The organism is Ruegeria sp. AH12 (assembly GCF_056541465.1).
In genome coordinates this window covers 732,170-787,925 of the sequence record NZ_JBQFYL010000001.1, presented here as the reverse complement: position 1 = coordinate 787,925, position 55,756 = coordinate 732,170, and the positions used below count along the sequence as shown (strand labels likewise).

Here is a 55,756-nt window from a genome sequence, read left to right as displayed (position 1 = left end):
CTGTCGACGAAGGGCCGTTATGCCATGGTTGCGCTGGCCGACATCGCGCTACAGCCCTCGGATCGGTTGGTCACGCTGGGTGAGATATCGGAACGTCAGGACATTTCTCTGCCCTATCTTGAGCAGTTATTCGTCAAACTGCGCCGGGCTGAACTTGTGGCATCTGTTCGAGGGCCCGGTGGTGGCTATCGTTTGGCGCGGCCCGCATCGGAAATTCGTGTCGTCGAGGTTCTGTCCGCCGTTGATGAAACGGTGGATGCGTTGTCCAAAGGGGCAGGGGCGTCCGGTGCATCTTCGGGCAGCCGCGCTCAATCCCTGACCAATCGTCTTTGGGAAAGCATGAGCGCGCATGTCTATGTGTTCCTGCATCAGACCCGCTTGTCAGATGTGATCAAGAACGATCTCGCCCCATGTCCTGCTGTGCCCAGCCTGTTTGCTCTTGTTGATGAATAGAGCTTCGATCCTCAGTTGCCCGTTTAGTGTCTGACAAAAGATGTATCCATGACTCGCGTCTATCTCGATCATAACGCCACCACCCCTTTGCGCCCTGAGGCTCGGGACGCGATGATTGCGGCGATGGAGGTCTGCGGGAACCCGTCATCGGTGCACGCCGAAGGCCGCACAGCCAAAGCGTTGATCGAACGTGCAAGGGCGCAGATCGCCACCGCATTTGGGGCCGATGGGGCGGATATCGTATTTACCTCAGGCTCGACCGAAGGCGCTGCGTTGGCGCTAGTTGGTCGGGGACTACACGGGGCAGCAATCGAGCATGATGCCGTAAGGTCTTGGATCACAGAAGATGTTCCGGTTCAAGAAACGGGTCTTGTTGATCTACCCGATCCAGCCAACGCAACGCTTCAGCTGGCCAATTCCGAAACGGGTATTGTTCAGACTCTTCCTTCGGGACTGGCCGTGACGGATGCCACGCAGGCCTTTGGAAAGCTGCCAGTGGCTTTTAACTGGATGGATGTTCAGATGGCGTTGATCTCAGCGCATAAACTGGGCGGGCCCAAGGGTGTTGGTGCTGTTGTCATGAAGCGCGGCACTGATCTTGCAGCCCAGATCAAAGGTGGCGGGCAAGAGATGGGACGGCGTTCGGGCACGGAAAATGTCATTGGAATAGCAGGGTTCGGGGCTGCAGCTGAAGCTTCAGCACGTGATCTGGCCAATGGTGTTTGGGAGCAGATTGAAGAATTTAGAAATATTCTAGAAAATGCTCTTGAGGCCGGAAATAAATCACCTATTTTTGTCGGGAAAGGTCAGAAGCGCCTGCCAAACACACTGTGTTTCGCCTCACCCGGTTGGAAAGGTGAAACCCAGGTCATGCAGATGGATTTGTCGGGTTTTGCGATCAGCGCGGGCTCGGCCTGTTCCAGCGGCAAGGTGCGCGCCAGTGCTGTGCTGACGGCGATGGGATATGACGAGGTAACAGCAGCCAGCGCAATCCGCGTTTCGCTGGGTCCTCGGACCACAAATGAAGATGTGCTGCGGTTTGCTGAAACGTGGCTGGATAAAGAGAAAAAGCATCGCGCGCGCGCCGCGTGATCTGATGGAGAGGAAGCAATGGCCGCTTTGGACCAGACCCAGGTGAAAGAAGGTGTCGATCAGGAAACCGTGGATGCGGTGCGCGAGGTCAGCACATATAAATACGGCTGGGATACAGATATCGAGATGGAATACGCGCCCAAAGGCGTGAACCCAGATATCGTGCGGCTTATCTCAGAAAAAAACGAAGAACCCGAATGGATGACCGAATGGCGTCTGTCGGCCTTCGAGCGTTGGACCAAGATGGACGAGCCGAAATGGGCCATGGTCAACTATCCTGAGATCGACTTTCAGGACCAGTACTATTATGCCCGTCCGAAATCGATGGAGGAAAAACCCAAGTCGCTCGATGAGGTCGACCCCAAACTGCTGGCCACCTACGAAAAGCTGGGTATCCCGCTGAAAGAACAGATGATTCTGGCGGGCGTTGAAGGCGCTGAAAACGCGCCGGCCGAGGGGCGCAAAGTTGCTGTTGACGCGGTGTTTGACTCCGTCTCGGTTGGGACAACCTTTCAGAAAGAGCTGAAGGCTGCGGGCGTCATATTCTGTTCGATTTCCGAGGCGATCAAAGAACATCCTGAGTTGGTCAGAAAATATCTGGGCACCGTTGTTCCGGTCTCGGATAACTTTTATGCCACGTTGAACTCAGCCGTGTTCTCGGATGGCTCGTTCGTCTACATCCCGCCGGGCGTCCGCTGCCCGATGGAGTTGAGCACCTATTTCCGCATCAACGCCGAAAACACCGGTCAGTTCGAACGCACCCTGATCATTGCCGATAAAGGCAGCTATGTCAGCTACTTGGAGGGCTGTACAGCACCTCAGCGCGACACCGCGCAGCTGCACGCCGCCGTAGTCGAGATCATCGTCGAAGAAGACGCAGAGGTGAAGTATTCGACCGTTCAGAACTGGTTCCCCGGAGACGAGAACGGTAAAGGTGGTATCTATAACTTTGTGACCAAGCGCGCCGATTGCCGTGGGGATCGCTCCAAGGTGATGTGGACACAGGTGGAAACCGGCTCGGCCGTCACTTGGAAATACCCGTCCTGCATTTTGCGCGGTGAGGAAAGCCAAGGTGAGTTCTACTCGATTGCGATTGCAAACAACTATCAGCAGGCCGACACCGGCACCAAGATGGTTCACCTGGGCAAGAACACCAAATCGCGCATTGTCTCCAAAGGCATCAGCGCGGGTAAGGCACAGAACACCTATCGTGGCCTTGTCTCGATGCACCCGAAGGCCAAGGACAGCCGCAACTACACCCAGTGTGACAGCTTGCTGATTGGCGACAAATGCGGGGCGCATACGGTTCCGTATATCGAGGTCAAGAACAACTCCAGCCGTGTGGAACACGAGGCGACAACCTCGAAGGTCGACGATGATCAGCTGTTCTACTGTCGCCAGCGGGGCATGGACGAGGAAGAGGCTGTGGCCCTTGTGGTCAACGGCTTCTGCAAAGACGTCCTGCAAGCGCTGCCGATGGAGTTTGCGATGGAAGCCCAGCAATTGGTGGCCATCAGCCTCGAAGGATCAGTGGGTTAATCCCGACTTTCTCCGAATTCAAAAATTTAGGGGCCGGGCGCCCCTGTGCGATACGCAAAAGGACAAAACATGCTGGAAATCAAGAACCTGCACGTGCAGCTTGAAGAAGAAGACAAGCAAATCCTCAAAGGTGTAGACCTGACGGTTGAAGCTGGCAAGGTACACGCGATCATGGGGCCGAACGGCTCGGGTAAGTCGACGCTGAGCTACGTCCTGTCGGGCCGTGACGGCTATGAGGTGACCGAAGGGTCGGCCACTCTGGACGGCGAAGACTTGCTGGAGATGGAACCGGAAGAACGCGCCGCTGCGGGTGTGTTTTTGGCCTTTCAGTACCCGGTTGAGATTCCGGGCGTGGGCAATATGACCTTCCTGCGCACCGCCGTGAACGCCCAGCGCAAAGCGCGCGGTGAAGAGGAACTATCCGCTGCGGACTTTCTTAAAGAGGTACGCGCCAAGGCGAAAACCCTGAAGATCGACGCCGATATGCTGAAGCGACCGGTCAATGTGGGCTTCTCGGGCGGTGAGAAAAAGCGCAACGAAATCCTGCAGATGGCGATGCTGGAACCCAAGATGTGCATCATGGATGAGACCGACTCGGGCCTTGACGTGGATGCGATGAAGCTGGTGGCCGAAGGTGTGAACGCGCTGCGCGATGAGGGCCGCGGTTTCCTGGTCATCACCCACTATCAGCGCCTTCTGGATCACATCAAACCGGATGTCGTGCACATCATGGCAGACGGCCGTATCGTGAAAACCGGTGGGCCCGAGCTGGCGCTTGAGGTCGAAAACAACGGCTATTCCGACATTCTTGCCGAGGTGAACTGATGGCCTTGCCCGAAGTCAAACAATCCGCAACCGAGGCGCGGCTGGCCGCGCTGACCATGCCCGATGCAGGCTGCACCCGCGCGGCCCGCGAAGATGCGCTGGCGCGTGTGTTGGAAACAGGTCTGCCGGGGCGCCGCGACGAATACTGGAAATACACACAGCCCGATACTCTGGTCGCGGCAGTGGCGCTGCCTGCGGCTGTTTTTGCAGATGATGAGGCGCTGATCTTTGATGAGTTCGATAGCCTTAAGATCGTATTCATCGATGGTGTGTTCAACGCCGAAGAGTCCGATGATCTGTCGCTGGAAGGTGTCAGCATCGACCGGCTGGAAGATATTTGCTGCAAAGATATCCACTGGGCCAAGGACCTGTATGGCGTTCTGGAAGCCCGTGGTCAGGTGCCAGTACAGCGCCCTCTGGCCGCTTTGAACACGGCCTTTGCCTCGGATGGGGTAGCCATTCATGTGACCGGTAAACCGTCGAAGCCGATCAACCTGATCTATCGTCATGCATCGCCGACATCGGACGCGATCCTGCATCACGTGGTCCGCGTCGAGAGCGGGGCTGAGGTGACCATCCTGGAAACGGGCCCTGCGGCCTCGCGCTTTAACAAATGCATGGAAATCGACATTGCAGATACCGGCATCCTGCATCATGTCCGTGCGCAGGGTCGTGACCATGAACGTCGCGCGGCGACGCATATGTTCACCCGGCTGGGGCAGGAATCGGTCTACAAATCCTTCACCCTGACCGTGAACGGCGTTCTGACGCGCAATGAACAGGTCATCGAACTGACGGGCGATGATGCGGTGGCGCATGTGGCCGGGGCCTGTGTCGGGGACGGAGATTTCCACCATGATGATACGGTGTTCATCACCCATGATGCGGTGAATTGCGAAAGTCGTCAGGTGTTCAAGAAGGTGCTGCGCAACGGCGCGACCGGTGTTTTTCAGGGCAAGATCCTTGTCAAGGAAGGGGCTCAGAAAACCGACGGCTACCAGATCAGCCAATCGCTGCTGCTGGATGATGACAGTCAGTTCCTTGCGAAACCCGAGCTTGAGATCTATGCCGACGATGTGGCCTGTTCGCACGGGTCGACCTCTGGCGCGATTGACGAGACCGCGCTGTTTTACCTGCGCTCGCGCGGGGTTCCAGAGAAAGACGCGACCAACATGCTGACGCTGGCGTTTCTGGCCGAAGCCGTGGGCGAGGTTGAAGACAGCGCCCTGGCCGAGGCTTTGGTCAGCCGTCTGGAGGGGTGGCTGGCCCGCCGCAGCTGATGCCCGTGTCATCAGATATCGTTGCCACATATCGAGGGCCGGGGCGCGTTGTGCGTCGGCTTCTGGATATGGGACCGCGCGAGGACAGGGCGCTGATCTTCGTCATGGCCTTCTGCATTGTCGCCTTCATCGCGCAGATGCCCAGCCTTGCGCGCCGTGCGCATGTTGAAGGGGTCGAGCTGAATATGCTTCTGGGCGGGGCCCTGATGGGCTCGGTCTTTATTCTGCCGCTGTGTTTTTACACGATTGCACTGCTGTCGCATTGGGCGGCGCGCATGGCGGGGGGCAAAGGCACCGCTTATGGCGCTCGGCTGGCATTATTCTGGGCGTTGCTGTCCTCGGCCCCGCTGGTTTTGCTGAATGGATTGGTCGCTGGATTCATTGGTCCCGGCCCGGCATTGACCTTGATTGGGTTGATTTGGGTTGCTGTCTTTTTCTGGTTCTGGTTATCCGGTCTTAGGCAAGTGCAAAGGTCAGCAGAATGAATGTTCCTCATCTGGGTCAACTGGCGGTTCTGACAATCCAAAAACCCGCCGAAGCGGCAAAGCAGCTGTTGGCGCTGAATCCTGGGCGAGAGGTTCTTTGGCTGACCTTCTTTCTGGCGGTTGTCCTCAACTGCCTGATCCAGTTGGGCATCGATCTGTCCGTTCCCGTAGCGAATGGCGAAACCGGCCCCGTGATCGACAGCATACCTCTGGTCCTGATCCGGTCTGCGGGCGCGATGATGTTGAACATTGTTGCGTTCTTGTTCGTAGGTCGACTGTTGGGCGGTACGGCCACATTCGATGGCATGATGATCCTGACGATCTGGCTGCAATATCTGTGGATTGCCGCGCTGATCGGGACATTGATGCTGAGCCTGACAGTTCCGGTTTTCATCGCGCTGTTGTTGTTCGCCACAGCGATTCTGAGCCTCTACATCACGCTGCATTTCGTGAATGAGGCGCATCAGTTTGGCTCACTCTGGAAATCCTTTGCCGTCATGCTGCTGTCCGCTTTGGTTGCGGTTCCCTTTGTCCTGATGTTCGCCCCTGCGGCACCCGTTTAGAAAGATCGCCTCATGTATGATGTGCAGAAAATCCGCTCTGATTTTCCGATCCTGTCACGCGAGGTGAACGGAAAGCCGCTGACCTATCTGGACAACGGCGCCTCGGCGCAGAAACCTCAGGTTGTGATCGATGCGGTGGCACAGGCCTATGCGCATGAGTATTCAAACGTGCATCGTGGGCTGCACTACCTGTCGAATCTGGCGACCGAGAAATACGAGAATGTGCGCGGCACCATCGCGCGGTTTCTGGGTGTCGCCAATGAGGATGAGATCGTTCTCAACTCGGGCACCACCGAGGGGATTAACCTGGTGGCTTATGGCTGGGCCATGCCCCGGCTTGAGGCAGGGGATGAGATTGTCCTGAGCGTGATGGAGCATCACGCGAATATTGTGCCCTGGCACTTCTTGCGTGAACGGCAGGGCGTTATTCTGAAATGGGTTGATGCCGATGCAGATGGCGGGCTGGACCCTCAGGCCGTGCTGGACGCGATTGGACCAAAGACCAAACTGGTTGCAATCACGCATTGTTCCAATGTCTTGGGCACCGTGGTGGATGTCAAAGCGATCACCGAAGGCGCCCATGCCAAAGGTGTTCCAGTGCTGGTCGACGGCAGCCAAAGCGCGGTTCATATGCCGGTCAACCTTGATGAGATCGGTTGTGATTTCTATGCCATCACCGGCCACAAGCTGTACGGTCCGTCAGGATCGGGCGCGATTTTTATCAAGTCCGACCGTATGGCCGAAATGCGCCCCTTCATCGGCGGCGGTGACATGATCAAAGAGGTCAGCAAAGATCAGGTCATCTACAATGATCCGCCCATGAAATTCGAGGCTGGAACCCCTGGTATCGTGCAAACTATCGGTCTGGGCGTCGCGTTGGAATATATGATGGACCTGGGGATGGAGAACATCGCAGCCCACGAATCCCGCTTGCGGGACTATGCGATGCAACGCCTGACCGGGTTGAACTGGCTACAGGTCCAGGGCACACGCCCGGACAAGGCCGCAATCTTCAGCTTCACGCTCGATGGGGCAGGGCACGCGCATGACGTATCAACCATCCTTGACAAAAAAGGCGTTGCTGTGCGTGCCGGTCATCACTGCGCCGGTCCACTGATGGATCATCTGGGTGTAACGGCGACCTGCCGCGCAAGCTTTGGCCTCTATAACACCACCGATGAGGTCGATACGCTGATCGAAGCACTTGAACTGGCGCATGACTTGTTTGCCTGAAACGATCCCCGGTGGCGGAGATTTCCAGTTGCACCCGGATCGGATCAGGGTTAGCTAACGGCCAAGGCACCTGTAGCTCAGCTGGATAGAGCGCTGCCCTCCGAAGGCAGAGGCCAGAGGTTCGAATCCTCTCAGGTGCGCCATATCACCATGTAAATATCTGATATTAATAAACTTTATTAGATCGCATTGTCTGTCTGCGCTGATTTCTGTGCTGATCTTGCTTCGCTGACACTTGATGTTCAGGGTCAGTTTGGTCAAGTCGATACGCTAGCGGTTTGAATGAAATTCTAAACTTCTTCATCAATATCATGATGTACTAGCTTCAGTAGCTCAGCGTGCTGCGCTCTTACTTCTTCAATTACTCCAACCAGCCGCTCATTCTCTTGTGCCTGATGGGCAATCTGATCTAGCAGTGCCTGATCTTCTGAATCTTCATCTTCCGTGTCTGGCTGAATACGCGGCGGAATAAAATCTACGTCACCGCCCTTCTTGTAGAAATCAAAATACTTGGTGATGGATTTCCGCAGCGCATTGTCAACTTCGTTCTCCATGAGCTGCGGCACAGTCTTTTTTATCTCAGATAATGTATCTTCGACTCCCGTTTCCTGTATTGCCGTTTGCTGACGCTTCAGCTCATCTTCAATGACCTTGTTGAGGCGTTTCTTGTGGCGGAAGTCCTCTATGTCATTGGCAATACTCAGGACTTCGCTGGCAACACGGCCTGCATTCTTGGCGATAATTGCTAGTACTGTGGTCACAGAAGCCGCCGTCGCCAAGGTTATTATTACCGAGCCGTTAGCGGCGCCCACGACCTTCACAGATTGGGGTGTTTCGCCCACACTTAGCGCTGCTCCGCGAGCAATATCATACCAATTGGCAGTCCAGTTCTTCAGCAGCGAAACATCTTCCAAGGCTGCTCCTTCTTTGAACCTAACACGGACAAGTGGAAGCTCGCCCAAAATCAATTCATCCTCTAGCAGCTCAAGGCCAAGTTCGCTTAGCGATGCGCGAGAGTTTTTCAGCCTCTGACCGGTTTGGTTGATGTTGTTAACTGCGGCCTGAATGTCGGTCGCGGCGGAAGCAGGGTCAAAGTCGCTCGTTGTCACAGTGTCTTCAACGAACTCCACGCCGGGTTGCCCGAGATACTTCAACGTGTCCAAGTCTCGCAACAGATCAATTTCTTCGTTTGTGAGGTGCTCAAACGACATCTTTTTGAGCAAGGAAGTAAGCCCATTCAAATGGTCGCGAAGTGGTTGTTTCTGAGCCTGCCTTGCGTTGTGGTCAAGAGCTTGGTGCAGTTGCCCATAACTTGATGATATCTCGGGCAAATTATCGGAATACCAATTCGCAAGATTGATGATTTGTGAAACGTCCATAATAACCTCAACTATCGATTTTGCGAATTTAGGCACCGGAGCGCAAAAACCGCAAGTGCATGAATGCCATAGCTTCAAACCAACGTAAGCAGATCAGTTGCGAAGCTGCGTCCTAGCTCAGACGTCGAAAAGAAGTTGGCTGCATAGTTGACCGCCAAAAAGCAGACAAAACAAAACCCCCGTCAGACGATCTGCGGGGGCTTGGGACGTTCGGTTGAGAAGGGTGGGTCAGCCGCGCCAGCTTCGGACGACGCCGCAATCCATGTGGACAAAGTTCGACCGGTAGTATTGACCGACACCACCAGCACGGCAAGACATCGCGGCCTTGGCCATCTGGGATACCGAACGGGACGACAGGCGCAAATCTGCGGCCTGACCCTGCATGTGCAAGGAATTCCGGGCCACGCGGCGTGACTTTGAGCGCAGCATTGCGTTGGTCTGGGGGGAGCGGTAGCCCGACAACAGCATATAAGGCTCATTTGCATCCAGCAGATTGTGCGAGGCTGCCATGATGTCGATGGTACGCAGGTCCATGCTTTTGGATTGATCGGTGCGCCAGTCGCGCATGAAATGGTTCACTTCTTTGACAGCGTCCTTGATGTATTTGCCGTCAACCCAATATATCATGTCGATACGTTCGCCCGTGCGACCGGAATACATTCGAATGCGACGAACATCGCCGCCACCACGAAGGAATCCTGCTGCATTGGAATAGGTCGGTGCGGCTACGACCGCCGTTGCCGCGAATGCGCCCAATAGGGCACGCCGGGTCAAGCCCGATGTACTGCTCTTGGTCATTTCAGTTTCGTCCCGTACTGTATCCTGCCTGCGAACGATGTTACGTCCGCTGTCTTAATATTTCCCATCCCAGATGGCGAATTTATGGCACAAACAGATTCGAGGGCCAAGTTTTGTTTGTTTTTCAGCAGAACAAGGGGGAATTTTCGGCAGTTTTTCGCGCAACTGAGATTTTTGTCATATTTTTCGCACGACTGAGGGGTTTTGGCATCGCCGCGATGCAATCGCGCATCAGCCGCAAAAGAAGACCAAGGGTAAGGTATTTGTGAATAGACAACGACCTGTTCCCAAAATCATATTGGTTCGGCGCAATCCCATCTGTGCAAGCTATTGAATAACCAAGGGCATCCCATGTTCTCTGTATTTCGAACCAGTACCAGTATCCTTGTGACAGCCTGTTTTGCGGCAACCGCCGCGATGGCCAATACCGCCTCTGATGCGATGCAGGGGACTGCGTTTCAAATGGCAGTGGCTGAACATATGCCAACGTCAGACGATGTCGCGGTATTTTATCGGTCCAACGGCTATGCGCCGGTTTGGGTGGGTCCTTCGCAAGATCATGCCGATCGCCGCGCCGCTTTGATCGAGGCTTTGTCAAGCATTCATATGCATGGGTTGCCATCCGCAAGCTATGATGTCGACGCTCTGATGGACCAGATGCGCACCGCTCGTTCGGTGCGGGATCTTGGCGCGCTTGAAGCTGAATTGACCACCCTGTTTCTGGACTATGCCGACGATCTTTATGCCGGGGCGCTACGCCCGGCCAGCATTGATGACGGGCTGGTCCGCAAAGTTGAACGCCGCAGCCCCGAAGCGCATTTGCGACAGTTAAACGCCCAAGGGGCTGGCTATTTTGATCAGCTTGCACCCCAAACGCGTCAATACCGGTCATTGATGAAACAGAAACTGGCGTTGGAGGCTCTGCTGGATCAGGGCGGTTGGGGGCCAACTGTTCCTGTGACCAAGCTGGAATTTGGCGACGCGGGTGCGACAGTGGTCAAACTGCGCAACCGCTTGGTGACGATGGGGTATCTGAAGCCAACCGCGAGCCCGAGCTATGACGATGCCATGCTTGCTGCCGTTCGCGCCTTCCAGACCGATCATGGGTTGGAACCCGACGGGGTTGCCGGAAAGGGCACCATCTCCGAGATCAACCGCCCGGTATCAGACCGGCTAAAAGCCGTTCATGTCGCGCTGGAGCGTGAGCGGTGGTTGCCACGCGAACGCGGTGAGCGTCATATTCTTGTCAACCAGGCCGATTTCTCAGCCAAGATCGTGGATGACGGGCAAGTCACGTTTGAAACGCGCGCTGTGATCGGCAAGAATGTCCATGATCGCCGCAGCCCCGAGTTCTCGGACGAGATGGAGCATATGGTGATCAACCCCAGCTGGTATGTGCCACGCTCGATCATCACCAAGGAATATCTGCCCAAGCTGCAATCAAACCCGAATGCTGTTGGGCATATCCAGATCACAGATCGCCGTGGCCGTCAGGTCAATCGCGGAGCCGTGGATTTCACTCAGTTCACCGCGCGCAACTTCCCGTTTGCGATGCGGCAACCCCCGAGCAAGAGTAACGCGTTGGGGCTGGTGAAGTTCATGTTCCCCAATAAGTACAACATCTATCTACATGATACGCCTCAGAAATCCCTGTTCGCGCGTGAAGTGCGGGCCTTTTCGCATGGCTGCATCCGCCTGGCGCAACCGTTCGAGTTCGCCTATGCGCTGCTGGCTTTGCAGGAGGAGGATCCAAAGGCGTTCTTCCACCGTGTGCTGAACAGCGGGAAAGAGACAAAAGTTGAGTTGGATCAGAAAGTTCCAGTGCATCTGATCTACCGCACGGCTTATGTTGGCCCGAAAGGTAAGGTTCAGTATCGCCGCGACGTCTATAACCGTGATGCTAAGATTTGGACGGCACTGCAGAAGGCAGGGGTGGTCCTGCCGGACGTTCAGGGATAAGCACAAGGGCAAATCCTGCCAAAGGGAACGCCCGTCATGCAATATACCATCCAGCAAATCGCCGACAGCCTTGGTGCGGAGTGTCAGGGCGACACCGGCTTGACGATCGACAGAGCGGCCGAACCGGGCGATGCCGGACCCACGGATCTGGCTATGGCAATGTCCCCGAAATATGCCGACGCTCTGACCAGTGGTAAGGCACGCGCGGCGGTACTCTGGGAAGGCGCTGATTGGCAGGCAATGGGATTACAGGCTGCAATCTTTGTAAAACGTCCGCGTATGGCCATGGCCGGGATCACATCGATGTTGGATCGTGGGCAGGGGGTTGAGCCCGGCATTCATCCATCTGCGGTGATCGATCCAACGGCCGAGATTGGCGCGGATGTCTCAATCGGGCCTTTGACAGTTGTAGGCGCCCGCGCTCGGATCGGTGCGGGCTCGGTCATTGGTGCGCACTGTACGATTGGGATAGACGCGGTTCTTGGCGAACAGGCTTGGCTGCGTGAGATGGTCAGCATCGGCGCACGTGCGCAGATCGGTCATCGCTTTATTGCCCAACCGGGTGCGCGGATCGGTGGAGACGGCTTCAGCTTTGTCACACCTGAGGTTTCGGGCGCTGAAAACGCCCGCAAAACCATGGGTGATCAAGGCGAAGCCAAGGCGCAAAGCTGGCTGCGTATTCACTCTTTGGGCGCGGTTGAAATTGGCGATGATGTCGAGGTCGGCTCGAACTGTACCGTCGACAATGGCACGATCCGAAACACACGCATCGGCGACGGTTCGAAACTGGATAACCTTGTTCACGTGGGCCACAACACGCGCGTGGGGCGCGATTGCCTTCTATGTGGTCAAACCGGCGTTTCGGGGTCGGTTGAGATTGGCAATAACGTGGTGTTGGGTGGGCAGACCGGGGTTGTCGACAATATTTTCATCGGCGATGGCGTGATCTCGGGGGGGGGCACCAAAATTTTGTCAAATGTGCCTGCTGGGCGCGTCATCATGGGCTATCCGGGCATCAAGATGGACACCCATACCGAGATCTACAAAGCACAACGCCGGTTGCCGCGTTTGGCACGCGACGTCGAGGCACTCAAAAAGGCTGTTTCCAAACAGGCCCCGAGTGATTAAATCATCCTCAGATTGATAACCAGGGGATCGACATGAGCATCAGCGACCGCGTCATCGCAATCATTGCAGAGCAGGCCGTGCTGGAGCCATCGGATGTGACACCCGACAGCACGTTGGAGGATCTGGGCATCGACAGTCTGGGTCTGGTCGAAAGCATCTTTGCCATCGAAGAAGAGTTCGATATTTCGGTGCCCTTCAATGCCAATGAGCCCGAAGCGAATGATTTCGACATCTCGAACGTGGCCGCAATCATTGCGGGCATCGAAAAGCTTGTATCGGAAAAGGTCTGACCCGGAACAATGAAACGGGTCGTCATTACCGGGGCAGGTACTATCAATTCGCTGGGCCATTCAGTGCCCGATACGCTTGAAGCCATGCGCGAGGGGCGTTGCGGGATCTCTGAGCTGGAGTTTCGCGACGTGGATCGCCTGGCCATCAAGATCGGCGGGCAGGTGCGCGGTTTCGAGGCCGAAGGGCGCTTTAACCGCCAACAGATGTCTCTGTATGACCGATTTACACAATTCACACTGACCGCCGCGAAAGAGGCCATCGACCAATCGGGAATCGAATTCCATGGTGAATTGGCGGCCCGGTCTGGCGTGGTTCTGGGTACAGCTGGGGGTGGTGTCTCGACCTGGGATGACAATTACCGGTCGGTCTACGAGGACGGCAAGAACCGCGTGCACCCCTTTGTTGTGCCCAAGCTGATGAACAATGCCGCGGCCAGCCACGTGTCGATGGAACACAACCTCAAGGGCCCAAGCTTTACCGTTTCGACCGCCTGCGCGTCATCGAACCATGCGATGGCGCAGGCCTTCCAGATGGTGCGCAGCGGCGCAGCGCCCGCCATGGTCACCGGTGGGTCCGAATCCATGCTGTGTTTCGGCGGGGTGAAAGCCTGGGAAGGGCTGCGGGTGATGTCCAAGGATGCCTGTCGCCCATTCAGCGCCAACCGCAACGGAATGGTGCAGGGCGAAGGCGCTGGCATCTTTGTCTTCGAGGAATACGATCATGCCCGCGCACGTGGCGCCGACATCCTGTGCGAGGTCGTGGGTTTCGCCATGTCGTCCGATGCATCCGACATCGTCATGCCCAGCAAACAGGGCGCATCCCGTGCGATGGCAGGGGCCCTCGCGGATGCCAAACTGAACGCCAGCGACGTATGCTATATCAATGCTCACGGCACTGGGACGGCGGCGAATGACAAGACCGAATGCGCGGCTGTTGCCGATGTGTTCGGGCCGCATGCGGATGATCTGATGATCTCATCCACGAAGTCCATGCACGGCCACTTGATCGGTGGCACTGGAGCGGTTGAGCTGTTGGCCTGTATCATGGCACTGAGGGACGGAGTCATCGCCCCGACGATCAGCTATGAAGAACCTGATCCGGAATGCGCGCTGGATGTGGTGCCCAACGAAGCGCGCGAGGCCAAGGTTGAAGTAGCGCTCAGCAATGCTTTTGCCTTTGGAGGCTTGAACGCCGTGCTTGCGTTGAAAAAAATTCAGTAAATCAGCATCGCCGCAGTTGATGCACTGCGGCGATGGATGTTTGTCGTCTAGTTCAAGTTAACGGACAGGCCGTCGAATCCAGATGTGAAACCGGACAGAGACATCTCCATGTCCAGAATCTGATCGGGAAAGCGTGCCGGCACCAGGGAAAAGATCGCGGTGCTGCCCGATTTCATGGCGTCGATGTCGCCCTGGCTCAGCCCCAACTGAGCGACGCAACCAACAGGCACACAATGGTGGTAGTTATACAGCTTGCGCGGCGCTCCATCGATAGACAGCGCCAGTTGCGCTTGCAGTAGGGTTTCCAGCGGAACGATCACATTCGCCCAGGCGACGGCCGCGCCGCCTTCGGGCAGCTTGCCAATCGACACTTCGGCGATCGGTTCACCTTGCTCGCCGTTTAGGACCTGGACGATTGCGCATGGGTCATCGCCCTCTTGCGCTTTGAGGCAGGAGACATCCCAATCGCCGCTTTTTTCTTTGACATATTGCTCGCCGACTCGCGGGCCGGTTTCGCCCAGATCCAGACCGCTTTCTGCGTCTGTCGTGGTTGTGTCCTGCGCACTTGCCGCGCCGCAGATCAGCGCAGCGACGAGCGTATTGATCGAGAGGAGTTTCTTATTCATGAATGCCTCGGTTTGATGATTGAGTGAGTTTTTTTTCTTCCTCTAGCACCGTTCGCCACCAGTGTCAGTCTCTAAGCGTCACACAGGTTGCAAAGTGAACAATTTCTTGCCGTAAAGACAGGAATTCGAAGCAGTACTTCAAAGAAAAAGGGAGCTGGTGAAGCAGCTCCCTTCTCGAATTGGTTCTCCCCGTCGGACTGGCCGACTTATTTATGCGCAAACGTTACGAGAGGGGCGCGCAGCGGTCAACAGCTAACCTGAATTTTTAATATACTCCTTAGTTCACTTTTAATCGGACCAAACGAGTAAAAAAGCCGTGCCCGAAGGCACGGCCAGTCGACAGGGAGGAAGTGCGGCTTTGCAGCTGGCACCACAAAGCGCGCAAATTGACTATCGCAGTCAAAGGTTAACTTTGTATGCTGGCCCCAGAGCGATGGACATTAAGGCAGTGAAAACATGGGCGAAGATATTTTTCTGGGCGGTGGCGGGACCGAGTATGGGCAGCCACAAGGGCTGACGTTGAAATATGCAAACCGGCATGGCCTGATTGCCGGGGCAACTGGAACCGGCAAAACTGTGACGCTTCAGATTCTTGCCGAAGGATTTTCCAAGGCGGGTGTTCCGGTGTTCCTGTCCGATGTCAAAGGTGATTTGTCCGGCCTGGCGCTGCCCGGCAGCGAAACTCATAAGTTGCATCAAGCGTTCATGGATCGCGCCAAGCGGATCGGGTTCTCCGATTTCACCTATGGTGCCTGTCCGGTCACCTTCTGGGATCTATTCGGAGAGCAGGGCCATCCCGTGCGCACAACCGTGACCGAGATGGGCCCGCTGCTGCTGTCGCGGCTGATGGAACTCAGCGAGGCGCAGGAGGGTATCCTGAACATCGCCTTTCGGGTGGCGGACGAAGAAGGAATGCCGCTTCTGGACCTCAAGGATCTGCAGGCGCTGCTCGTCTGGATTGGTGAAAACCGTGCACAGCTGTCGTTGCGCTATGGCAATGTCTCGACCTCGTCCATCGGGGCGATCCAACGGCGGTTGCTGGTGCTGGAAAACCAGGGCGGAACGCGGCTGTTTGGCGAACCTGCTTTGGATTTGTCGGACCTGATGCGCACGGATGACGACGGGCATGGCATGGTGAACATACTTGCTTCGGACAAGCTGATGGGGTCTCCGCGCCTCTATGCAACTTTCCTGTTGTGGCTGCTGAGTGAACTGTTTGAAGAGCTGCCCGAGGTTGGTGATCCTGAGAAACCCAAGTTGGTGTTTTTCTTCGATGAGGCGCATCTGCTGTTTGATGATGCGCCCAAGGTTCTGGTCGACAAGGTCGAACAGGTCGCGCGCCTGATCCGGTCCAAAGGCGTTGGCGTCTATTTCATCACACAAAACCCGGCTGATATTCCCGAGGACATTCTGGGCCAGTTGGGAAACCGCGTTCAGCATGCGCTGCGCGCCTTCACAGCGCGGGATCGCAAAAACCTGCGCCTTGCAGCCGAGACCTATCGCGAAAATCCGGCCTTCGATACCGAAGCCGCAATCCGAGAGGTCGGTGTGGGTGAGGCCGTTACATCAATGCTGCAAAAGAAAGGGGTGCCAGGGATGGTCGAGCGGACATTGATCCGCCCGCCGGGGTCTCAGCTTGGGCCAATTACCAAGGCAGAGCGTCAAACGGCGATGTCCGCATCCGCGATGTCGGCAAAATATGACACGCCGGTCGATCGGAAGTCGGCCTTTGAAATCCTTCAAACTCGCGCCGAAACCGCCGCCAAAGAGGCAGAAGCCGCCGAAGCTGATGAGGTGGTGGAGATGCAATCCGCGATGGAGCGAGAGTTTGCCTCGGCCCGGCGATATTCCGGCAGCCGCGTTGGGCGATCTTCCTCGCGCGTGACGCGCAAGAAAGACACGTTTGCCACGGCCATGGGTGAAGCTGTGATCAAAGAGCTTAAAGGCACCACTGGCCGCCGTATCGTGCGCGGTATTCTTGGGGGCCTGTTCCGGAACAGATAAGGCCTTCGAATTCACCAGACAAATATGAGTTGCACGTGCCCCGCGGATGCCGTCGGCGCGGCGGGGCATTCGTGTTTCTCGGCAACTAAGATGGTTTACTTGCCGATGCGACGCAGGCCTTCCTGCTGGCAAATGGCATCCGCTTCGGGCACCGACATCTTGGTAGCCGGGAAATCGATTGCGCGATCCCAAGTCACGCGATCTTGGCGATACAGCTGGCAGGTCACAACGCCTTTGGGGCTCTGTACCTGGACGGGTGTCGTTTCCAAGTCTTTTGGTGATGGAATACAGGCCGCGACTGTCGCAACAAAAGGCAAGAAGACGATAGATTTGGTGAGCGGGTTTTTCATAGTCGTGCTACTCTTTAGAGTGGTTTACTGGCCATTTGCGGACCGGATGAGCGGTGTGAGTGAGCGTCAACAAAACGAACAGTTTCAGTTACTGGTAATGGTAGGCTGGTTTAGTCAAAAAACCTTTAAGAAACAAGACGCCGCGCCGGTTCCTGCCGACGCGGCCATCTGATTTAAGAGGATTTCGGCCTATTTCTCGGGGATCAGCCCTCTTGGGCTGAATCTGAGAACAATCAGCAGGATCAGGCCCATCGTAAACAGCCGCATATGGGCGGCGCTATCGATCAGATGTGTCTTCAGCGCGCTGCCATCAGCCATTCCACTGGTGATCAGGTTCATCAGCCAAAGGCCCATCGGTTCAACCTGAACCCAAAGAAACCAGATCAGGAAGGCGCCAAGAACAGCACCGAAGTTGTTGCCGGACCCACCGACGATAACCATAACCCAAACCAGGAACGTAAAGCGCAAGGGGTTATAAGTGCCGGGGGTAAGCTGCCCATCCAGCGTGGTCATCATAGCACCCGCGATGCCGCAGATCGCGGACCCCAGCACAAAGATTTGCAGATGGCGGCGCGTGACATCCTTGCCCATCGCTTCGGCTGCGACCTCATTGTCACGAATGGCGCGCATCATGCGGCCCCACGGGCTTTTGAGTGCCATTTGCGCCATCCAGAGCAGGACCAGAAGAACGATCAGGAACAGTAGTGAATAGCCCAGTTTAACGGACAAAGTAGATGCAACTACGGGGTCAATCCCAAGCCAATCTGCCCGCGCGATAAACGCAGGATCTTGTTGCAAATCGACCTCGTATCCGACGACAGGTGAGGGGCGCGGGATGCCGTAGACGTTTTTTACGCCACGGGCCAGCCAGTCTTCGTTCTTCATCACTGCGATGATGATCTCAGCAATGCCAAGCGTGGCAATGGCCAGATAGTCCGAGCGCAGCCCCAGCGCGGTTTTCCCGATCAACCAGGCAGCACCAGCTGCCAGCAAACCTCCGGCAGGCCAGGCCAGCAGAACGGGCAGATTCAGCCCGCCGATATTGCCTGCGACGGCAGGGTTAATCGCCTCGATCGTTGCGACATTTGGATCAAAGATCGCACGGTAGACAAAGAAACCGACGATCAGAATGCCGATGATGGCTAAGGTCTGCGCGCGCCCCTTTGGCATCTTCTGCGCAACCATTACGGCGGCGACCACCGTAGCCGCCCCCAGCAACAGCGCAAGGATGACACCATAGCCACCACCCGACCATGCGCCGGGTGTTGGAGGGGTCGAGACCAGCACAACCGCCAGGCCACCCAGCGCGACAAAGCCCATGACACCAACATTGAAGAGGCCAGCAAAGCCCCATTGCAGGTTCACCCCGATCGACATGATGGCCGAGATTAGCCCCATGTTCAGGATCAGGATCGCCGCATTCCAGCTTTGTGTGAACCCGGTCAGCAGGATCAGCGCGCCAACGACTATGAAGAGCAGGGTGTTTTTGACGGGCTCGCTCATATCACTTTCCCCTTGAACAGGCCCGTGGGCTTGAACAGCAGCACGATCAGCAGGATCGCAAAGCTGACGGCGAATTTGTAATCAGTCGACAGGAATTGCACCAGTCCAGAAGGGGCAAGGCTTTCCGGCGCCACATATGTCAGCACCTTTTTCCACGCATAGGTGATCGTCACCTCGGAAAACGCGATGATGAAGCCGCCCGCGATGGCGCCCAATGGGTTGCCTAGGCCGCCTACAATGGCCGAAGCAAAGATGGGCAGCAAAAGCTGGAAATAGACAAAGGGCTTGAAACTCTTGTCGAGGCCGTAAAGCACCCCAGCGGTGGTCGCCAATGCGGCCACGATAATCCAAGTGATCATCACCACACGCTCGGGGTTGATGCCAGACAGCAACGCCAAGTCTTCGTTGTCTGAATAGGCGCGCATCGACTTACCCGTGCGGGTTTTGTTCAGGAACCAGAACAGCAAAGCCACGGCCAGAACGGCGACGATCACGGTGATCCCCTGAGAGGTCTTGATTGCCAGCCCCTCACGCAGCCCGGTCATAGCCTTAAAATCCCGTGCCGAGACGATAAAGCGCGCACCGTCCGAAAACCTTTGATCATCCGGCCCGATGATAAAGCGCACAAGTCCATTCATGATGAACATCACGCCCATCGAGACGATCACCAATATGACCGGTTTGGCCTTTTGCGCACGATAGAAACGATAGACCAGCCGATCTGTGATCAACACCAGAATGATACAGCCAAAAATGGCAAAGGGCAGGGCCAGTAGCGCTGTCGGCAGCGGACCGAAACTGACACCGGCCGCCTGCAACGCCCATGTGACCAGAACGGCGATCATCGCGCCAAAGGCCATGGTGTCGCCATGGGCAAAATTCGAGAACCGCAGGATGCCGTAGATCAGCGTCACCCCCAACGCGCCCAGCGCCAATTGGCTGCCATAGGCAATCGCGGGCACGATCACAAAATTCGAAAGCGCCACTAGCGCGTTTAACAGGTCCATATTCATTCCCTCTGACCGGGTGCGGCCTTATGGCACGACGCCATCGCAGGACACAACACAAGAGGGCGGTTTTCTAGCCTGTTCCGCCGTTATTTTCAGGCGTTTCCACCCTGCATGTGGAAATTCCAGCGCAGGGTGGAATGGATCATGGCTGTTTCCGCGAATCCACAAGCCAGGCATCAGGCAATAAGCGAGCGGGCCATGTGATACATATATGAGCGTAGAAATGTATCATATTGATACATATGGATAAAAGCTCAGGCGTCAACCTCGGTGCAAGATCCGCGGTCGGTGCCTGCATTTGGGCCTTTGATCGAAAGGTCATAGCTCATATCGTCCAGATTGACGACAAAGGTCATCACTTCCTGGCCTTCGATGTAAAGAAAGGTCAAATTGCCGACCCCCTTCAACACGACCACGTCTCCCGCTGTTGTACCAGTGGTGATCTCGCCCTTATCCCCGTCTGCGAAACGGTCGAGCCGTACTTCGCTGCCGTCCCGATCCGAGACACAGACAAAGTTACGTTCCTCCGCAGTTGCGGCTGTCGCGCAAAGGGTGGTTACGGCCACCCACATCCATTTTTTCATTTTAGGGTCCTGAATAGAGTTTTTATCCAGAAGGTTCGCTGATTTCACGGGGCTGGATTTGCATACCCGCGAAAGTGTTTCCTTCTCAGAGCCCGCGCTAATTACAGAATGTGACCGGATTACAGCCGACGCGTGGAATTGTTGGGATGGTGATCGAGGATTTGAGACTGTTGGATACCGAGATCAATCTGCATGTTCTGCGAGATTGGTGACTTCAGTCGATTTCGTGAACAAGAAAGAAGTTAGAGAGCGTCACAAGAACGTCGAGGAAATCCATTAGTTCAAACCCCCACGAATGGCGCTGCAAATAATTTTTGTCATTCGATTAGACAGAGACGCATTGCGACCCCAGTTACTTATCGCAATGAGGTTCATACCAAACGCATCAGCAATTTCACCGTTGGGCACGATAACGGTAGAATAGTCGGGTTTAGGATTTTGTTTGATGTATGTTTCGGCCTGAGCGTAATTTTCAAAGTACCCGAGTTTTATACGTCGATCTTCATTTCCTTCCAGAAAATAGTCGTTGTTCTCACGGCTCAAAACAAACGAAGAAAGCGGCAAACTTGCCCGCACGCACACTTGTTTTTCACACGCAGCGTACATGCTGCAATTTGCCGGGAATCCAGATTGGTCCCAAGCTGCCCAAAGAACGGATGCTTGGAGCATACAAGCCATTGGTAATGCGATAAAAAACCTCATCTTCACCCCCCCAAGAAACTCTTGCGAACCTCAGGATCAGCCAGCAGTTCCTTGCCTGTTCCGGTATAGGCGTTCCGCCCCTGCACCAGAACATACCCTTTGTCGGCAATCTCCAGTGCCTGACGGGCGTTCTGTTCGACCATCAGGATCGGCAGGCCGGTGCGGGAAACCTCGATGATCCGGTCGAACAGCTCATCCATCACGATGGGTGAGACGCCAGCGGTGGGTTCGTCCAGCATCAGCACCTTGGGCTGGGTCATCAAAGCGCGTCCAACAGCGACCTGTTGGCGTTGACCACCCGACAGCTCTCCGGCGGCTTGGTTCCGTTTGTCGCGCAGAATAGGGAAGAGGTCATAGACCTGCTCCATGGTCTCGCTGATGTCGTCGCGGCGAATAAATGCCCCCATCTCGAGATTTTCTTCCACCGTCATCGAGGTGAAGATATTCGAGGTCTGGGGAACAAATCCCATGCCGCGTATGACGCGATCCTGCGGGGTGAGGTTGGTGATGTCCTCACCATCCAAGCGCACAGAACCGGACCGAACGTCCAACATACCGAACACAGCTTTCATCGCCGTCGACTTACCCGCGCCATTGGGGCCGACGATGACCGCAATCTCCCCCTTGTCGACCGCGATGGTGCAGTCATGCAGGATGTCCGGCCCTTTGCCGTAGCCACCGGTCATGGTGTCGCCGATCAGAAAGGGGCCGCCTTCGACCTTGCGCGTTTCGCCGCTTTTCGTGCGCGCGGGCATCATGGTGCCAACGCCATGGGTGTTGGTGATCGAGGCATCCTTGTTGCCCTTATCGTCCTGGTAGGGATTGTCGCTTCTGCCAGCGGTCATGTTTGGGCCTCCAGCTTGTCTTTGTTCTTCAGGCCGGTGCCCAGATAAGCTTCGATCACATGCTCATTGGCCTTGATCTCATCCAGAGTTCCTTGGGCCAGAACCTTACCCTCGGCCATACAAATGACCGGGTCACAGATCTTGCCGATGAAATCCATGTCATGTTCGATGACCACGAAAGTATAGCCGCGCTCCTTGTTCAGGCGCAGGATCGTGTCGGCGATTGTCATCAGAAGTGTGCGGTTCACGCCCGCGCCGACCTCGTCCAGAAATACGATCTTGGCGTCCACCATCATGGTGCGTCCAAGCTCCAGCAGTTTCTTCTGACCACCCGAAACCTGACCCGCCTTGTGGTCGGCCAGATGTTCGATGGTCAGAAACTCCAAAACTTCGTCGGCCTTAGCCTTCAATGCCCGTTCTTCATCCGCGATCCGCTTGCGCCCGAACCAAGTGTTCCACAGCGATTCCCCTGCCTGGGCGCCGGGCACCATCATCAGGTTCTCGCGGCAGGTCATGGATGAGAATTCATGCGCAATCTGGAAGGTGCGCAGCAAGCCTTTGTGGAACAGATCATGCGGAGGAAGTCCGGTGATATCCTCGTCATCCATGAACACACGACCTGAGGTCGGGGCCAAAACCCCTGCAATTACATTGAACAGCGTCGTTTTTCCGGCCCCGTTCGGCCCGATCAGGCCGGTGATCGAACCCTTTTGGATTTCCAGCGATGCCCCATCCACCGCGTGAAACCCGCCGAAATGCTTGTGCACGTCATCGACGACGATCATCTTTTCCCCCAGCTGCCGGTCCTGGCATTCTTGTCACGCCCCCGTTTTTCGGGGTGCGGCCTTTTTTCATTGAAACAGCCCGGACACAAGGTCCGGGCTGTTTGATTTTAACACGATGTCCGAAAGATCAACGGAAGTTGACGGTTTTGTTCTCGCCGTCGGTCACTTCGATCTCGCGATACGAACCCGCGCTTTCACCGGGGCCGATCAGCTCAACACCCGATGCGCCGACATAGTCGATCTCCTGACCAGCAGCCAGCAGCTCCAGGCCTTTCGCCAGCTCACCGGGATAGATTTTCTCACCCGGAGCGTTGGCAACATCCATGATCTTCGCGCCATAGTCCGCCGGGCTGGTCGAGCCTGCAGCCTGCATCGCCAGCATGAACAGAGCAGCGGCGTCATACGACTCGGGCGAGTACGGCGACGAGCCGTCAAAGCCTGCAGCTTCGGCCATGGCAAAGTATTTCTCGGCGCCTTCGCCACCCGAACCGGCGATCTGACCGAACGAGCCGTTCAGGTCCGGACCGACATTCGCAGGCAGCGAGTCACCAATCATGCCGCCCGGCAGACCGAACGTGTCAAACGCGCCGCTGTCCAGAGCCGACTGGATGATGCCCAGACCGCCCTGATCCAGATAACCCGCAACGACCAGAATGTCGCCACCGGCCGAGGCCAGCGCGCCAACTTCAGCCGAGTAGTCGGCCTTGCCGTCTTCGTGCGCTGCGACGATGGTTACTTCGCCACCAGAAGCCTCGAACGAGGACTGGATCGCGTCCGCCAGACCTTTGCCGTAGTCATTGTTGGTGTAGGTCAGAGCGATCGAGCTGATGCCGCGATCGTTCAGGATGTCCGCCATCACCTGACCTTCACGCGCATCCGACGGCGCGGTGCGGAAGAACAACCCGTTGTCTTCCATGGTCGACAGACCAGGCGAAGTGGCCGATGGCGAGATCATCACCATGCCGTTCGGAATCGCGACGTTCTGCAGGATCGCGCCGGTTACGCCCGAGCAGTCACCGCCGATAATGCCACTGACGCCATCTGCGATGAAACGCTCACCATTCGAGGTGGCCAGACCGTTGTCGATACAGCCGGTATCGGCACGGGTGCCAACAACCGTCGCGCCATCCAGCAGCTTGCCCGACTCGGTGACTTCGGCAATTGCCATTTCGGCACCCGAGCCCATGGCCGGGGCCAGCGATTCAATTGGGCCGGTGAAGCCGAACAGAATGCCCAGTTTGACATCCTCGGCCATGGCCGTGCCCGCCAGCAAGGCGGTTGCTGCGGTTGCTGTAAGCAGCTTTTTCATGAAGTTACTCCCTGATTTGGTATTCAAACTGGGCACGACCCTAGGCAAGCTGTTCGCAAAAGAAAAGTCCCTAGAAACGCCTGCTTTTTATCTAAGCGCACCTATCTATTGAGGGTATCGGCCTCCAATGGTCGCACAACCCATATCTGCGGAGGTTCTTTATGTTCCGGCTTATTGCTTTTGTTCTGTTGATCTGCGCAGGTGGCGCGTCCTTTGCCGGAGTGCTGCAAACCAAAGAGGGCCCGGTTCAGGCCACACAGATGCTGGCTGGGTTGGACACGCCTTGGGGCCTGGGTCTTCTGCCTGATGGCAGCTTTCTGGTGACCGAGCGGGACGGAGAGCTGATCTATGTATCGGATGGCGAAACCAACCGCGTATCAGGCGTTCCGAAGGTGGCCGCTGCCGGGCAGGGCGGGTTACTGGACATTACCATCCCTCGTGACTTCAGTCAGAGCCGCGAGGTCTTTTTGACGTTTTCCAAACCTCAAGCGGGCGGGGCTGGCACCGCCTTGGCTGTTGCGCGCCTATCAGAAAATGGCAAACGCCTGACCAACCTGCGTGTCTTGTTCGAGGCCGAGCCAGGCGGCTCGGGCGGTCGCCACTTCGGATCACGCGTGGTTGAGGCGCAGGATGGAACGCTGTTCGTAACGATCGGCGACCGGGGGGATCGGCCTTCAGCACAGGATACAAGCAATCACATGGGCTCGGTCATCCGTATCAACCGCGATGGGACGGTTCCGGCCGATAACCCCTTTATCGGGCAGTCTGGTATTCGGCCCGAAATCTGGTCTTTTGGCCACAGGAACCCGCAAGGGGCCGGTCTGGATGCAAATGGTACGCTTTGGGTTTCAGAACATGGAGCACGGGGCGGAGATGAAGTGAACCAAGCGCAGCCGGGCAAAAACTATGGCTGGCCGATTATTTCCTATGGCACGCATTACTCGGGCGAGGAAATAGGCGAGGGCACGTCAAAGCCCGGCCTCGAACAGCCGGAATTTTACTGGGATCCTTCCATCGCGCCCTCGGGCCTTTTGGTCTATTCCGGTGATTTGTTTCCAGGATGGCGCGGAGACATATTCGTCGGTTCGCTCAAATTCGACTACATCGCGCGACTATCCGGATCGCCCTTGCGCGAAGTCGAGCAGATCAAGGGGCCGGAAACAGAACGTGTCCGTGATATTGTGCAGGCACCAGATGGATCAATCTGGTTCATTTCAGTGGGGCAGGGCGCTGTCTATCGTTTGAAACCCGGATAAGGCGTTAGATCGACAGCCGCCCGCTTTGCGATCCGCGCTCGCGATAGGGGGTGGTGTTGTAATGCGCCCGGTAGCATTTTGAGAAATGGCTGGGCGAAGCAAAACCGCAGGCCAGCGCCACGTTGATCACGCTCATATCCGTCTGCATCAGCAGGTTGCGCGCTTTATGCAGGCGCAGCTCCATGTAGTACCGTTTGGGTGAGCGGCTCAGGTAGCGGCGGAAGAGACGTTCAAGCTGACGCGTCGACATGCCCACATCTTTGGCCAAGATTGAGGGTGAGATCGGTTCTTCCGTGTTTTTTTCCATCATCAGGATGACCTGGCTCAGCTTGGGGTGACGAACGCCAATACGGGTCGGCGTCGACAGGCGCTGTGTGTCCTGATCCGTGCGAATCGAGGAGTAAATCATCTGATCGGCGACGGCATTGGCGAGTTCTTCGCCGAAATCATCTGCGATCAGCTTCAGCATCAAATCGATTGAGGATGTGCCCCCAGCAGTTGTCATGCGATTGCCATCGATCAGAAATACCGATTTGGTCAATTCAACCGTGTCGAATTCTTCTGCGAAACTGTCAGCGTTCTCCCAGTGAATGGTCGCGCGTTTGTCATCCAGCAAACCTGCTTTGGCCAGCGTATAGGCTGCGGTACACAGACCACCGATTTTCAGGCCCTTGCGCGCCTCTCGGCGCAGCCAGCTTAGAACCTTTTTGGTGGTCGAGCTCTGAACATCAACGCCACCACACACCAAGATCACGTCGTCGCGGCGCAGCTCGCCAAGATCCGCATCAAGCTTGAATGTGGTTCCGGCCGAACACGACACCACCTCGCCGCCTTCGCCGACCAGCGACCAGGTGTAAATCTCTTTGCCTGCCATACGGTTGGCAATGCGCAGGCTGTCCAGCGCGGATGCAAAAGACAGCAACGAGAACTTGTCTAACAGTACGAATACGAAATTAACCGGCTTATCTGTGTCGCCGTCCACTGTGACAACTTGGCGTTGCTCTTGCATGGCTGTTGTTCCCCGAATCCACGACGGCTGCACCTAACGTCGCGCGTATTTTGCCAGACACCATGCTCAAAGCTTGTTTCCGACGTCAAGAGGCGCAAATGGGATATGGTCACTCTTCATTGCATTTTGTATAGAGACGACCTGAATACTATCAGCGGAGATCAAGGCTATGACCGAATGGCAGAAAACGAACTGGCGCAACAAGCCCCGGGTTCAGATGCCAGACTATACCGACGCGGCCGCCCTGGCCAAAGTCGAGGCGCAGCTTTCTCAGTATCCCCCGCTGGTCTTTGCCGGTGAGGCGCGGCGTCTCAAGCAACATCTAGGTGCCGCCGGTCGCGGCGAGGCTTTCCTGTTGCAGGGCGGGGATTGTGCTGAAAGCTTTGAACAATTCAGCGCGGATGCGATCCGTGACACCTTTAAGGTGATGCTGCAGATGGCGATGGTTCTGACCTATGGCGCCAAAGTGCCAGTGGTCAAAGTGGGCCGTATGGCGGGCCAGTTTGCCAAGCCGCGCAGCGCGCCGACCGAAGTTGTGGATGGGGTTGAGCTGCCCAGCTACCGCGGTGACATCATCAACGAGCTGGCCTTCACGCCCGAAGCGCGAATTCCGAATCCATCCAAGATGCTGCAGGCATACACACAGGCAGCGGCGACGCTCAACCTGCTGCGTGCGTTCTCGACCGGCGGTTTCGCGGATATGAGCCGCGTTCATGCTTGGACGTTGGGCTTCGCCGACGATCAGGACGTGCAGAAATATTCCGAGATTGCAGATCGCATTCAGGACAGCATCGACTTTATGGGCGCTGCCGGGATCACGGCGGATACGACGCATGAGTTTTCGACCGTCGAATTCTACACCAGCCACGAAGGGCTGTTGCTGGAATACGAAGAGGCGCTGACCCGTCTGGATTCAACCTCAGGCAACTGGTTGGCTGGCTCGGGTCATATGATCTGGATCGGTGACCGGACCCGTCAGCCCGATGGTGCGCATGTGGAATTCTGCCGCGGCGTTCAGAACCCGATTGGTCTGAAATGCGGCCCGACCACAAGTGCCGAAGACCTAAAGGTTCTGATGTCCAAGCTGAACCCGGAAAACGAAGAGGGTCGCCTGACCCTGATCGCGCGTTTCGGGGCCGGAAAGGCGGGCGAGCATCTGCCGCGTCTGGTCAAGGCCGTGAAGGAAGAGGGCGCCAAGGTCACCTGGGTCTGCGATCCGATGCATGGCAACACGATCAAGTCGGCCACGGGGTATAAGACACGTCCGTTTGACTCGGTCCTGCGCGAGGTGCGCGACTTCTTTGGCGTGCATCAGGCCGAAGGCACCATTCCCGGCGGTGTGCATTTCGAGATGACCGGACTGGATGTGACCGAATGCACTGGCGGCGTGCGGGCCGTGACCGAAGAGGACCTGTCGGATCGCTATCACACCGCGTGCGACCCGCGCCTGAACGCGTCGCAATCGCTCGAGCTGGCGTTCCTGGTCGCGGAAGAGCTGACCAATCTGCGCCGGAACGGTTCCAAGCGCGCGGCCAGCTGAATAAGGTAATCCAAGAACCGGAACGGCGGGCCAATGGCTCGCCGTTTTTTGTGGCGGCTAGTCGTCGCGTGAGACGACCAGCCGCAGATGACTTCTTCGGCCAAACTCGGTCTGATCTTCGGCAAAGCCTGCGGCCTCACGCTGAGGTTCGACCGGGCTGTGTAGATCGGAAACCTGCTTGATCCGCTGGTCTGAGATCGCAAAACGGCGCGGGGTCGACCCTATGGCACCATCGCTAAGCATCACGCCCAGCACACGGCTGACATCACCCAGATCGCTTCGCAAGGGCAGCAGGATCATCCGGGCTTGCATACGGGCGCGGCCAAATGCACCGCTGGATGTCAGTCCAAGCTCGGCTGTGGCGGGCGCGCTGAACACTTGTTCCAATGTCTCTTTGACTTTGGGTCGTGCTTCGGCCTCGAAGAACGCAGTCAGCGGCATGCCGCGCACTTCCATACCGGCAAGCTTATTCAGATGGCTTCCCGCTAATCGAAACCGGGCCAATCCAGGCGCGATGCGTTCCAGAATGAATGTGTATTCCAGCACATTTTCCAATCCGCGCGGATCGATTTGCGACCGCATGGGCACCCCGTCGCCGGACAGCAGCGCGGTCCAATACGCCTCGGCCTGACGGATCGGCGAAAGAGAACGTCCACTGTCAAAGCGATCCATTGCGACGATCTTTCCAAATTCTGACCCGGAATCAGTCCCGAAAAAGGTTTTCATTTCCATCACCCTAACGCCATTCAGCCGCTATTTTCTTAAAATGCAACGCATCCGGGGCATCTGCGGCCCGACAGCCTTTGCTTTGGCCAAATTGACACGGGTTAATACAATTTTGGAGGAATTCTTTAACGAATGGTTAACTTCTGCGGATGAATTGCAGCTTGAGCAAACTCTTGCCCTTGCCAGGCCAATGGCATTAGGTGCGGCAAGTGTTGAAAATGCGGAAAGCCAAAGAAAGGTCTGTCATGATCAAATCCATGACCGGGTTCGCCTCGGGGACAGGCGAGTTTGGCCCGCATAGCTGGACGTGGGAACTGCGCAGCGTCAACGGCAAGGGGCTGGACATGCGCATTCGCGTCCCGGATTGGCTGACCGGGCTTGAGGCCGGGTTGCGCGCCACCCTGTCCAAGTCTTTGAGCCGTGGCAACGTAACGCTTTCGATGCGCATTAGTCGGGACGAAACGCTTACCGAGCTCGCGTTGAATACAGCCGCGATGTCCGCCGCGCTGGAGGCGTTGCAGCAGACCCAGGACATGGCTGAGGCCAAAGGTATTGCGCTGACCCCATCCAAAGCGACGGATTTGCTAGGCCTGAAAGGCATGATGGATGCTGGATCTGACAGCGATGATCCAGCCCCTCTGGTCGCGCATCTGATAGAGGCGTTTCCCGCATTGCTGGGCGCGTTCCTGCAGATGCGCCAAACCGAAGGCGAGGCTTTGGCTGAGGTTTTGGCGACGCAGTTGGATCAGGTTGCGGCGCTGACCGCGCAAGCAGCTGATCTGGCCGAACAGCGCAAGGAGAAGATGGCCGAAGCCCTGCGAGAGAATCTGGCGCGGGTGATGGAGAATGCTCAGGGTGCCGACTCGGAACGGGTGGCACAGGAACTGGCGCTGATCGCGGTTAAGGCAGACGTGACCGAAGAGATCGATCGCCTGATCGCCCATGTAGCAGCCGCGCGTGATCTACTGGCTCAGGACGGGGCGGTGGGTCGTAAACTGGATTTCCTGATGCAGGAATTCAACCGCGAGGCAAACACCTTGTGTTCCAAGGCGCAAAGTACCGACCTGACCTCGGTTGGATTGGAACTAAAGGCTGTGATCGACCAGATGCGCGAGCAGGCACAGAATGTTGAATAATGATGGAACATATTGAAATGGCAGATCGGCGGGGCCTTCTTATCATCCTGTCTTCGCCTTCGGGCGCCGGCAAATCCACCTTGGCGCGGCGTTTGATGGCCTGGGATGAGGGGCTGGAATTTTCGATCTCGGCCACCACCCGCGCACCGCGTCCCGGCGAGCAGGATGGACGCGAGTATTATTTCCAGACCGAGGATGCGTTCAAACAGCAGGTCGCCGACGGCCAGATGCTGGAACACGCCCACGTCTTCGGGAATTTCTACGGCTCTCCGGCCGGACCGGTGCGCGAGTCGATCAACGCAGGTCGAGATGTTCTGTTTGACGTCGACTGGCAGGGTGAGGTTCAGATCCGCAATTCCGATCTTGGCAAACACGCCTTGTCGATCTTCATCCTGCCGCCCTCGATCCAGGAACTGCGCCGCCGTCTGGAAACCCGCGGCCAAGACAGCGACGATGTGATCGCCAAACGCATGCTCAAAAGCTGGGATGAGATCAGCCATTGGGGCTATTACGACTACGTTCTGGTCAATGACGATCTGGATGCGACCGAAGAAAAGCTGAAAACAATTGTCAGCGCCGAACGCATGCGCCGTATTCAGCAACCCAGGCTGCAAGACCACGTGCGCAAACTACAAAATGAATTCGAGGCCCTGTGATGCCAATCTATGCTTTGGGCAAAGACGCCCCCGAAATACACGAAGACACTTGGGTTGCACCGGACGCCAATCTGATCGGCAAAGTGGTTCTAGAGCAGGGCGCATCGGTTTGGTTCGGCTGCACCATCCGAGCGGACCACGAAGAAATTCGCGTCGGCGCTGGCAGCAATGTGCAGGAAAACTGCGTGATGCATATCGATGCGGGCTTTCCGCTGACCGTTGGGGCGAACTGCACCATTGGCCATAAGGTCATGCTGCACGGGTGCACTATTGGCGAAAACACCCTGATCGGTATGGGCGCGATTGTTCTGAACGGCGCAAAGATCGGCAAGAACTGCTTGATCGGGGCAGGCGCTTTGATCACTGAAAACAAAGAGATACCGGATAATTCTCTGGTAATGGGATCGCCCGGTAGGGTCGTGCGCCAACTGGACAACTCCGCAGCGCAGCGGATCACCTTCAGTGCGCAATACTATCAGGAAAACATGCGCAGGTTTCGTGAAACTCTAACGTCCGTGTCCTAACAGGCCGAAGCGAACAAGGTTACAGGCGATGTCAGAGGATTTACTTGCGGAAATTGTATCGGCCATTCCGATGCCGGCGCTGATGGTGGATCAGACTGAACGTATCATTGCAGCCAATACCGATGCGCGCACGCTTTTGGGCCAGAACATGTTGGGCCGACATTTTGCAACGATTCTGCGTCAGCCGCAGGTGATCGACGCGATGGAACAAAGCCTGCGCAGCAAAGGCCCGCGCAAGACCCGGCATCTGTCGAACGATGGTGCGCAGGACACGACATTCGAGATGCAGTGCCGCTATATGAACGGGATCGGCGCGGTCTCCGGGGGGGCGGTTCTGGCCGTATTTCAGGATATAACCCATTTGGAGCAAGCCAGTCAGATGCGGCGTGATTTCGTCGCTAATGTCAGCCATGAATTGCGCACGCCATTGACCGCTTTGATGGGCTTTATCGAAACCCTGCGCGGCCCGGCGCGCGAGGATGCAGCGGCGCGGGATCGGTTCTTGCAGATCATGACGGACGAGGCGAACCGGATGAACCGTCTGGTTGGTGATCTGTTATCGCTCAACCGTGTTGAAAGCGAAGAACGGGTGCGCCCGAAAGAACAGCTGGAGCTGAATGGCTTGCTGGAATCGACGCTGAATTCTCTGAAACCCTTGGCTGAAGATGCAGATGTTGTGCTGTCATTGACCGCGCCTGATGACCCGGTCTCGATCACTGGAGACAGCGATCAATTGCGGCAGGTTTTCACCAATCTGGTTGAAAACGCGATCAAATACGGCGGCAGCGGTGGCAGCGTCGAGGTTCGTATCGCACCGTCCGAGCGGGACACGGCAGTGCGTGGTCCGGCTGTGCGGGTACAGATCGTCGACAAAGGGCCGGGGATCGATTCGGTTCATTTGCCGCGACTGACAGAGCGATTCTATCGCGCCGACAGCCATCGCTCGCGGCAACTGGGCGGCACAGGTCTGGGGCTGGCGATTGTCAAACACATCGTCAACCGCCATCGGGGGCGGTTGCGGGTTGAAAGCGATCTCGGCAAAGGATCGGTCTTCACCGTTATTCTACCGCGATAGCGCGCACCGGGTTTACGGTGATCGATGGGTTCAACTCAGGGTGTAGTTTTCGCCTTTGTGCGAGGCGGATTTCAAATAAAACTTCAGCTGTCATAAAAGCGTTACAAACTTGTCACAAAAGCCTTACGCAGGACCCCTAGGGGTTCAGCCGAGATCATCATGGGGGTGATCAAACATTCCTTTTTCAGGGAGACTGTAATGTCCTTTGTAAAACTGTCGGCTTCTGCGCTGGCGATCGCTGCCGTTTCGGCCACTGCTGCTGCTGCTCGTGACAATGTTCAGGTTGCCGGTTCTTCGACCGTTCTGCCCTACGCGTCGATCGTTGCTGAACTGTTTGGTGAAAACACCGACTTCCCAACTCCTGTTGTTGAATCGGGCGGCTCTTCGGCTGGCCTCAAGCGCTTCTGTGAAGGCGTTGGCGAAAACACCATCGACGTCGCAAACGCGTCGCGCGCGATCCGCGAAAAAGAGATCAAAGCCTGTGCCGAAAACGGCGTGACCGACATCATGGAAGTCCGCATCGGTTATGATGGTATCGTGTTTGCAAGCCAGCAGTCTGGCCCCGCTTTCACCGCGTTCGAGCCCGCAGACATCTTCAACGCACTGGGCGCGAAGGTTCTGAAAGACGGCGCGATCGTTGACAACCCATACAACACCTGGGCCGAGTTCAACGGCGATCTGCCTGATGTTGAAATCGCAGGCTTCATCCCCGGCACCAAGCACGGCACACGTGAAGTGTTCGAAGAAAAAGTTCTGCTGATCGGCTGTGAAACAACTGGCGCTATGGAAGCAATGATCGCTGGCGGCATGAGCGAAGATGACGCAGAGGATGCCTGCTTGGCTGTTCGCACCGATGGCAAGTCTGTCGATATCGACGGCGACTACACCGAAACCCTGGCCCGTATCGACACCAACCCGAACGCTATCGGCATCTTTGGTCTGGCGTTCTACGAGAACAACACCGACAAGCTGAAAGTTGCGACCATGTCGGGTGTTGCACCGTCGACCGAGACCATCTCAACCGGTGAATACCCTGTGTCGCGCCCGCTGTTCTTCTACGTGAAGAAAGCCCATATCGGCGTCATTCCGGGCCTGAAAGAATATGCGCAGTTCTTTACAGCCGACGAAATCGCTGGCCCGTCCAGCCCGCTGGCGAACTACGGCCTGGTTGCGGACCCTGAGCTGGCAAAAACTCAGGACGCGATTGCCAACGAAGTCACCATGGGTTCGGGCAGCTAAGCGCGATCTGTGGATGAACAAACCGGGGCGGCGAATCTCGCCGTCCCTTTCTTTGACTTTGCCCAATCAGAAATTGTGGGGGTGTGATGCCGATAGTTTGGCTTACTCTGATCGTGTTTGCGATCGCTGTGCTCGGCTATATCCTTGGACGGTCCCGCGCCCTCCAGAGCGCAGGTGGCGACATAAGAGAATTGCATTCGCTGCCATCCTACTACGGCGCAAATGTACTTCTTAAGACGATTGTGCCAGCCTTTGGCATTCTGATCGTTTGGCTGCTGGTGCAGCCTATGTATGTGAATTCCAAGGTTTCTGGGATGATCCCTGAAACTGCCGTGAAAGAGGGATCTTCCCTTAGCCTAGTCATGGCCGAGGTGCGTCGTACCGCTGCTGGCCTGCAAGCGGCTGTAGCGCAGGGTAACCTGAGCGAAGCCTCCGCCAGTAGCCCCGCTGCTGACTTGGTTGCTGTGACGCAAAGTCTGAAAGATTCGGGTCAGGTGGTGACCTCCGATATTATCCAACCGGTTTTGAACGCCGCACAAAGCTATCGTGCACTGAATGCCGTCGGGTACGGCATAATGACTGTTGTCGTACTGATGGTGGCGGTGGTGGGGGCCGGGGCAGGTTGGTTGCAAACAAAGCCTGACTATCGCGCTCGCAACGTTGTTGAACAGGGCGTGCGATTTCTGCTTTTGGCTGCAGCCTCGATTGCCATTCTGACCACCGTAGGAATCGTTCTATCTCTGGTGTTCAATACGTGGGAGTTTTTCAAGCTCTACCCCGCGCCCGATTTCTTTTTTGGCCTGACTTGGTCGCCCAGTTTTTCTGGCCGTGGCGGTTTGTCGGAACTGGGCATCATCCCGCTGCTGTGGGGCACGCTCTATATATCCATCGTCGCCCTGCTGGTGGCTGTGCCCATCGGCTTGTTCGCCGCAATTTACCTCAGCGAATATGCCTCGCCTGCGGTACGGTCGATTGCCAAACCTATGCTTGAGGTGCTGGCCGGAATTCCAACAATTGTATACGGTCTGTTTGCTTTGCTGACGGTCGGTCCTTTGTTGCTGGACGTGTTCGGGGACAACGGGCTGGGCTGGATGAAAGCGGGCACCGCAGTGATGACAGCCGGTCTTGTCATGGGCATCATGCTGATCCCGTTTGTTTCTTCATTGTCCGACGACATCATCAACGCCGTGCCACAGGCGATGCGCGATGGCTCCTACGGGTTGGGTGCAACGCAGTCCGAAACCATCCGCCAGGTGGTTTTGCCCGCTGCGTTGCCCGGCATCGTCGGCGCGATCCTGCTGGCCGCGTCGCGTGCCATTGGTGAGACCATGATCGTGGTTCTGGGGGCAGGGGCCGCCGCAAGGCTCAGCCTAAACCCCTTTGAGGCCATGACAACCGTGACCGCGAAGATCGTCAGTCAGCTGACAGGTGACGCAGACTTCGCCTCACCCGAGGCACTGGTGGCCTTTGCCCTAGGCATGACGCTGTTCATCGTCACGCTTGGGCTGAACGTCTTTGCCCTTTACATCGTGCGCAAGTACCGGGAGCAGTACGAATGACCGACGCAAGCATGCAAAACCCAGAAACGGGTCGCCACGCTGTTTCCCTGACTGCGTATGATGCGCGGACCCGCAAACGCGCCAAGGCAGAAAAACGGTTTCGCGCCTATGGCATCGTCGCGATTGCGACCGGTCTGTTCTTCCTGATCGTCCTGTTCGCCTCGATCCTGTCCGAGGGTATTCCGGCCTTCACCCGGACCGTTGTAAGCGTTGATTTCACCCTGACCCAGCAAGAGCAGGAAGAAGCAGAAGGCACGCTGTTCAAGACTAAAGCCTACTCGGACCTGTTCATCGCGGCCCTGAACAAAGAGCTTGATGAAAGCGGTCTTGAGGTTGATTTCGACGAAGCCGCGATTGAGCGTCTGCTTGGTAAGGTTGGCGGAACCATCCGAACCTTCTATGCAAACAACCCGGACAAATTGGGTGAACCGATCGAGTTTGATCTGACCGCCTCCAGCCGCGTCGATGGTTACTACAAAGGCCGTGTATCGCGCGACACGATTCAGGACAGTCGCTTCTTGCAGAAAAGCGACCTGGATCTGGTGGATGCGCTGCAAGAGGCCGGCATCATCAAACAGGTCTTCAACTGGCCCTTCATCACCGGGGCAGACTCGGGCGTGGACAACCCCGGCGGTGCCGGGATCGGTGCCTCGGTCGTGGGCTCATTCTTCATGATGCTGGTTGTGCTGGGCCTGTCGCTGCCCATCGGTGTGGCCGCGTCGATCTATCTGGAAGAATTCGCGCCACAGAACAGATTTACGGACTTGATCGAGGTGAATATCTCGAACTTGGCCGCGGTTCCGTCGATCGTGTTTGGTATCCTTGGTCTGGCCGTCTTCATCCAGTTCATGCACCTGCCGCAATCCGCGCCGCTGGTTGGCGGGCTGGTGTTGACGCTGATGACCCTGCCGACCATCATCATCTCAACCCGTGCATCGCTGAAGGCGGTTCCGCCGTCGATCCGCGATGCGGCGCTTGGGGTAGGGGCCTCGAAAATGCAGGCGGTATTCCATCACGTATTGCCTCTGGCCGCGCCCGGTATCCTGACCGGAACCATCATCGGTCTGGCTCAGGCGTTGGGTGAAACCGCCCCTCTGCTGCTGATCGGCATGGTGGGCTTTGTCGCCCGTGGTTACCCGGATGGCTTCATCGCCGGGTTTACCGAGCCGAATTCGGCCATGCCCGCCCAAATCTACACCTGGGCTGCACGGGCTGATGTGGGTTTTTATGAAAAAGCCTGGGGCGGGATCATCATCCTTTTGATTTTCCTGCTGACTATGAACATCATCGCAATCATTCTGCGCCGCCGCTTTGAACGCCGCTGGTAAGAAGGGCAGACCCATGAACGACATGTCACGAGTGGAGAGACAAGTGGATACCAATGAAATCAAGCTGGAGTGCCGGGACTGCCAGGTCTTTTACGGTGACACCCACGCCATCAAAGATGTGAATGTCGATATCGAAGACAAGACTGTCACGGCTTTCATCGGCCCGTCGGGCTGCGGTAAATCCACGTTCCTGCGCTGTCTGAATCGGATGAACGATACAATCGATATCGCGCGGGTGAAGGGCAGCTTTAAGCTGGATGGCGAAGATATTTATGACAAGCGCGTTGACCCTGTTCAGCTGCGTGCAAAGGTCGGCATGGTGTTCCAGAAACCGAACCCGTTTCCGAAATCGATCTACGACAACGTCGCTTACGGCCCGCGCATTCATGGATTGGCCAAGAACAAAGCTGAACTGGATGAGATCGTTGAGAAATCTCTGCGCCGAGGTGCGATTTGGGATGAGGTCAAGGATCGTTTGGATTCGCCCGGCACCGGTCTGTCAGGTGGGCAGCAGCAGCGCCTGTGTATTGCCCGCGCCGTTGCAACAGAACCCGAAGTTCTGCTGATGGACGAGCCATGCTCGGCACTGGATCCGATCGCCACGGCCCAGGTCGAGGAATTGATTGACGAGCTGCGCGCGCAATATTCGGTGGTCATCGTGACCCACTCGATGCAGCAGGCCGCACGGGTAAGCCAGAAAACCGCCTTCTTCCATCTCGGCAATCTGGTCGAATTCGGCGAAACCGGAACGATCTTTACCAACCCCGTAGACCCGCGCACGGAAAGCTACATCACCGGCCGCATCGGCTGAGCACAGGTATTCAGATATGACCGAAATGAGCGAACAACATATTGCATCTGCCTTCGACCGCGACCTTGAGGCGATCCAAGCGCATATCATGAAGATGGGCGGGCTGGTTGAAGCCGCCATCATGAGTGCGGCCCGGTCCCTTGAATCCCGCGACGTGGAGCTGGCGCAAGAGGTGCGCGATGGCGACAAGGCCATCGATGCGCTGGAAGAGGTGATCGACGAAGAGACAGCGCGCCTGATCGCGCTGCGCGCGCCAACCGCCAGCGACCTTCGCCTTGTGCTGTCGGTTCTGAAAGTATCGGGCAACCTTGAGCGGATTGGCGACTATGCCAAGAATATCGCCAAACGCACCACGGTTCTGGTCGATGCCGGTGAGATCAACGGCAGTGCCGCCGCATTGCGCCGCATGGCGCGCGAGGTTGAACTGATGCTGCGTGATGCGCTGGATGCTTATATCCAGCGCGATGCTGAACTTGCCACTGACGTCATCAATCGTGATGAGGAAGTCGATCAGATGTATAACGGCTTGTTCCGCGAGTTTCTGACCTTCATGGCCGAGGACCCGCGCAACATCTCGGCCTGTATGCACCTGCATTTCATCGCCAAGAACATCGAACGCATGGGCGACCATGTAACCTCAATTGCCGAACAGGTGGTGTATCTGGTCACGGGTGAGCGTCCGGCGGATGCCCGACCCAAGGCCGATAACACGTCGCAAACCGTCTAGGAGACGCAGATCATGTCCGCAGATCAGCCGACTGTCCTGGTTGTCGAGGATGAATTGGCCCAGCGTGAAGTGCTGGCCTATAATCTTGAGGCCGAAGGCTTTCGGGTCTCAAAAGCGGCCAGCGGCGATGAAGCATTGTTGCTGGTCGACGAAGATTGCCCTGATATCATCGTGCTGGATTGGATGATGCCCAATCTCAGCGGGATCGAGGTTTGCCGGCGTTTGAAAACGCGGCCCGATACCCGTTCGATCCCGATCATCATGCTGTCGGCGCGTTCGGAAGAGGTGGACAAGGTGCGCGGGCTGGAAACAGGTGCGGATGACTACGTGGTCAAGCCATACTCGGTGGTCGAGCTGATGGCGCGTGTGCGCACCCAACTGCGCCGTGTACGTCCGGCGACGGTCGGGATTCTGTTGGAATTTGACGATATCATCCTGGACTCGGAAACGCATAAGGTAAGCCGCGACAGCAAACCGCTGAAACTGGGCCCGACCGAATTCCGCCTGCTAAGCACTTTCATGGAAAAGCCCGGCCGCGTCTGGAGCCGTGAGCAATTGCTGGATCGGGTCTGGGGACGCGATATCTATGTCGATACGCGAACCGTAGACGTGCATATCGGACGGCTTCGCAAAGCACTGACGCAGCATGGTGGCGAAGACCCGGTGCGCACCGTGCGTGGTGCCGGATACGCCTTGGGCTAAAGCCAGGGGCAGGGGGCGCGGGGTCGTTCACGCCGCTTTGTCCTTGATTGTCACAATGTGCCAAACTCCTGTTGTTGTTTGCGTCGGACCCGCGCTAGGGTTCGGCAAAATTGATCCAATGGAGAAGCACAATGAACGCGCCTCAGACGAAACCGACCTTGCGGGCAAAGGATGCTCCAGATTTGGGTAAATTTTCGTGGGAGGATCCGTTCCGCCTGACCGACCAGTTGCACGAAGACGAACGGATGATCACTGACAGCGCACGCGCTTATGCGCAGGAAAAGCTGCAACCGCGTGTGACCCAAGCCTATCAGAACGAAGAAACCGACCCCGAGATTTTCCGTGAAATGGGGGAAATGGGCCTGCTGGGCACAACCATTCCCGAAGAATATGGCGGTCTGGGTGGCAACTACGTCTCGTACGGTTTGGTCGCGCGCGAGATTGAGCGGGTGGATTCCGGTTATCGTTCGATGATGTCGGTGCAAAGCTCTCTGGTCATGTATCCGATCTACGCCTATGGCAGCGAAGATCAGCGCCGGAAATACCTGCCGAAATTGGCCTCGGGTGAATGGATTGGCTGCTTTGGCCTGACCGAACCGGATGCTGGGTCGGACCCGGCGGGTATGAAAACCCGGGCCGAGAAGATCGACGGCGGCTACCGTTTGACCGGTAGCAAGATGTGGATATCAAACGCCCCGATAGCGGATGTGTTTGTCGTCTGGGCCAAGTCTGATGCCCATGACGGTAAGATCCGGGGCTTTGTTCTGGACAAAGGCCTCAAAGGTCTGAGTGCGCCTAAGATTGAAAACAAACTGAGCCTGCGCGCATCCGTTACCGGTGAGATTGTGATGGACGGCGTCGAAGTGGGCGAGGGTGCCTTGCTGCCGCATGTTCAAGGCCTGAAAGGCCCATTCGGCTGTTTAAACCGCGCGCGCTATGGCATCAGCTGGGGCGTCATGGGGGCTGCAGAAAGCTGCTGGCATGCGGCATTGCAATATGGTCTGGACCGCAAACAGTTTGACAAACCTCTGGCGCAAACTCAGCTGTTCCAGCGCAAACTGGCCGATATGCAGACCGAAATTGCCTTGGGTCTACAAGCCAGCCTGCGTGTCGGGCGTTTGTTGGATCAGGCTGAGGCCGCGCCCGAGATGATTTCAATCATCAAACGCAATAACTGCGGTAAAGCGCTCGACATTGCGCGCATGGCGCGTGACATGCATGGCGGCAACGGTATCTCGCTGGAGTTCCACGTGATCCGCCACATGGTCAATCTAGAGACTGTGAACACGTATGAGGGCACACATGATGTCCATGCGCTGATCCTTGGACGCGCGCAAACTGGGCTGCAGGCGTTCTACTGAAAGCACCTGAAATCGGGCCACCATGCGGTTGGAAGGTGGCCCAGATGATCGAGATGTAATTTTCGCATAATTGGTATTATGGTAAATATTGAGGATAGCGTGACACCTGAAAACAACGACTTACCGTACCAACCTGAACTAACCTTGGAACCGTTAAATGGAACTGAATGAAAAAACAGTCGTCATCACAGGCGCTGCCGGTGGTATTGGCAAAGGTCTGGCGGAACGCTTCGCCCGCGATGGTGCCACGGTTGTCTGTTCAGATATCGACTTTGAGGCGGCGCAAGAGCTGGCCACTCACATCGGTGGTCACGCCTGTCCCTGTGATGTGTCCAGCGAAACCCAGATCAAGGCGTTGATCGACCATGTTGAAGCTGAGATCGCGCCGATCGATCTGTTTTGCGCCAACGCCGGAATACTGACGCTTGGCGGTCTGGATGTGCCAGATGAAGACTGGAACCGCATCTGGGACATTAACGTAATGTCTCATGTTTGGACCGCACGCCATCTTGTGCCCAAAATGCTTGAGCGCGGTCAGGGTTACATGCTGATCACCGCATCTGCTGCTGGTTTACTGAACCAGCCAGGAGCCGCGCCATATGGCGTCACGAAACACGCAGCTGTTGGATTTGCCGAATGGTTGTCGCTGACCTACGGCCACAAAGGCTTGCGTGTGTCTGCGGTATGTCCTCAAGCCGTTCGGTCCGAGATGACACGCGGACACGAAACATCGGTCGCTTCCATAGATGGAATGCTCGAACCCGAGGACGTTGCAGATGCGTGCGTTGAGGCCATTCGGGCCGAGCAGTTTCTTGTTCTCCCGCACCCTCAGGTGCTAGACTATATGCGACACAAAACGGCAGATTACGATCGCTGGTTGGCTGGAATGCGCAAGCTAAATCAAACCTTTGTGGAAGGTACTTAAGTCTTCGGTTTACGCATCAAACCTTCTTGAGCAACAGAAGCGACCAAAACTCCGTCCTGTGTGTAAATAGAGCCCCGGTTGAATGACCGGCCCTGCCCTGTCCACGGCGAATCCATCGCGTAAAGATGCCAATTGTCGAACTGCACTGGAGCATGGAACCATAGCGCGTGATCGAGGCTCGCGCCGTTGACCTGACCAGTAAACCAGCTGAGCCCGTGTGGACGCATACCAGAACTCAGCAAGCTCATATCCGAGGCATATGCCAGCAACAGGTGCTGAGTGCGCGTGTCCGCAGTTTCCGCAGCCCCCATCCGGAACCAGATTTGATTGCGGTCGTCAGCAGCCACGGGGTTGAACGGATCAAGGTGATCCACCTCACGCACCTCGATTGGACGTTCACGCAGCAATTCACCGCGCAGTTTCTCGGGAACGCGCTCCAAATATTGATGGCGCAAATCGGACCGCGCGGGATAGCTTTCGGGCGCATCCAGATCCGGCATCGGATGTTGGTGCGTCCAGCCTTCATCCTGAACATGGAACGAGGCGGACATGTTCAAAATCTGTTTTCCATGCTGAATTGCGACCACACGGCGGGTTGTGAAGGAACTCCCATCTCTCGCTCTATCCACCTGATATATAACGGGTATAGAAGGATCACCCGGGCGGATGAAATAGGCGTGTAGCGAATGACATAACCGATCTTCGACCGTTCTATAGGCCGCAGCCAGTGCCTGTGCGATCACTTGGCCGCCGAAGATACGTGTTGGTGTTTCGCCACCAGACCCCGTGCCCCGGAACAGATCAACTTCCAGACGTTCGACATCTAAAAGATCAAGAAGAATGCGTTCTGCTTCGGTCATATTCTGCTCTCTGAGTGTGACAGATATCCGCCTATCAGTCGCCTTCGGATCAATCAATCACCGCGCCTAGTACCAGCGCCTTTAACTCGGCGCGTGACGGATAAGAACTCGAGGGCGACAACTGAGTAAAAAAGATACCGCTCAGATCGTTTTCGCGATCAAGCCAAAAATAGGTCGAGGCCATGCCACCCCAACTGAAATCGCCAACCGAGCCGGGCACGCGCATCCTTGCAGGATTCAGAACCACGGATCCTCCGAGACCAAAGCCCATCCCCTCCATCGGTTGTTCGGCAAAACTGCGGGGACCCATTGATGCAATATCCCCGGGTAAGTGATTGCAAAGCATAAAGTCTATGGTTCTGGGGCCCAGAATTCTATGCCCGTTTGCTGACCCTCGATTGCGCAACATTCCGACGAATTTGGCATAATCATCGATGGTGCCGATCAATCCGCCACCACCCGAGAAAGTCGAGGGGTTTTCAAAGGGGGATGATCCGGCCTCATCCACCAGTCGCAGTGTTTCACCGCCCCTTTCGGCTGAGTTCAGCGCCATCGCATCACCCGACAAGGGAGAATAAAGCGACGCAAAGCGATCCCCTGCCCCTTTGGACACGGAGAAACCGGTTTCCCACATGCCCAGAGGCGCAAAGATCTGCTGGTCGAAATATTGATCCAACAGTTGGCCCGCGACAATTTCGATCACGCGACCCAGAACGTCGATGCCGACGGAATATTCCCAACGCGCACCGGGTTGAAACGCCAGCGGTAAGCGCGCCAGATCACGGACCCGATCTGCTAGAAGGCCCTGATTGGGTTTGAACAGCAAATCCTGCCGTTCCATAGCCTCAGGCAAAACGCCGGGATTGAACGGGTAGCTCAGACCGCTTGTATGCGTCAGCAGGTGATGCAGCGTCGGACTGGTTGCTGTTTCGGTTTGATCCAGACGGGTGGCGCCGGGAACAAGGGCCTGTATATCATTGAATTCAGGCATAAATTCAGACAATGGCGCATCAAGGTGGATCAAACCCTGCTCGACCAGCATCATCAACCCGACCGAGGTTATGGGCTTGGTCATCGAATAAATCCGCGCCAGAGTATCACGTTGGAATGGCAGGTTGTTTTCAACGCTACGCTGACCACAGGCATGAAAAAATACCTCGGCGCCTTTGTGATGCAGCAGAAAGGCGCTGCCAGCATATTTACGTTCGGTGACGTAACGCTCCATCCAACTGCGAATGCGGTTAAGGCGGTCTGGGTCAAAGCTGTGCACGGGGTTTGTCATGAAATCTGTTGCTTTGCTGAGTGGAACTGGTCAGTGATAAATCGAGAAAATGGCCCTTTGCTTTGCCCAGCCCATAAGCGATTGTTTCCACATAAAGACGGCCCTTGTCGCGGATTCGTTGTGTGCCTGTTCTAAAATCTGCTGACACCCCAAAATTGGAGTATCAACATGGCGCAAACTATAGATTTCGTTTACGATTTCAGCAGCCCAAACGCGTTTCTTGCATATAAGATGCTGCCGGAACTTGCCAAAAAGCACAAGGCGAAGATCAACCCGATCCCGGTGCTGTTGTCCGGTGTTTTCAAGTCGACCAACAACCAGAGCCCGTTCAAGGCGTATTCCGAAAACCGTCAGAAAACGGCCTATCTGACACATGACCTGCATCGCTTTGCCCGGCGGCGCGGCGTGAGTTTCCACATGAGCCCGCACTTCCCGATCAATAGCAAATTCGTCATGCGCGGCGCATATTATGCATCGAGTAAATCATGGGAAAACAAATATATAGATGCCGTTTTTGATGCAATCTGGGTGCATGGTCAAAAGGTAGAAGAACTGGGTGTGCTGACCGACATCCTGCGTGAGGCAGAACTGCCCGTTCGCAAAATCCGTGAGGCGATTGCCGCGCCTCAAACTAAGCAGATGTTGAAAGAGCAAACCAAGGCTATGGTCAGGCGCGGCGTCTTTGGCGTGCCCAGCATGTTTGCAGGGTCTGAGATGTTCTTTGGAAAGAACAGTCTGGGCAATCTGGATCTGGAACTCGCGCTACATAAGTGATCCAAAACAAAGCTCTATCGCGATATATTAATCTTGCTTAAGTGCAGCCAAGCCATGCTGTGCAAAAACGGGAACGTAGGCCCCGAATGCTTGGGCGCGTTTCGGATCTGAGGCGTTTCCGTCCAGCGCACGTTTATAGACACCCTGTAGGATTCCGGCCATTCGGAAGAAGTTGAACGCCAGGTAGAAGCCGAAGTTATTAATCCCCGGCAACCCCCGCCGTGCACAATACTGCGCGACAAAGGCCGCGTCGCTGGGCAAGCCGAGCTGATCCCGATTAATACCTGCCAAGCCGCGCCCTTCTTTGCCCGGTGGCATCTGCCATTGCATGATCACTGCGGCCAGATCGGCGTAGGGGTGGCCGATTGTGGACAATTCCCAATCCAGAACGCCAATACAGTCCGTCCCATCTGTAGCAAACATCAGGTTGTCGATGCGGTAATCTCCATGCACCAGCGTGCGTTGCCCGTCATCGTCTGGGATCGCAGAGGTGAGTGCATCGATAAGCGCGTTCATATCGGCGATATCAGATGTTTCCGAAGCACGATATTGCTTGGTCCAGCGCGAGATCTGGCGTTCGAAATAGTTACCTGTAGGCCCATAATCAGACAGGCCGACTGCGTCGATATCCACCATATGAAGCTCGGCCAGAACGCGGTTCATTTCATCCAGAATGGCACTGCGAACTTCGTTGCTTTCCCCCTCCAGCGTGGGTTGCAGGAAGACCCGACCTTTAAGATGCTCCATGACATAAAAGGCTGAACCTATGACGGTTTCGTCCTCGCACAGCGCCAGCATCTTGGGCACCGGAACCGGGCTGTCGGCCAAGGCGCTTTGCACGCGAAATTCGCGATCTACCGCATGGGCTGATTTCAGAAGCACCCCGGGGGGTTTGCGACGTAGTACATAGGATCGATCGGGTGTGAGCAGTTCATAGGTCGGGTTAGATTGCCCGATCGCAAATTTTCGGGCTTCGAGTGGGCCGCTATATCCCGTCAGATGCGCTGACAGATAGGCGTCGATAGCAGCCAGGTCCAAATCGGTGTTGGTTGTCATGTCCGATCCTCACCTAAAGGGCTTCGGCAAAGATATTCGGAGCGGTTACGACGTTAATACCGCCCGACACCGGAATGACTGCACCTGTTACGTATCCTCCGCCGCGACCGCAGAGGAACAGCATACAGCCTGCAATGTCCTCATCCCGCCCAACGCGCCCTAAAGGCACCGATTTTCCGACCTTTTCGCGCGTGCCCTCATCCGCGGTGGCAAAAGCTGTCATCTTAGACACAAAGGGCCCCGGGGCTAGGGCGTTTACGGTGACATGATAGGGCGACAGCTCTTTGGCCAGGATTTTGGTCAGATGTAAAACAGCCGCTTTCGAGGCAGAATAGCTATAGGCGCCATCGCCCATTGGAACCTCACCCATCACCGAGCCGACATTGATGACCCGCGCCGGGTCCTCGGCTGTTCCGGATTTCATCAGCAACGGCAGCAGTCTTTGCGTCAGTTCGAAAATGCCCGTCACGTTGACAGACATCACCTTGTCCCAGGCTTCATAAGGAAACTGACCCATCGGCGCACCCCAGCTGACACCAGAATTATTCATAAGGATATCAAGCGCCTCGGTCCGCGCGTTGATGTCAGAAACAAGCGCCTCGATCCCTTCTTTGCTGCCCAGGTCGCCCGCAAACCCTACCGCACTGCCCGGCGCCTCCAGCGCGTTGAGTTCTTCAGCGACCGCAGCGCACGCCTCACCCTTGCGTGAGGCGATCATCACATGGGCCCCGGCCCGCACCAGCGCCTCGGCAGCCATACGGCCTATACCGGTGGCCCCGCCTGTGACCAGCGCGGTTTTACCCTGAAGCGAAAAAAGGGTTTCGGGGGTCATGCGTGTCTCCTCACTTACACGTGGTGGCGGTTGCCGTGACGGGAACCAGAGGTGGCCGTTGACAATACATAACCCAGCCTCAAGAGTTTCCGATACCGGAATAACAGGGACAACAGGGTCAACATGCAAGCATTACTCAGCGTCGCCCCCGGCGGGCCAGAGACTTTGGAACTGACCACCCTGCCCGATCCATCGCCTGGCAAGGGCAAGTTGTTGATCGCCGTGAAAGCAGCCGGGGTGAATTTCCCGGATACGCTGATCATTCGCGATCTCTATCAGATGAAACCGCCGCGCCCCTTCGCCCCCGGCGGCGAAATCGCCGGAGAGGTTCTGGCTATCGGCGAGGGCGTAACAGATTTTGAACCGGGTGATAGGGTTCTCGCACTGACGGGTTATGGCGGGTTTGCGACCCATCTGACGATCAAGGCCGCAACTGCCATCAAGTTCCCGGATGACATGCCCTATAAGGACGCGGCCTGTTTCATTTTCACTTATGGCACCTCATACCACGCGCTCAAGGACCGGGCATCCCTTCAAGCCGGTGAAACCATGCTGATCTTGGGGGCCGCGGGTGGTGTCGGCTCTGCCGCGATTGAGCTGGGCAAAGCTATGGGTGCGCGGGTGATCGCCGCCGTGTCATCCGAGGACAAGGCCGCATTTTGCAAACAGATCGGTGCGGATGAGACAATCGTTTATCCGCGCGAGATGGATAGAGACGCCCAGAAAGCGTTCTCGGGCCAGATCAAAGCGCTGGCAGGTCCCAATGGCGTGGATGTTGTCTATGATGCCGTCGGCGGGCCGTTTTCTGAGCCCGCATTGCGCAGTATGGCGTGGAACGGGCGTTTTCTGGTGGTGGGTTTCCCTGCCGGCATCCCCAACCTTCCGCTGAACCTACCTCTGCTCAAAGGGTGCCAGATCGTTGGCGTCTTTTGGGGCGCGTCGGTGTTTCGAGATCCCCAGGGTCATGCACAGAATGTGGCAGAGCTATTTACGCTCTACGCAAAGGGTCAAATCAAACCCCGTATTAGCGCACAGTTCCCCCTGAATCAGGCTGCCGATGCGTTGAAGCTACTGGCGGATCGTTCTGTGTTGGGCAAACTGGTCATCACACCGGGCGCGACCTGAGGGTCACAGAACGGCGTGAAAGACGGTTCTGCAGCCAGCAGGGATTGTGTCACTGCGCAACAAAGCGCAGTAGACAACTCAGGCTAATCGTGGCTATGAACCAGTGATGGGGAATAAAAAGACATGACGAACATTCTGGTTTTGAATGGTCCGAACCTGAACCTGCTTGGCACCCGCCAGCCAGAGGTTTATGGCAGCACCACATTGCAGATGGTCGAGGATCTGTGCGTTGACCATGGCGCTAAGCTTGGTCTGACCGTAACCCATTTCCAGTCGAACCACGAAGGTGCCTTGATTGATGCCATTCACGCCGCGCGCGAGACACAGCATGGGCTGATCCTGAATGCGGGCGGCTATACGCATACATCCGTGGCGCTGATGGATGCGATCTCGTCCGTCGGGTTACCGCTGGTCGAAGTGCATCTGTCGAATATTCACGCCCGTGAAGCGTTTCGTCATAAGTCCTTTATCGCGCCAGTCGCACTGGGGCAAATCTGCGGATTTGGTGCGCAAAGCTACGTTCTGGCGCTAGACGCCATTGCGGCCCATCTTGGGTCAACGGGTGGCAGATGAAGCTAAACGAGTATCTGCACTTTGTGAGCTATGCCAAAACGCTGGAAGAGCTGTGGGACGCCCATTGCCGCCAAATGGCGCTGTTCGGCTTTGACCGGCTGATCTATGGTTATACGCAGTACCGGACCGAAACCTCGTTGGGCGATCCCGAAGACTTTGTGATCCTGTCCAACCATGATCCGGCCTACACGGATGGGTTCCTGCAACATGGGATGTATTTTCACGCCCCGATGCTCAAATGGGCGCTGGACAATGAAGGCGCGGCCAGTTGGCAAATGATCCAACAGATGATGTCTACAGGCCAGATGAGTGCTGAAGAGCAGAGAGTGATCGATTTCAATCGATCAATGGGCGTCGTGAACGGCTATACGGTCAGCTTCAACTCGGTCTCGATGCGCTCAAAAGGCGCCATTTCGCTGTCAGCGCAGGATGGGCTTAGTCAGGATGAGGTTGACGCGATCTGGGCTGAGCACGGCGATGACATATTGCTCATGAACAATATGGCGCATCTGAAAATCCTGACCCTGCCCTACAACCCGCCCAACCGCGCGCTGACAAAGCGGCAGCGGGAAGCGTTGGAATGGGTCGGCGATGGCAAGACAACACAGGATATCGCGCTGTTGATGGGGCTGACCTCGGCAACCGTAGAAAAGCACCTGAGGCTGGCGCGTGAATCCCTGTCGGTTGAGACCACAGCACAGGCCGTACTAAAGGCATCTCTGCACAATCAGATGTTCCTTATGGAAGCCTGAGCACCTGGGGCATTCATGACAGCTTACCTTAGGTAAGGAAAACATGACTTCCGAATTGGTACGTAAAATTGCAAATTGGTCTTGTTCCGTGAGTGGTGGCTTTAGCCAGGGAACACTTCGATCAGATCTTTGCAATATCAAAGCTCTCTGATCACTCTGACACAGGGGCGCCTATTTGTCCGCGTCGCTAGGTCGGAAATTTGGGGGGCCTCGACCATCCCCATCATGCGGGGCCCTCCAATCTATTCTCAGTTTGACGAAAACAAAAAAACGGGCTGCGACCGCGCAACCCGTTTCGATGCTTTGAAAAGGCCCCAGACCGGGGCCTTTGAAAGGCCTTAGCCCTGAGCCGCCTTGGCGACTTCGGCTGCGAAGTCTTCTTTTTCGACCACAATACCCTCGCCGACTTCCAGACGAATGAAGCCGGTGATGGTTGCACCTGCCTCTTTGGCCGCCGCTTCGACGGTCAGGTCAGGGTTCACAACGAACTGCTGGTTCAGCAGAGTCGATTCGGCGACGAATTTCTTCATACGGCCGATGATCATCTTTTCGATCACCTGCTCCGGCTTGCCGGATTCACGGGCGATGTCCATCTGAACCTGCTTTTCCTTCTCGACGATAGCCGCATCCATATCCGCCTCGGACAGGGCCGCCGGGTTCACAGCCGCGATGTGCATCGCAACCTGTTTGCCGATCGCCTCGTCACCACCGGTCAGAGCAACCAGAACGCCGATTTTACCCATGCCATTGGTGGCCGCGTTGTGGACGTAGGACACAACCGTGTCGCCCGACAGTTTGGCCATACGGCGAACCGACATGTTTTCGCCAATGGTGGCGATCTTGTCAGTCAGGGTGTCGGCAACGTTTTTGCCGCCCAGGTCAGCCGCCAGCAGCGCGTCAACATCGTCAACACCTTCTGCAGCAAATGCGATCTTGCCGACCATTTCCTGGAATTCAGCGTTTTTCGCAACGAAGTCGGTTTCCGAGTTCACTTCGACCGCAACGCCGGTGCCGCCGTTGACGTGAACAGCGACCAGACCTTCGGCTGCTGTACGGCCCGATTTCTTGGCCGCTTTGGCGAGACCTTTGGTGCGCAGCCAGTCAACGGCCTCGTCCATGTTGCCGCCGGTTTCGGTCAGCGCTTTTTTTGCGTCCATCATGCCTGCGCCGGTCGAGTCGCGCAGTTCTTTAACCATTGCTGCTGTGATTGCCATCTTTAGGCTCTCCTCAATTCAAACGGATTTGGGGCAGGTCTACCCTGCCCCATATGTCAGTAACGTGACGGGCAGCTTACGCTTCGGCTTTGGCTTCCGGCGCGGCTTCTTCCGCAGGCGCTTCTTCGGCAACGGCTTCTTCAACCGGTGCTTCTTCGAATGCACCCAGGTCAACGCCTGCTGCACCCATCTGAGCGGTCATACCGTCCAGAGCGGCACGTGCGGCCAGATCGCAGTACAGAGCGATGGCGCGCGCTGCATCGTCGTTGCCAGGGATGATGTAATCCACACCATCGGGCGAGCAGTTGGTATCGACAACAGCCACAACTGGAATACCCAGCTTGTTGGCTTCAGCGATGGCCAGTGCTTCTTTCTTGACGTCGATGACAAACAGCAGGTCAGGAACGCCGCCCATTTCGCGGATACCGCCCAGCGAAGCTTGCAGCTTGGCCTGGTCACGTTCCATGCCCAGACGCTCTTTCTTGGTCAGGCCTTCGGCGCCCGATTCCATCGCTTCGTCAATCTGGTTCAGACGGTTGATCGACTGGGAAACGGTTTTCCAGTTGGTCAGCGTGCCGCCCAGCCAGCGGTGGTTCATGAAATACTGAGCCGACTTTTCGGCTGCTTCAGCGATCGGTTGAGCCGCCTGGCGCTTGGTGCCAACGAACAGGACACGGCCGCCTTTTGCAACGGTGTCACGAACAGCCTGCAGCGCCTGATCCAGCATCGGAACCGTCTGGGTCAGGTCCATGATGTGGATGCCATTGCGCGAGCCGTAGATGAACGGGCCCATGCGGGGATTCCAACGCTGTGTCTGGTGACCAAAGTGAACGCCAGCTTCCAGCAGCTGACGCATGGTGAACTCGGGAAGAGCCATGCTATTTTCCTTTTCCGGTTTACGCCTGGGCGGGGGTGAAAGAAGCGGATGCTCCAACCGGCGGGCCAGATAAGGATGTCTCCCTCAAAAAGCCCAAACCCCGCCTGCGGGTTTGAATGGCGCGCGTATACGGCAGGTTTTGGGGTAGTGCAAGGGTCAAATGCCCCTATTTTTCAAGCCGCGCCAAGCTGTGTGCGTGACGAACGGCTTGCTCACACCAAGCCGCCAGTGCTTTGCGGTTTTCAAAGTCGCTGACCTTGGCTGGTGCGTGGTAAATCAACTCGACCGCTCCCTGTCGCCGCGCAGCTAATGTCTTGAGCAGATGCGGACCGAACTCCATATCTCCCCACCAGCCATAAAAGCGGGCTGGCTGTCCATCTGGCGCGTGGAACACCGCTGTAACGGGCTGTACATACATGAAATCGCGCAACTCTTCTGTAAAGAACGCGGCGAAAAGCGTTGTTTTAAATGGCAAAACCCGCAACCCGTCGGTCGAGGTGCCTTCTGGAAAAAACAACAACTTGTGTCCGGCTTTCAGCCGATCTTCGAATATCTTGGTTTGTTCCTTTGCTTTTTTGGGGTTCCGATCAATAAAGACGGTGCCCGTCGCGCGTGCCAGCCAGCCAATGCCGGGCCAGCGCGCCACTTCAGCTTTTGAGACAAAATAAATCCGCTTACGTGCATTGAGGGCAAAAATATCCAGCCACGAAGTATGGTTGGCCACAACAGCCCCGCAATGCTGCATTAACTCACCCGATGTCCTGAACGTAATTCCAAGAATGCGAAAGGCGTTGCGGCAGACGAATTGGGTGATGAATGGCGTGACCGGGCGGTGCAGACCATAGAGGGGCCGTTCAACAAGGCGCACCAGCAGCAAGATGATCAGCCCGCCAAAGACCAGAATGGCCAAGGGCAAACCGCGCAGCAGAACCAGAACCCAGCCAACCGGCCCCAACTCAATCGGGTCCGGGGCGTCTTCGCTGTTCCAAAGGGGGTCGCTCACCGCGTTACGCTCCACCATAGATGCGCCTTTGGCGTTCATTCATGCGCGCGGTGTCGAGGATCAGGCAAACATCCGTCGTGTTAAAGTTGTGGTCGATAAATGCCCCCTCGCCCACAAAACCACCCAACCGCAGATAGGCTTTGATCAGCGCGGGCACCTGAACCATTGCGGCGCGGCGATCCAAATCCTGAGGCGCGACAAGATTCATGGATTGGAACACATCCGACTGCGCCCGCACCCGCAGATCAGGCGGCGCAAGGTGGTTGTGATGCAGCATCGCCAAGGGCTGGGCCAAGGTGGCCACATCCGTGCCGTGAAAGCTGGCCACACCAAACAGAACCTCAATCTGTCGCTCGGCCACATAGCCGGCCAGCCCGTTCCAAAGATGATACATCGCCGAGCCGCCTCGATAGTCCTTGTGCAAGCAGGACCGACCCAGCTCCAACAGCCGACGTCCGCTGTTTTTCAGCACGCTCAGATCATATTCATCCTCGGAATAAAACTGCCCGATATCTGCTGCACGTTCCCCAGGCAACATCCTGTAAACGCCGATGATTTCCCCGGTGCCGTCGTCATAAGCCAGCATATGATCGAAATACGGATCGAACCTGTCTTTCTCGAGCCCTGCTTCGTGATCCACCAGGTCACCACCACCGCCCAGTTCACTCACAAAGACGTCATAGCGCAGCCGTTGTGCGGCGCGTAGCTCTGCCTCGGTCTCGGCGAGCTTTACGGTGAAGGTGGGGCCAGTATCCGGCATAAGGTGATCCGTTCTTGTTTAGGGGCTGATACCGCAGTCTTTCGACCAGGCGCAACTGTTGCTCCCTTGGTCAGGGTTGTTAACCTTTCCTAAACCAGTTTCACGGATCAAAGACGGGCATCAGGGCGATGCGCGTTCCGTCGATTACCACTTTCCCCTGCTCGCGGAAGTTTACGGTGATCTTGCCTGCGATGTTGGACTGTACCTGTCCGACACCCCATTCGGGGAAATCCGGGTGGCGAACAAACATGCCCGGTGCAAGAATAGCATTCATGTCTGTCATGCGGGTCCCTTGTATCCTGCGGCAGATACAGCAGGAGGTACGCATGGGCGCATCAGACGTCAACCTGGCCGAACTGATCGGATCGCGGATCTGTCACGATCTGATCAGCCCGATCGGGGCAATCACCAACGGGTTGGAACTGCTCGAGATGGTGGGCGCCGTGCAAGGTCCCGAGATGGAGTTGATCTCGGGCAGCGTCGGCAGCGCTGGTGCGCGCATTCGGTTCTTTCGCGTAGCCTTTGGTGCGGCCAGCGATCAGCCCTTGGGAAAAACCGAAATAGTAGAGCTGCTGAACGATATAGAACGTGCCGGGCGCGTTCGGGTCAGGTGGAACCTGACCGAGCCCGTACCGCGCAATCAGGTCAAGCTGGCCTTTTTGGCCCTGATGTGTTGCGAAAGTGCGATGCCCTTGGGGGGTGAAGTTGAAATCTCGACCAACGGCTCGGGCTGTCAGGTCGTCGGAACTGCTGATAAACTGAATATTGACAGCGACTTATGGAAAAGCGTGTCCACAGGACGCACCTCCGGCAAGATCACGCCTGCACAGGTGCAATTTGCACTTTTGCCAGAATCCGCAGCAACGATAGGACGGCGGGTCGCGGTCGAAACCAGCTCGACCCGCGTGGCGCTGAGGTTTTAGCTCCGGATCGTGCCGTTGCCGCGCACCAGATACTGAAAACTGGTCAACTGCGCCGCACCTACCGGGCCACGCGCATGCATCTTGCCGGTTGCGATCCCAATCTCTGCGCCCATCCCAAATTCGCCGCCATCGGCAAACTGGGTCGAGGCGTTGTGCATCAAGATCGCGCTGTCGAGCCGCTCAAAGAAACGCGATGCCGCCTGATCATCCTCGGTCATGATGCAGTCAGTATGGTTCGAGCCATATTGCTGGATATGCGCGATGGCGGCATCAATATCGGCCACCGGTTTGGCCGCAATGATGCTGTCCAGAAACTCTTTGCCCCAATCATCAGCTGTTGCTTGCACCGTTCCATCAACGGCCAGGGCGCCCTCGGCATGGACTTCGACGCCTGCGGCGATCAGAGCAGCAACCAGGTCACGCCCCAGAGTTTCGGCAATATCCTGATGGATTAGTAGGCATTCCGCTGCGCCGCAGATACCTGTGCGTCGGGTTTTCGCGTTCAGCACCACCTCAAGCGTCTTCTGCGGATCAGCGGCTTTGTCGACATAGATGTGAACAATACCTTCCAGATGCGCAAAGACGGGCACGCGCGCCTCTCGCTGCACTAACCCGACCAGCCCTTTGCCACCGCGCGGCACGATAACGTCGACATAGTCGGTCATGGTCAGCAATTCCTGAACCGCGGCGCGATCACGGGTCGGCACGAGTTGAATAGAATCTTCGGGCAGATTTGCCGCTTTCAGACCTTCGATCAGACAGGCATGGATTGCAGTGGACGAATGGAACCCTTCGGATCCGCCCCGCAAAATCACCGCATTGCCGGATTTCAGGCTAAGCGCGCCCGCATCGGCGGTTACATTAGGGCGGCTTTCATAGATCACCCCGATCACGCCCAGGGGCGTCCGAACCCGCTGAATATGCAGGCCCGAGGGCATATCCCATTCGGTAATCACCTCACCCACAGGGTCCGTCTGTTCCGCAACGGTGCGCAGCCCATCGACCATACCCTGAATGCGGGCTTCGTCCAGCATCAGGCGGTCCATCATAGCGGGGCTGAGGCCTTTGTTGCGACCGAATTCCAGGTCTTTTTTGTTGGCTTCGATGATCTCGGCACGATTCTTCCAAACCGCATCGGCGGCGGCGATCATGGCTGCATGTTTGCGTTCAGCACTGGCAAAGGCAAGTTCGCGCGCGGCGACTTTGGCGCGTTTGCCGAGATCGGCCATCAGGGCGGGAATATTGTCGAGGTCTTTCATCTTGTGCACCTTTCTGCGCCGCTAAATCGCCAAATCGTCCCTGTGGATTAGCGCCGCGCGACCGGGATAGCCCAGCGTCGCCTCTATCTCCGAGGATTTGCGCCCTTTGATCGCGTCGGCCTCTTGCGCCGTGTAGCGGCTGATCCCTTGAGCCAACCGTCGCGCCTGAGGGTCCAGGACCGCGACCGGATCGCCGCGCCCGAAATCGCCGGTGACTTCGGTAATTCCAGCAGGCAGCAAGCTATTGCCATTTGCGAGCGCTTTGGCTGCACCCTCATCCACGGTGATCTCACCCCTTGGTTTCATTGCTGAAATCCAACGCTTACGCGCCGCATGCGGATCCAGCTTGGCCGTGAACCACGTGCAGTTGGCACCATTTTCAAGTGATTGCAGAGGGTTAAGTGTCGAACCTTCGGTAATCGCCATGTCGCACCCAGCCGCCGTTGCCATCTTGGCCGCCAGCAATTTGGTCTTCATCCCACCTTTGGACAGGCCAGACCCGGCATCACCTGCCATCGCCTCGATCTCGGGTGTAATAAGTTCGATTGTCTCATATCGCTTGGCCGAGGCATCTTTGTTCGGATTGCCCGAATAGAACCCATCCACGTCGGACAAAAGGATCAACTGATCCGCGCCAACCGTCACCGCGATCTGGGCCGCCAGACGGTCATTGTCGCCATAGCGGATTTCATCCGTGGCGACGGTGTCGTTTTCGTTGACAATGGGTACGACGCCGAGACCCAGCAAGGTTTCCAAAGTCGCACGCGAGTTCAAATAGCGCCGCCGATCTTCGCTGTCTTCCAGCGTGACCAGAACCTGCGCCGTAGTGATCTCATGCGGGGTCAGCGCTTCTTCATAAGCGCGGGCCAGCCGGATTTGACCCACCGCTGCGGCGGCCTGAGATTGCTCCAACGGCAGCGTCGCGGCGGGCAGGCCCAAAACGCCACGGCCCAAGGCGATTGAGCCCGAGGATACCAGAATGACATCAGCCCCCTGCCCCTTGAGCCAGGCCACATCCTGTGCCAGCGATTTCAACCAATCCGAACGCAACACGCCGGACTGCCGGTCCACCAACAAGGCCGACCCGATCTTGACCACCAAACGACGCGCTGCGGTCAGGGTTGCCACGATTGGGCCTCCTCCGTGGGTTTCTGGCGGAGGCGATTTTCATCGATCTCGGCCCGCAGCGCTCGCAACACCTCGGTCACGCCCAGATGGGCAACGCCGGACATGGTCATGACAGGGCCGCCAACGGCCTCTTCCAGTTCAGACTTGGCGAGGTCGCGTTCTTCTTCATCCAGCGCATCAACTTTGTTCAACACAGTGATCCGGGGCTTGTCGGCCAATTCACCGCCATAGGCTTCCAGCTCATGAATGATGGTGCGATAGTCTTCGGCCACGGTTTCCGAGGTGCCATCAACCAGATGCAGCAGCACAGCGCAGCGTTCCACATGGCCCAGAAACCGGTCTCCGATCCCGCGCCCTTCATGCGCGCCTTCGATCAGGCCGGGGATATCGGCCACGACGAATTCGACATTGTCGACGCCGACAACACCCAGATTGGGGTGCAAAGTCGTGAACGGATAGTCGGCGATCTTGGGGCGTGCATTCGATGTGGCCGCCAGAAAGGTAGATTTGCCCGCGTTGGGCATGCCCAGCAGTCCCACATCCGCGATGAGCTTCAATCGCAGCCATATCGTACGATCAATTCCCGCCTGCCCCGGATTGGCACGGCGCGGGGCCTGATTGGTGGCGGATTTGAAATGCAGATTGCCGAACCCGCCATTGCCGCCCTTGGCCAGCAGGAAACGCTGTCCAACTTCGGTCAGGTCACAGATTACGGTTTCTTCGTCCTCATCAAGGATCTCGGTCCCGACAGGCACGCGCAGGATGATGTCGTCGCCATCCTTACCCGTACGCTGCTGACCG

57 protein-coding genes and 1 tRNA gene (2 of these 58 cut by a window edge) are annotated in these 55,756 nt (G+C 56.6%); 33 read left to right on the top strand and 25 right to left on the bottom strand.

The features are described 5' to 3' along the window. From iscR to ACR0EL_RS03965, 9 genes are all read left to right on the top strand, one after another. Positions 1–453 carry the 3' portion of a Fe-S cluster assembly transcriptional regulator IscR gene (gene iscR / locus ACR0EL_RS04005; RefSeq protein ID WP_480498376.1) on the top strand. 6 nt of this gene lie to the left of the window's left edge, so 453 of the gene's 459 nt are visible here — the last part of the coding sequence; its start codon lies beyond the left edge, outside the window; it ends in the stop codon at positions 451–453. 48 nt (positions 454–501) lie between these two features. Then, complete coding sequence (locus ACR0EL_RS04000) at positions 502–1,545, top strand: cysteine desulfurase family protein (protein WP_480498374.1); 1,044 nt, start codon at positions 502–504, stop codon at positions 1,543–1,545. A gap of 18 nt (positions 1,546–1,563) precedes the next feature. Further along, complete coding sequence (gene sufB / locus ACR0EL_RS03995; protein WP_480498372.1) at positions 1,564–3,084, top strand: Fe-S cluster assembly protein SufB; 1,521 nt, start codon at positions 1,564–1,566, stop codon at positions 3,082–3,084. 69 nt (positions 3,085–3,153) lie between these two features. Then, the gene (gene sufC, locus ACR0EL_RS03990; RefSeq protein ID WP_480498370.1) at positions 3,154–3,909 is read left to right on the top strand and encodes a Fe-S cluster assembly ATPase SufC; all 756 of its coding nucleotides are present in this window, start codon (positions 3,154–3,156) and stop codon (positions 3,907–3,909) included. Then, positions 3,909–5,189, top strand: a complete 1,281-nt coding sequence (locus ACR0EL_RS03985) for a SufB/SufD family protein (protein ID WP_480498368.1) — start codon at positions 3,909–3,911, stop codon at positions 5,187–5,189. Before sufC ends, ACR0EL_RS03985 begins: the two co-directional genes overlap by 1 nt. After that, entirely contained in the window at positions 5,189–5,674 is a 486-nt protein-coding gene (locus ACR0EL_RS03980; protein WP_480498365.1) for a YIP1 family protein, read from the top strand. The genes ACR0EL_RS03985 and ACR0EL_RS03980 overlap by 1 nt, the downstream gene beginning before the upstream one ends. After that, positions 5,671–6,237 carry a YIP1 family protein gene (locus ACR0EL_RS03975; protein ID WP_480498363.1) on the top strand — a complete coding sequence of 189 codons (567 nt, stop codon included), beginning with the start codon at positions 5,671–5,673 and terminating at the stop codon, positions 6,235–6,237. The genes ACR0EL_RS03980 and ACR0EL_RS03975 overlap by 4 nt, the downstream gene beginning before the upstream one ends. Positions 6,238–6,249: 12 nt before the next feature. Continuing rightward, positions 6,250–7,470, top strand: a complete 1,221-nt coding sequence (locus ACR0EL_RS03970) for a cysteine desulfurase (RefSeq protein ID WP_480498361.1) — start codon at positions 6,250–6,252, stop codon at positions 7,468–7,470. Positions 7,471–7,536: 66 nt separating this feature from the next. Beyond that, positions 7,537–7,613 (top strand) — tRNA-Arg (locus ACR0EL_RS03965). 147 nt (positions 7,614–7,760) lie between these two features. On the opposite strand, the gene ACR0EL_RS03960 is transcribed toward ACR0EL_RS03965, so the two are convergent. Next, a complete protein-coding gene (locus ACR0EL_RS03960) occupies positions 7,761–8,849 on the bottom strand; it encodes a glutathione S-transferase family protein (protein ID WP_480498359.1) in 1,089 nt (362 codons plus the stop codon). A 228-nt stretch (positions 8,850–9,077) separates the two neighbouring features. Further along, complete coding sequence (gene mepK / locus ACR0EL_RS03955) at positions 9,078–9,647, bottom strand: peptidoglycan L,D-endopeptidase MepK (RefSeq protein ID WP_170536679.1); 570 nt, start codon at positions 9,645–9,647, stop codon at positions 9,078–9,080. Positions 9,648–9,998: 351 nt separating this feature from the next. Between mepK and ACR0EL_RS03950 the strand changes: the two genes are divergently transcribed. The 4 genes from ACR0EL_RS03950 to ACR0EL_RS03935 are packed head-to-tail and all read left to right on the top strand — an operon-like array spanning position 9,999 to position 14,245. Continuing rightward, on the top strand, positions 9,999–11,606 hold the full coding sequence (locus ACR0EL_RS03950) for a L,D-transpeptidase family protein (RefSeq protein ID WP_480498357.1): 1,608 nt from the start codon (positions 9,999–10,001) through the stop codon (positions 11,604–11,606). A 36-nt stretch (positions 11,607–11,642) separates the two neighbouring features. After that, positions 11,643–12,734 carry a UDP-3-O-(3-hydroxymyristoyl)glucosamine N-acyltransferase gene (lpxD, locus tag ACR0EL_RS03945; protein WP_480498355.1) on the top strand — a complete coding sequence of 364 codons (1,092 nt, stop codon included), beginning with the start codon at positions 11,643–11,645 and terminating at the stop codon, positions 12,732–12,734. 32 nt (positions 12,735–12,766) lie between these two features. Beyond that, a complete protein-coding gene (locus ACR0EL_RS03940) occupies positions 12,767–13,024 on the top strand; it encodes an acyl carrier protein (RefSeq protein ID WP_170536685.1) in 258 nt (85 codons plus the stop codon). A gap of 9 nt (positions 13,025–13,033) precedes the next feature. Next, positions 13,034–14,245, top strand: coding sequence for a beta-ketoacyl-[acyl-carrier-protein] synthase family protein (locus ACR0EL_RS03935; RefSeq protein ID WP_480498352.1), 1,212 nt, complete (start codon positions 13,034–13,036; stop codon positions 14,243–14,245). 47 nt (positions 14,246–14,292) lie between these two features. Here ACR0EL_RS03935 and ACR0EL_RS03930 read toward each other — a convergent pair whose 3' ends face one another. Continuing rightward, positions 14,293–14,871, bottom strand: a complete 579-nt coding sequence (locus tag ACR0EL_RS03930; protein ID WP_353007660.1) for an invasion associated locus B family protein — start codon at positions 14,869–14,871, stop codon at positions 14,293–14,295. A 456-nt stretch (positions 14,872–15,327) separates the two neighbouring features. Here ACR0EL_RS03930 and ACR0EL_RS03925 point away from each other — a divergent pair, with 456 nt between their 5' ends. Further along, complete coding sequence (locus tag ACR0EL_RS03925) at positions 15,328–16,875, top strand: helicase HerA-like domain-containing protein (protein WP_480498350.1); 1,548 nt, start codon at positions 15,328–15,330, stop codon at positions 16,873–16,875. Between the two features lie 95 nt (positions 16,876–16,970). Here the strand turns inward: ACR0EL_RS03925 and ACR0EL_RS03920 are convergent, their stop codons facing one another. The 8 genes from ACR0EL_RS03920 to ACR0EL_RS03885 form a co-directional block, all read right to left on the bottom strand. After that, positions 16,971–17,225 carry a hypothetical protein gene (locus tag ACR0EL_RS03920; protein WP_480498348.1) on the bottom strand — a complete coding sequence of 85 codons (255 nt, stop codon included), beginning with the start codon at positions 17,223–17,225 and terminating at the stop codon, positions 16,971–16,973. A gap of 189 nt (positions 17,226–17,414) precedes the next feature. Beyond that, the gene (locus tag ACR0EL_RS03915) at positions 17,415–18,728 is read right to left on the bottom strand and encodes a branched-chain amino acid ABC transporter permease (RefSeq protein ID WP_480498346.1); all 1,314 of its coding nucleotides are present in this window, start codon (positions 18,726–18,728) and stop codon (positions 17,415–17,417) included. Continuing rightward, on the bottom strand, positions 18,725–19,735 hold the full coding sequence (locus tag ACR0EL_RS03910; RefSeq protein WP_480498344.1) for a branched-chain amino acid ABC transporter permease: 1,011 nt from the start codon (positions 19,733–19,735) through the stop codon (positions 18,725–18,727). Before ACR0EL_RS03910 ends, ACR0EL_RS03915 begins: the two co-directional genes overlap by 4 nt. A 257-nt stretch (positions 19,736–19,992) precedes the next feature. Continuing rightward, on the bottom strand, positions 19,993–20,322 hold the full coding sequence (locus ACR0EL_RS03905; RefSeq protein ID WP_353007647.1) for a hypothetical protein: 330 nt from the start codon (positions 20,320–20,322) through the stop codon (positions 19,993–19,995). Between the two features lie 276 nt (positions 20,323–20,598). Then, positions 20,599–21,024: a hypothetical protein gene (locus tag ACR0EL_RS03900; RefSeq protein WP_480498342.1), complete on the bottom strand. Its 426-nt coding sequence runs from the start codon at positions 21,022–21,024 to the stop codon at positions 20,599–20,601. A gap of 2 nt (positions 21,025–21,026) precedes the next feature. Then, the gene (locus tag ACR0EL_RS03895; protein WP_480498340.1) at positions 21,027–21,869 is read right to left on the bottom strand and encodes an ABC transporter ATP-binding protein; all 843 of its coding nucleotides are present in this window, start codon (positions 21,867–21,869) and stop codon (positions 21,027–21,029) included. After that, on the bottom strand, positions 21,866–22,654 hold the full coding sequence (locus ACR0EL_RS03890; RefSeq protein WP_480498338.1) for an ABC transporter ATP-binding protein: 789 nt from the start codon (positions 22,652–22,654) through the stop codon (positions 21,866–21,868). Before ACR0EL_RS03890 ends, ACR0EL_RS03895 begins: the two co-directional genes overlap by 4 nt. A 127-nt stretch (positions 22,655–22,781) precedes the next feature. Continuing rightward, complete coding sequence (locus ACR0EL_RS03885; protein WP_480498336.1) at positions 22,782–23,963, bottom strand: ABC transporter substrate-binding protein; 1,182 nt, start codon at positions 23,961–23,963, stop codon at positions 22,782–22,784. A 161-nt stretch (positions 23,964–24,124) separates the two neighbouring features. On the opposite strand from ACR0EL_RS03885, the gene ACR0EL_RS03880 reads away from it, so the two are divergent. Further along, positions 24,125–25,219, top strand: coding sequence for a PQQ-dependent sugar dehydrogenase (locus ACR0EL_RS03880; protein ID WP_480498334.1), 1,095 nt, complete (start codon positions 24,125–24,127; stop codon positions 25,217–25,219). A 4-nt stretch (positions 25,220–25,223) separates the two neighbouring features. Here the strand turns inward: ACR0EL_RS03880 and ACR0EL_RS03875 are convergent, their stop codons facing one another. After that, the gene (locus ACR0EL_RS03875; RefSeq protein WP_353007634.1) at positions 25,224–26,228 is read right to left on the bottom strand and encodes a GlxA family transcriptional regulator; all 1,005 of its coding nucleotides are present in this window, start codon (positions 26,226–26,228) and stop codon (positions 25,224–25,226) included. Between the two features lie 169 nt (positions 26,229–26,397). Here ACR0EL_RS03875 and ACR0EL_RS03870 point away from each other — a divergent pair, with 169 nt between their 5' ends. Then, positions 26,398–27,768, top strand: a complete 1,371-nt coding sequence (locus ACR0EL_RS03870; RefSeq protein WP_480498332.1) for a class II 3-deoxy-7-phosphoheptulonate synthase — start codon at positions 26,398–26,400, stop codon at positions 27,766–27,768. A 57-nt stretch (positions 27,769–27,825) separates the two neighbouring features. Here ACR0EL_RS03870 and ACR0EL_RS03865 read toward each other — a convergent pair whose 3' ends face one another. After that, positions 27,826–28,494, bottom strand: coding sequence for a PAS domain-containing protein (locus ACR0EL_RS03865; protein WP_480498330.1), 669 nt, complete (start codon positions 28,492–28,494; stop codon positions 27,826–27,828). A gap of 245 nt (positions 28,495–28,739) precedes the next feature. Between ACR0EL_RS03865 and ACR0EL_RS03860 the strand changes: the two genes are divergently transcribed. The 12 genes from ACR0EL_RS03860 (at position 28,740) to ACR0EL_RS03805 (ending at position 40,537) form a co-directional block, all read left to right on the top strand. Then, positions 28,740–29,630: a YicC/YloC family endoribonuclease gene (locus ACR0EL_RS03860; RefSeq protein ID WP_480498328.1), complete on the top strand. Its 891-nt coding sequence runs from the start codon at positions 28,740–28,742 to the stop codon at positions 29,628–29,630. 17 nt (positions 29,631–29,647) lie between these two features. Next, on the top strand, positions 29,648–30,286 hold the full coding sequence (gene gmk, locus ACR0EL_RS03855) for a guanylate kinase (RefSeq protein ID WP_170537043.1): 639 nt from the start codon (positions 29,648–29,650) through the stop codon (positions 30,284–30,286). Then, positions 30,286–30,810: a gamma carbonic anhydrase family protein gene (locus tag ACR0EL_RS03850; protein WP_480498326.1), complete on the top strand. Its 525-nt coding sequence runs from the start codon at positions 30,286–30,288 to the stop codon at positions 30,808–30,810. Before gmk ends, ACR0EL_RS03850 begins: the two co-directional genes overlap by 1 nt. Positions 30,811–30,838: 28 nt before the next feature. Then, positions 30,839–31,885 carry a sensor histidine kinase gene (locus ACR0EL_RS03845; protein ID WP_170536724.1) on the top strand — a complete coding sequence of 349 codons (1,047 nt, stop codon included), beginning with the start codon at positions 30,839–30,841 and terminating at the stop codon, positions 31,883–31,885. A 198-nt stretch (positions 31,886–32,083) separates the two neighbouring features. Next, positions 32,084–33,124 (top strand): substrate-binding domain-containing protein, encoded by a 1,041-nt coding sequence (locus ACR0EL_RS03840; protein WP_480498324.1) that lies wholly within the window; start codon positions 32,084–32,086, stop codon positions 33,122–33,124. Between the two features lie 86 nt (positions 33,125–33,210). Further along, positions 33,211–34,683, top strand: coding sequence for a phosphate ABC transporter permease subunit PstC (gene pstC / locus ACR0EL_RS03835; protein WP_480498322.1), 1,473 nt, complete (start codon positions 33,211–33,213; stop codon positions 34,681–34,683). Continuing rightward, positions 34,680–36,011 carry a phosphate ABC transporter permease PstA gene (pstA, locus tag ACR0EL_RS03830; protein ID WP_480498320.1) on the top strand — a complete coding sequence of 444 codons (1,332 nt, stop codon included), beginning with the start codon at positions 34,680–34,682 and terminating at the stop codon, positions 36,009–36,011. Before pstC ends, pstA begins: the two co-directional genes overlap by 4 nt. 13 nt (positions 36,012–36,024) lie before the next feature. Beyond that, positions 36,025–36,822 carry a phosphate ABC transporter ATP-binding protein PstB gene (gene pstB / locus ACR0EL_RS03825; protein ID WP_353007616.1) on the top strand — a complete coding sequence of 266 codons (798 nt, stop codon included), beginning with the start codon at positions 36,025–36,027 and terminating at the stop codon, positions 36,820–36,822. Between the two features lie 25 nt (positions 36,823–36,847). Further along, on the top strand, positions 36,848–37,549 hold the full coding sequence (gene phoU / locus ACR0EL_RS03820; protein WP_480498432.1) for a phosphate signaling complex protein PhoU: 702 nt from the start codon (positions 36,848–36,850) through the stop codon (positions 37,547–37,549). Between the two features lie 12 nt (positions 37,550–37,561). Next, on the top strand, positions 37,562–38,251 hold the full coding sequence (gene phoB, locus ACR0EL_RS03815) for a phosphate regulon transcriptional regulator PhoB (RefSeq protein ID WP_170536733.1): 690 nt from the start codon (positions 37,562–37,564) through the stop codon (positions 38,249–38,251). 131 nt (positions 38,252–38,382) lie between these two features. Further along, on the top strand, positions 38,383–39,612 hold the full coding sequence (locus tag ACR0EL_RS03810; RefSeq protein ID WP_480498318.1) for an acyl-CoA dehydrogenase: 1,230 nt from the start codon (positions 38,383–38,385) through the stop codon (positions 39,610–39,612). 157 nt (positions 39,613–39,769) lie between these two features. Next, positions 39,770–40,537, top strand: a complete 768-nt coding sequence (locus ACR0EL_RS03805; RefSeq protein ID WP_480498316.1) for an SDR family oxidoreductase — start codon at positions 39,770–39,772, stop codon at positions 40,535–40,537. Here ACR0EL_RS03805 and ACR0EL_RS03800 read toward each other — a convergent pair. Further along, a complete protein-coding gene (locus ACR0EL_RS03800; protein WP_353007610.1) occupies positions 40,534–41,397 on the bottom strand; it encodes an acyl-CoA thioesterase in 864 nt (287 codons plus the stop codon). The two genes, ACR0EL_RS03805 and ACR0EL_RS03800, sit on opposite strands and share 4 nt — an antisense overlap. A 49-nt stretch (positions 41,398–41,446) precedes the next feature. Continuing rightward, positions 41,447–42,679 (bottom strand): serine hydrolase domain-containing protein, encoded by a 1,233-nt coding sequence (locus tag ACR0EL_RS03795; RefSeq protein ID WP_480498314.1) that lies wholly within the window; start codon positions 42,677–42,679, stop codon positions 41,447–41,449. Positions 42,680–42,847: 168 nt separating this feature from the next. On the opposite strand from ACR0EL_RS03795, the gene ACR0EL_RS03790 reads away from it, so the two are divergent. Next, the gene (locus ACR0EL_RS03790) at positions 42,848–43,453 is read left to right on the top strand and encodes a DsbA family protein (RefSeq protein WP_480498311.1); all 606 of its coding nucleotides are present in this window, start codon (positions 42,848–42,850) and stop codon (positions 43,451–43,453) included. 27 nt (positions 43,454–43,480) lie between these two features. Here ACR0EL_RS03790 and ACR0EL_RS03785 read toward each other — a convergent pair whose 3' ends face one another. Together ACR0EL_RS03785 and ACR0EL_RS03780 are read right to left on the bottom strand one after the other, a co-directional pair. After that, positions 43,481–44,509 carry a phosphotransferase family protein gene (locus ACR0EL_RS03785; protein WP_480498309.1) on the bottom strand — a complete coding sequence of 343 codons (1,029 nt, stop codon included), beginning with the start codon at positions 44,507–44,509 and terminating at the stop codon, positions 43,481–43,483. A 13-nt stretch (positions 44,510–44,522) separates the two neighbouring features. Next, positions 44,523–45,341, bottom strand: a complete 819-nt coding sequence (locus tag ACR0EL_RS03780) for an SDR family NAD(P)-dependent oxidoreductase (RefSeq protein WP_480498307.1) — start codon at positions 45,339–45,341, stop codon at positions 44,523–44,525. A gap of 123 nt (positions 45,342–45,464) precedes the next feature. Here ACR0EL_RS03780 and ACR0EL_RS03775 point away from each other — a divergent pair, with 123 nt between their 5' ends. The 3 genes from ACR0EL_RS03775 to ACR0EL_RS03765 all read left to right on the top strand — a co-directional run bounded on the left by ACR0EL_RS03775 (position 45,465) and on the right by ACR0EL_RS03765 (position 47,791). After that, a complete protein-coding gene (locus ACR0EL_RS03775) occupies positions 45,465–46,466 on the top strand; it encodes an NADPH:quinone oxidoreductase family protein (RefSeq protein WP_480498305.1) in 1,002 nt (333 codons plus the stop codon). A 123-nt stretch (positions 46,467–46,589) separates the two neighbouring features. Then, positions 46,590–47,039: a type II 3-dehydroquinate dehydratase gene (aroQ, locus tag ACR0EL_RS03770; protein WP_353007596.1), complete on the top strand. Its 450-nt coding sequence runs from the start codon at positions 46,590–46,592 to the stop codon at positions 47,037–47,039. Further along, positions 47,036–47,791 (top strand): LuxR family transcriptional regulator, encoded by a 756-nt coding sequence (locus ACR0EL_RS03765; RefSeq protein ID WP_480498303.1) that lies wholly within the window; start codon positions 47,036–47,038, stop codon positions 47,789–47,791. Before aroQ ends, ACR0EL_RS03765 begins: the two co-directional genes overlap by 4 nt. A 338-nt stretch (positions 47,792–48,129) precedes the next feature. Here the strand turns inward: ACR0EL_RS03765 and tsf are convergent, their stop codons facing one another. The 5 genes from tsf to ACR0EL_RS03740 form a co-directional block, all read right to left on the bottom strand. Beyond that, positions 48,130–49,005, bottom strand: coding sequence for a translation elongation factor Ts (gene tsf, locus ACR0EL_RS03760; RefSeq protein WP_480498301.1), 876 nt, complete (start codon positions 49,003–49,005; stop codon positions 48,130–48,132). A 76-nt stretch (positions 49,006–49,081) separates the two neighbouring features. Further along, positions 49,082–49,882, bottom strand: a complete 801-nt coding sequence (gene rpsB, locus ACR0EL_RS03755; RefSeq protein ID WP_480498298.1) for a 30S ribosomal protein S2 — start codon at positions 49,880–49,882, stop codon at positions 49,082–49,084. Between the two features lie 166 nt (positions 49,883–50,048). Continuing rightward, positions 50,049–50,903 carry a lyso-ornithine lipid O-acyltransferase gene (gene olsA / locus ACR0EL_RS03750; protein WP_480498296.1) on the bottom strand — a complete coding sequence of 285 codons (855 nt, stop codon included), beginning with the start codon at positions 50,901–50,903 and terminating at the stop codon, positions 50,049–50,051. Further along, positions 50,890–51,645, bottom strand: a complete 756-nt coding sequence (gene olsB, locus ACR0EL_RS03745) for an L-ornithine N(alpha)-acyltransferase (RefSeq protein ID WP_480498294.1) — start codon at positions 51,643–51,645, stop codon at positions 50,890–50,892. Before olsB ends, olsA begins: the two co-directional genes overlap by 14 nt. Before the next feature lie 100 nt (positions 51,646–51,745). Further along, positions 51,746–51,928 (bottom strand): DUF3553 domain-containing protein, encoded by a 183-nt coding sequence (locus ACR0EL_RS03740; RefSeq protein WP_050602459.1) that lies wholly within the window; start codon positions 51,926–51,928, stop codon positions 51,746–51,748. Between the two features lie 43 nt (positions 51,929–51,971). Here ACR0EL_RS03740 and ACR0EL_RS03735 point away from each other — a divergent pair, with 43 nt between their 5' ends. Then, positions 51,972–52,568, top strand: a complete 597-nt coding sequence (locus ACR0EL_RS03735; RefSeq protein ID WP_480498292.1) for a histidine phosphotransferase family protein — start codon at positions 51,972–51,974, stop codon at positions 52,566–52,568. On the opposite strand, the gene ACR0EL_RS03730 is transcribed toward ACR0EL_RS03735, so the two are convergent. The 3 genes in view from ACR0EL_RS03730 to obgE are tightly spaced (at most 21 nt apart) and all read right to left on the bottom strand, a layout consistent with a single transcriptional unit that may run on beyond the window. Next, on the bottom strand, positions 52,565–53,827 hold the full coding sequence (locus tag ACR0EL_RS03730) for a glutamate-5-semialdehyde dehydrogenase (RefSeq protein WP_480498290.1): 1,263 nt from the start codon (positions 53,825–53,827) through the stop codon (positions 52,565–52,567). The genes ACR0EL_RS03735 and ACR0EL_RS03730 overlap by 4 nt on opposite strands. A gap of 21 nt (positions 53,828–53,848) precedes the next feature. Next, the gene (gene proB / locus ACR0EL_RS03725) at positions 53,849–54,955 is read right to left on the bottom strand and encodes a glutamate 5-kinase (RefSeq protein ID WP_480498288.1); all 1,107 of its coding nucleotides are present in this window, start codon (positions 54,953–54,955) and stop codon (positions 53,849–53,851) included. Continuing rightward, positions 54,943–55,756: the 3' portion of a GTPase ObgE gene (obgE, locus tag ACR0EL_RS03720; RefSeq protein WP_480498287.1), read on the bottom strand. It continues 221 nt past the right edge of the window; the window shows 814 of its 1,035 coding nt (coding positions 222–1,035); its start codon lies beyond the right edge, outside the window; the stop codon is at positions 54,943–54,945. Before obgE ends, proB begins: the two co-directional genes overlap by 13 nt.

Coding starts and splice junctions, on each gene's coding strand:
- ACR0EL_RS04000 (WP_480498374.1), top strand. CDS start 502: ATGACTCGCGTCTATCTCGATCATAACGCCACCACCCCTTTGCGCCCT.
- sufB (WP_480498372.1), top strand. CDS start 1,564: ATGGCCGCTTTGGACCAGACCCAGGTGAAAGAAGGTGTCGATCAGGAA.
- sufC (WP_480498370.1), top strand. CDS start 3,154: ATGCTGGAAATCAAGAACCTGCACGTGCAGCTTGAAGAAGAAGACAAG.
- ACR0EL_RS03985 (WP_480498368.1), top strand. CDS start 3,909: ATGGCCTTGCCCGAAGTCAAACAATCCGCAACCGAGGCGCGGCTGGCC.
- ACR0EL_RS03980 (WP_480498365.1), top strand. CDS start 5,189: ATGCCCGTGTCATCAGATATCGTTGCCACATATCGAGGGCCGGGGCGC.
- ACR0EL_RS03975 (WP_480498363.1), top strand. CDS start 5,671: ATGAATGTTCCTCATCTGGGTCAACTGGCGGTTCTGACAATCCAAAAA.
- ACR0EL_RS03970 (WP_480498361.1), top strand. CDS start 6,250: ATGTATGATGTGCAGAAAATCCGCTCTGATTTTCCGATCCTGTCACGC.
- ACR0EL_RS03960 (WP_480498359.1), bottom strand. CDS start 8,849: ATGGACGTTTCACAAATCATCAATCTTGCGAATTGGTATTCCGATAAT.
- mepK (WP_170536679.1), bottom strand. CDS start 9,647: ATGACCAAGAGCAGTACATCGGGCTTGACCCGGCGTGCCCTATTGGGC.
- ACR0EL_RS03950 (WP_480498357.1), top strand. CDS start 9,999: ATGTTCTCTGTATTTCGAACCAGTACCAGTATCCTTGTGACAGCCTGT.
- lpxD (WP_480498355.1), top strand. CDS start 11,643: ATGCAATATACCATCCAGCAAATCGCCGACAGCCTTGGTGCGGAGTGT.
- ACR0EL_RS03940 (WP_170536685.1), top strand. CDS start 12,767: ATGAGCATCAGCGACCGCGTCATCGCAATCATTGCAGAGCAGGCCGTG.
- ACR0EL_RS03935 (WP_480498352.1), top strand. CDS start 13,034: ATGAAACGGGTCGTCATTACCGGGGCAGGTACTATCAATTCGCTGGGC.
- ACR0EL_RS03930 (WP_353007660.1), bottom strand. CDS start 14,871: ATGAATAAGAAACTCCTCTCGATCAATACGCTCGTCGCTGCGCTGATC.
- ACR0EL_RS03925 (WP_480498350.1), top strand. CDS start 15,328: ATGGGCGAAGATATTTTTCTGGGCGGTGGCGGGACCGAGTATGGGCAG.
- ACR0EL_RS03920 (WP_480498348.1), bottom strand. CDS start 17,225: ATGAAAAACCCGCTCACCAAATCTATCGTCTTCTTGCCTTTTGTTGCG.
- ACR0EL_RS03915 (WP_480498346.1), bottom strand. CDS start 18,728: ATGAGCGAGCCCGTCAAAAACACCCTGCTCTTCATAGTCGTTGGCGCG.
- ACR0EL_RS03910 (WP_480498344.1), bottom strand. CDS start 19,735: ATGGACCTGTTAAACGCGCTAGTGGCGCTTTCGAATTTTGTGATCGTG.
- ACR0EL_RS03905 (WP_353007647.1), bottom strand. CDS start 20,322: ATGAAAAAATGGATGTGGGTGGCCGTAACCACCCTTTGCGCGACAGCC.
- ACR0EL_RS03900 (WP_480498342.1), bottom strand. CDS start 21,024: ATGAGGTTTTTTATCGCATTACCAATGGCTTGTATGCTCCAAGCATCC.
- ACR0EL_RS03895 (WP_480498340.1), bottom strand. CDS start 21,869: ATGACCGCTGGCAGAAGCGACAATCCCTACCAGGACGATAAGGGCAAC.
- ACR0EL_RS03890 (WP_480498338.1), bottom strand. CDS start 22,654: ATGATCGTCGTCGATGACGTGCACAAGCATTTCGGCGGGTTTCACGCG.
- ACR0EL_RS03885 (WP_480498336.1), bottom strand. CDS start 23,963: ATGAAAAAGCTGCTTACAGCAACCGCAGCAACCGCCTTGCTGGCGGGC.
- ACR0EL_RS03880 (WP_480498334.1), top strand. CDS start 24,125: ATGTTCCGGCTTATTGCTTTTGTTCTGTTGATCTGCGCAGGTGGCGCG.
- ACR0EL_RS03875 (WP_353007634.1), bottom strand. CDS start 26,228: ATGCAAGAGCAACGCCAAGTTGTCACAGTGGACGGCGACACAGATAAG.
- ACR0EL_RS03870 (WP_480498332.1), top strand. CDS start 26,398: ATGACCGAATGGCAGAAAACGAACTGGCGCAACAAGCCCCGGGTTCAG.
- ACR0EL_RS03865 (WP_480498330.1), bottom strand. CDS start 28,494: ATGAAAACCTTTTTCGGGACTGATTCCGGGTCAGAATTTGGAAAGATC.
- ACR0EL_RS03860 (WP_480498328.1), top strand. CDS start 28,740: ATGATCAAATCCATGACCGGGTTCGCCTCGGGGACAGGCGAGTTTGGC.
- gmk (WP_170537043.1), top strand. CDS start 29,648: ATGGCAGATCGGCGGGGCCTTCTTATCATCCTGTCTTCGCCTTCGGGC.
- ACR0EL_RS03850 (WP_480498326.1), top strand. CDS start 30,286: ATGCCAATCTATGCTTTGGGCAAAGACGCCCCCGAAATACACGAAGAC.
- ACR0EL_RS03845 (WP_170536724.1), top strand. CDS start 30,839: ATGTCAGAGGATTTACTTGCGGAAATTGTATCGGCCATTCCGATGCCG.
- ACR0EL_RS03840 (WP_480498324.1), top strand. CDS start 32,084: ATGTCCTTTGTAAAACTGTCGGCTTCTGCGCTGGCGATCGCTGCCGTT.
- pstC (WP_480498322.1), top strand. CDS start 33,211: ATGCCGATAGTTTGGCTTACTCTGATCGTGTTTGCGATCGCTGTGCTC.
- pstA (WP_480498320.1), top strand. CDS start 34,680: ATGACCGACGCAAGCATGCAAAACCCAGAAACGGGTCGCCACGCTGTT.
- pstB (WP_353007616.1), top strand. CDS start 36,025: ATGAACGACATGTCACGAGTGGAGAGACAAGTGGATACCAATGAAATC.
- phoU (WP_480498432.1), top strand. CDS start 36,848: ATGAGCGAACAACATATTGCATCTGCCTTCGACCGCGACCTTGAGGCG.
- phoB (WP_170536733.1), top strand. CDS start 37,562: ATGTCCGCAGATCAGCCGACTGTCCTGGTTGTCGAGGATGAATTGGCC.
- ACR0EL_RS03810 (WP_480498318.1), top strand. CDS start 38,383: ATGAACGCGCCTCAGACGAAACCGACCTTGCGGGCAAAGGATGCTCCA.
- ACR0EL_RS03805 (WP_480498316.1), top strand. CDS start 39,770: ATGGAACTGAATGAAAAAACAGTCGTCATCACAGGCGCTGCCGGTGGT.
- ACR0EL_RS03800 (WP_353007610.1), bottom strand. CDS start 41,397: ATGACCGAAGCAGAACGCATTCTTCTTGATCTTTTAGATGTCGAACGT.
- ACR0EL_RS03795 (WP_480498314.1), bottom strand. CDS start 42,679: ATGACAAACCCCGTGCACAGCTTTGACCCAGACCGCCTTAACCGCATT.
- ACR0EL_RS03790 (WP_480498311.1), top strand. CDS start 42,848: ATGGCGCAAACTATAGATTTCGTTTACGATTTCAGCAGCCCAAACGCG.
- ACR0EL_RS03785 (WP_480498309.1), bottom strand. CDS start 44,509: ATGACAACCAACACCGATTTGGACCTGGCTGCTATCGACGCCTATCTG.
- ACR0EL_RS03780 (WP_480498307.1), bottom strand. CDS start 45,341: ATGACCCCCGAAACCCTTTTTTCGCTTCAGGGTAAAACCGCGCTGGTC.
- ACR0EL_RS03775 (WP_480498305.1), top strand. CDS start 45,465: ATGCAAGCATTACTCAGCGTCGCCCCCGGCGGGCCAGAGACTTTGGAA.
- aroQ (WP_353007596.1), top strand. CDS start 46,590: ATGACGAACATTCTGGTTTTGAATGGTCCGAACCTGAACCTGCTTGGC.
- ACR0EL_RS03765 (WP_480498303.1), top strand. CDS start 47,036: ATGAAGCTAAACGAGTATCTGCACTTTGTGAGCTATGCCAAAACGCTG.
- tsf (WP_480498301.1), bottom strand. CDS start 49,005: ATGGCAATCACAGCAGCAATGGTTAAAGAACTGCGCGACTCGACCGGC.
- rpsB (WP_480498298.1), bottom strand. CDS start 49,882: ATGGCTCTTCCCGAGTTCACCATGCGTCAGCTGCTGGAAGCTGGCGTT.
- olsA (WP_480498296.1), bottom strand. CDS start 50,903: ATGGTGGAGCGTAACGCGGTGAGCGACCCCCTTTGGAACAGCGAAGAC.
- olsB (WP_480498294.1), bottom strand. CDS start 51,645: ATGCCGGATACTGGCCCCACCTTCACCGTAAAGCTCGCCGAGACCGAG.
- ACR0EL_RS03740 (WP_050602459.1), bottom strand. CDS start 51,928: ATGACAGACATGAATGCTATTCTTGCACCGGGCATGTTTGTTCGCCAC.
- ACR0EL_RS03735 (WP_480498292.1), top strand. CDS start 51,972: ATGGGCGCATCAGACGTCAACCTGGCCGAACTGATCGGATCGCGGATC.
- ACR0EL_RS03730 (WP_480498290.1), bottom strand. CDS start 53,827: ATGAAAGACCTCGACAATATTCCCGCCCTGATGGCCGATCTCGGCAAA.